At 62.2% G+C, this 55609-nt stretch carries 58 protein-coding genes, 1 other RNA gene and 1 pseudogene (1 of these 60 cut by a window edge); 19 read left to right on the top strand and 41 right to left on the bottom strand.

Going from position 1 to position 55609, the window contains the following annotated elements; genetic code table 11:
* The 8 genes from mraY to rnpB all read right to left on the bottom strand — a co-directional run.
* Positions 1 to 751, bottom strand: partial view of a phospho-N-acetylmuramoyl-pentapeptide-transferase gene (gene mraY / locus KO538_RS26185; protein ID WP_034748886.1) — the 5' portion only. It extends 425 nt beyond the left edge of the window; the window shows 751 of its 1176 coding nt (coding positions 1–751); the start codon lies at positions 749 to 751; its stop codon lies beyond the left edge, outside the window.
* A gap of 2 nt (positions 752 to 753) precedes the next feature.
* Positions 754 to 2184, bottom strand: a complete 1431-nt coding sequence (gene murF / locus KO538_RS26180) for a UDP-N-acetylmuramoyl-tripeptide--D-alanyl-D-alanine ligase (protein WP_219330149.1) — start codon at positions 2182 to 2184, stop codon at positions 754 to 756.
* A gap of 11 nt (positions 2185 to 2195) precedes the next feature.
* Entirely contained in the window at positions 2196 to 3707 is a 1512-nt protein-coding gene (locus KO538_RS26175; RefSeq protein WP_219330126.1) for a UDP-N-acetylmuramoyl-L-alanyl-D-glutamate--2,6-diaminopimelate ligase, read from the bottom strand.
* Between the two features lie 8 nt (positions 3708 to 3715).
* Complete coding sequence (locus tag KO538_RS26170) at positions 3716 to 5494, bottom strand: penicillin-binding protein 2 (RefSeq protein ID WP_034748891.1); 1779 nt, start codon at positions 5492 to 5494, stop codon at positions 3716 to 3718.
* Positions 5494 to 5763 (bottom strand): cell division protein FtsL, encoded by a 270-nt coding sequence (gene ftsL / locus KO538_RS26165; protein ID WP_034748894.1) that lies wholly within the window; start codon positions 5761 to 5763, stop codon positions 5494 to 5496. Before ftsL ends, KO538_RS26170 begins: the two co-directional genes overlap by 1 nt.
* Positions 5760 to 6737: a 16S rRNA (cytosine(1402)-N(4))-methyltransferase RsmH gene (gene rsmH / locus KO538_RS26160; RefSeq protein WP_219330125.1), complete on the bottom strand. Its 978-nt coding sequence runs from the start codon at positions 6735 to 6737 to the stop codon at positions 5760 to 5762. The genes ftsL and rsmH overlap by 4 nt, the downstream gene beginning before the upstream one ends.
* Before the next feature lie 9 nt (positions 6738 to 6746).
* Positions 6747 to 7175 (bottom strand): division/cell wall cluster transcriptional repressor MraZ, encoded by a 429-nt coding sequence (gene mraZ, locus KO538_RS26155; protein WP_034748899.1) that lies wholly within the window; start codon positions 7173 to 7175, stop codon positions 6747 to 6749.
* A 662-nt stretch (positions 7176 to 7837) separates the two neighbouring features.
* Positions 7838 to 8177, bottom strand: an RNA gene (rnpB, locus tag KO538_RS26150) — RNase P RNA component class A.
* A 198-nt stretch (positions 8178 to 8375) separates the two neighbouring features.
* Between rnpB and KO538_RS26145 the strand changes: the two genes are divergently transcribed.
* Positions 8376 to 10079, top strand: a complete 1704-nt coding sequence (locus tag KO538_RS26145; RefSeq protein WP_219330124.1) for a thiamine pyrophosphate-binding protein — start codon at positions 8376 to 8378, stop codon at positions 10077 to 10079.
* Between the two features lie 73 nt (positions 10080 to 10152).
* On the opposite strand, the gene KO538_RS26140 is transcribed toward KO538_RS26145, so the two are convergent.
* The 10 genes from KO538_RS26140 to KO538_RS26095 form a co-directional block, all read right to left on the bottom strand.
* The gene (locus KO538_RS26140; RefSeq protein WP_070305675.1) at positions 10153 to 10695 is read right to left on the bottom strand and encodes a hypothetical protein; all 543 of its coding nucleotides are present in this window, start codon (positions 10693 to 10695) and stop codon (positions 10153 to 10155) included.
* A 151-nt stretch (positions 10696 to 10846) separates the two neighbouring features.
* Positions 10847 to 11911: a porin gene (locus KO538_RS26135; protein WP_034748905.1), complete on the bottom strand. Its 1065-nt coding sequence runs from the start codon at positions 11909 to 11911 to the stop codon at positions 10847 to 10849.
* 974 nt (positions 11912 to 12885) lie between these two features.
* The gene (locus tag KO538_RS26130; protein WP_219330123.1) at positions 12886 to 13341 is read right to left on the bottom strand and encodes a nuclear transport factor 2 family protein; all 456 of its coding nucleotides are present in this window, start codon (positions 13339 to 13341) and stop codon (positions 12886 to 12888) included.
* Positions 13338 to 14105, bottom strand: coding sequence for an SDR family oxidoreductase (locus tag KO538_RS26125; RefSeq protein ID WP_034748911.1), 768 nt, complete (start codon positions 14103 to 14105; stop codon positions 13338 to 13340). Before KO538_RS26125 ends, KO538_RS26130 begins: the two co-directional genes overlap by 4 nt.
* Positions 14102 to 14662: a DUF3833 domain-containing protein gene (locus KO538_RS26120; protein ID WP_219330122.1), complete on the bottom strand. Its 561-nt coding sequence runs from the start codon at positions 14660 to 14662 to the stop codon at positions 14102 to 14104. The genes KO538_RS26125 and KO538_RS26120 overlap by 4 nt, the downstream gene beginning before the upstream one ends.
* Positions 14653 to 15933, bottom strand: a complete 1281-nt coding sequence (locus tag KO538_RS26115) for an MFS transporter (protein WP_219330121.1) — start codon at positions 15931 to 15933, stop codon at positions 14653 to 14655. The genes KO538_RS26120 and KO538_RS26115 overlap by 10 nt, the downstream gene beginning before the upstream one ends.
* Entirely contained in the window at positions 15930 to 16478 is a 549-nt protein-coding gene (locus KO538_RS26110; RefSeq protein ID WP_070305681.1) for a chalcone isomerase family protein, read from the bottom strand. Before KO538_RS26110 ends, KO538_RS26115 begins: the two co-directional genes overlap by 4 nt.
* A 2-nt stretch (positions 16479 to 16480) precedes the next feature.
* Positions 16481 to 17728: a class I SAM-dependent methyltransferase gene (locus tag KO538_RS26105; protein ID WP_374106890.1), complete on the bottom strand. Its 1248-nt coding sequence runs from the start codon at positions 17726 to 17728 to the stop codon at positions 16481 to 16483.
* Positions 17725 to 18522 carry a DUF1365 domain-containing protein gene (locus tag KO538_RS26100; protein ID WP_034748926.1) on the bottom strand — a complete coding sequence of 266 codons (798 nt, stop codon included), beginning with the start codon at positions 18520 to 18522 and terminating at the stop codon, positions 17725 to 17727. Before KO538_RS26100 ends, KO538_RS26105 begins: the two co-directional genes overlap by 4 nt.
* Complete coding sequence (locus KO538_RS26095; protein WP_219330120.1) at positions 18512 to 19840, bottom strand: NAD(P)/FAD-dependent oxidoreductase; 1329 nt, start codon at positions 19838 to 19840, stop codon at positions 18512 to 18514. The genes KO538_RS26100 and KO538_RS26095 overlap by 11 nt, the downstream gene beginning before the upstream one ends.
* 203 nt (positions 19841 to 20043) lie before the next feature.
* On the opposite strand from KO538_RS26095, the gene KO538_RS26090 reads away from it, so the two are divergent.
* The 5 genes from KO538_RS26090 (at position 20044) to rpoH (ending at position 25181) form a co-directional block, all read left to right on the top strand.
* Complete coding sequence (locus tag KO538_RS26090; RefSeq protein ID WP_034748932.1) at positions 20044 to 20985, top strand: MerR family transcriptional regulator; 942 nt, start codon at positions 20044 to 20046, stop codon at positions 20983 to 20985.
* A 164-nt stretch (positions 20986 to 21149) separates the two neighbouring features.
* A complete protein-coding gene (gene ftsY / locus KO538_RS26085) occupies positions 21150 to 22217 on the top strand; it encodes a signal recognition particle-docking protein FtsY (RefSeq protein ID WP_219330119.1) in 1068 nt (355 codons plus the stop codon).
* Positions 22218 to 22227: 10 nt separating this feature from the next.
* Positions 22228 to 22971 (top strand): cell division ATP-binding protein FtsE, encoded by a 744-nt coding sequence (locus KO538_RS26080; RefSeq protein WP_219330118.1) that lies wholly within the window; start codon positions 22228 to 22230, stop codon positions 22969 to 22971.
* Positions 22968 to 23888, top strand: a complete 921-nt coding sequence (gene ftsX / locus KO538_RS26075; RefSeq protein ID WP_070305692.1) for a permease-like cell division protein FtsX — start codon at positions 22968 to 22970, stop codon at positions 23886 to 23888. Before KO538_RS26080 ends, ftsX begins: the two co-directional genes overlap by 4 nt.
* Positions 23889 to 24287: 399 nt before the next feature.
* Entirely contained in the window at positions 24288 to 25181 is an 894-nt protein-coding gene (rpoH, locus tag KO538_RS26070) for an RNA polymerase sigma factor RpoH (protein WP_034748938.1), read from the top strand.
* A gap of 90 nt (positions 25182 to 25271) precedes the next feature.
* On the opposite strand, the gene KO538_RS26065 is transcribed toward rpoH, so the two are convergent.
* Positions 25272 to 25538 (bottom strand): hypothetical protein, encoded by a 267-nt coding sequence (locus tag KO538_RS26065; RefSeq protein WP_034748940.1) that lies wholly within the window; start codon positions 25536 to 25538, stop codon positions 25272 to 25274.
* A gap of 178 nt (positions 25539 to 25716) precedes the next feature.
* Here KO538_RS26065 and KO538_RS26060 point away from each other — a divergent pair, with 178 nt between their 5' ends.
* Positions 25717 to 26169 (top strand): hypothetical protein, encoded by a 453-nt coding sequence (locus KO538_RS26060; protein ID WP_034748942.1) that lies wholly within the window; start codon positions 25717 to 25719, stop codon positions 26167 to 26169.
* A gap of 3 nt (positions 26170 to 26172) precedes the next feature.
* Here the strand turns inward: KO538_RS26060 and KO538_RS26055 are convergent, their stop codons facing one another.
* Together KO538_RS26055 and KO538_RS26050 are read right to left on the bottom strand one after the other, a co-directional pair.
* Positions 26173 to 26520 carry an antibiotic biosynthesis monooxygenase gene (locus KO538_RS26055; protein WP_219330117.1) on the bottom strand — a complete coding sequence of 116 codons (348 nt, stop codon included), beginning with the start codon at positions 26518 to 26520 and terminating at the stop codon, positions 26173 to 26175.
* Entirely contained in the window at positions 26517 to 27620 is a 1104-nt protein-coding gene (locus tag KO538_RS26050) for a cytochrome P450 (RefSeq protein WP_219330116.1), read from the bottom strand. The genes KO538_RS26055 and KO538_RS26050 overlap by 4 nt, the downstream gene beginning before the upstream one ends.
* Before the next feature lie 76 nt (positions 27621 to 27696).
* On the opposite strand from KO538_RS26050, the gene KO538_RS26045 reads away from it, so the two are divergent.
* From KO538_RS26045 to KO538_RS26030, 4 genes are all read left to right on the top strand, one after another.
* A complete protein-coding gene (locus KO538_RS26045; protein WP_219330115.1) occupies positions 27697 to 28389 on the top strand; it encodes a helix-turn-helix transcriptional regulator in 693 nt (230 codons plus the stop codon).
* A 10-nt stretch (positions 28390 to 28399) separates the two neighbouring features.
* Positions 28400 to 29131, top strand: a complete 732-nt coding sequence (locus KO538_RS26040; RefSeq protein WP_070305698.1) for an ABC transporter ATP-binding protein — start codon at positions 28400 to 28402, stop codon at positions 29129 to 29131.
* Entirely contained in the window at positions 29131 to 31410 is a 2280-nt protein-coding gene (locus KO538_RS26035; RefSeq protein WP_219330114.1) for a type II CAAX endopeptidase family protein, read from the top strand. Before KO538_RS26040 ends, KO538_RS26035 begins: the two co-directional genes overlap by 1 nt.
* A 91-nt stretch (positions 31411 to 31501) precedes the next feature.
* Entirely contained in the window at positions 31502 to 33142 is a 1641-nt protein-coding gene (locus KO538_RS26030; protein ID WP_219330113.1) for a patatin-like phospholipase family protein, read from the top strand.
* A gap of 70 nt (positions 33143 to 33212) precedes the next feature.
* On the opposite strand, the gene KO538_RS26025 is transcribed toward KO538_RS26030, so the two are convergent.
* The 5 genes from KO538_RS26025 to KO538_RS26005 all read right to left on the bottom strand — a co-directional run bounded on the left by KO538_RS26025 (position 33213) and on the right by KO538_RS26005 (position 36705).
* A complete protein-coding gene (locus KO538_RS26025; protein ID WP_034748958.1) occupies positions 33213 to 33431 on the bottom strand; it encodes a hypothetical protein in 219 nt (72 codons plus the stop codon).
* Between the two features lie 80 nt (positions 33432 to 33511).
* Complete coding sequence (locus KO538_RS26020) at positions 33512 to 34093, bottom strand: TerD family protein (RefSeq protein WP_034748960.1); 582 nt, start codon at positions 34091 to 34093, stop codon at positions 33512 to 33514.
* A gap of 39 nt (positions 34094 to 34132) precedes the next feature.
* Entirely contained in the window at positions 34133 to 34828 is a 696-nt protein-coding gene (locus tag KO538_RS26015; RefSeq protein ID WP_219330112.1) for a TIGR00266 family protein, read from the bottom strand.
* 70 nt (positions 34829 to 34898) lie between these two features.
* Positions 34899 to 35474, bottom strand: coding sequence for a TerD family protein (locus KO538_RS26010; protein ID WP_034748966.1), 576 nt, complete (start codon positions 35472 to 35474; stop codon positions 34899 to 34901).
* Positions 35475 to 35622: 148 nt separating this feature from the next.
* Positions 35623 to 36705, bottom strand: coding sequence for a DUF475 domain-containing protein (locus tag KO538_RS26005; protein WP_034748969.1), 1083 nt, complete (start codon positions 36703 to 36705; stop codon positions 35623 to 35625).
* A gap of 117 nt (positions 36706 to 36822) precedes the next feature.
* On the opposite strand from KO538_RS26005, the gene nhaR reads away from it, so the two are divergent.
* The 4 genes from nhaR (at position 36823) to KO538_RS25985 (ending at position 41396) form a co-directional block, all read left to right on the top strand.
* Positions 36823 to 37737, top strand: a complete 915-nt coding sequence (nhaR, locus tag KO538_RS26000) for a transcriptional activator NhaR (RefSeq protein WP_070305709.1) — start codon at positions 36823 to 36825, stop codon at positions 37735 to 37737.
* 123 nt (positions 37738 to 37860) lie between these two features.
* Positions 37861 to 39204 (top strand): MFS transporter, encoded by a 1344-nt coding sequence (locus tag KO538_RS25995; protein WP_219330111.1) that lies wholly within the window; start codon positions 37861 to 37863, stop codon positions 39202 to 39204.
* An 86-nt stretch (positions 39205 to 39290) separates the two neighbouring features.
* Entirely contained in the window at positions 39291 to 39968 is a 678-nt protein-coding gene (locus tag KO538_RS25990) for a suppressor of fused domain protein (RefSeq protein WP_219330110.1), read from the top strand.
* 87 nt (positions 39969 to 40055) lie between these two features.
* Complete coding sequence (locus tag KO538_RS25985; protein WP_034749482.1) at positions 40056 to 41396, top strand: hemolysin family protein; 1341 nt, start codon at positions 40056 to 40058, stop codon at positions 41394 to 41396.
* On the opposite strand, the gene KO538_RS25980 is transcribed toward KO538_RS25985, so the two are convergent.
* The 6 genes from KO538_RS25980 to KO538_RS25955 are packed head-to-tail and all read right to left on the bottom strand — an operon-like array spanning position 41397 to position 46508.
* Positions 41397 to 42473 carry an AI-2E family transporter gene (locus KO538_RS25980; protein ID WP_034748981.1) on the bottom strand — a complete coding sequence of 359 codons (1077 nt, stop codon included), beginning with the start codon at positions 42471 to 42473 and terminating at the stop codon, positions 41397 to 41399.
* Between the two features lie 42 nt (positions 42474 to 42515).
* The gene (locus KO538_RS25975) at positions 42516 to 43109 is read right to left on the bottom strand and encodes an SCO family protein (RefSeq protein ID WP_219330109.1); all 594 of its coding nucleotides are present in this window, start codon (positions 43107 to 43109) and stop codon (positions 42516 to 42518) included.
* Positions 43106 to 44005, bottom strand: coding sequence for a heme o synthase (gene cyoE, locus KO538_RS25970; protein ID WP_072456871.1), 900 nt, complete (start codon positions 44003 to 44005; stop codon positions 43106 to 43108). The genes KO538_RS25975 and cyoE overlap by 4 nt, the downstream gene beginning before the upstream one ends.
* Positions 44006 to 45175, bottom strand: a complete 1170-nt coding sequence (locus KO538_RS25965; protein ID WP_219330147.1) for a heme A synthase — start codon at positions 45173 to 45175, stop codon at positions 44006 to 44008. It abuts the gene before it with no gap.
* A gap of 18 nt (positions 45176 to 45193) precedes the next feature.
* Entirely contained in the window at positions 45194 to 45823 is a 630-nt protein-coding gene (locus tag KO538_RS25960; protein ID WP_219330108.1) for a cytochrome C oxidase subunit I, read from the bottom strand.
* On the bottom strand, positions 45804 to 46508 hold the full coding sequence (locus KO538_RS25955; RefSeq protein ID WP_374106889.1) for an SURF1 family protein: 705 nt from the start codon (positions 46506 to 46508) through the stop codon (positions 45804 to 45806). Before KO538_RS25955 ends, KO538_RS25960 begins: the two co-directional genes overlap by 20 nt.
* Before the next feature lie 78 nt (positions 46509 to 46586).
* On the opposite strand from KO538_RS25955, the gene KO538_RS25950 reads away from it, so the two are divergent.
* Positions 46587 to 46787, top strand: coding sequence for a twin transmembrane helix small protein (locus KO538_RS25950; protein ID WP_034748996.1), 201 nt, complete (start codon positions 46587 to 46589; stop codon positions 46785 to 46787).
* Positions 46788 to 46986: 199 nt separating this feature from the next.
* On the opposite strand, the gene KO538_RS25945 is transcribed toward KO538_RS25950, so the two are convergent.
* Genes KO538_RS25945 through coxB form a run of 6 tightly spaced genes read right to left on the bottom strand, consistent with a single transcriptional unit; the run spans position 46987 to position 51672 of the window.
* A complete protein-coding gene (locus tag KO538_RS25945; protein WP_070305721.1) occupies positions 46987 to 47847 on the bottom strand; it encodes a cytochrome c oxidase subunit 3 in 861 nt (286 codons plus the stop codon).
* 40 nt (positions 47848 to 47887) lie between these two features.
* Positions 47888 to 48094 carry a DUF2970 domain-containing protein gene (locus tag KO538_RS25940; protein ID WP_034749002.1) on the bottom strand — a complete coding sequence of 69 codons (207 nt, stop codon included), beginning with the start codon at positions 48092 to 48094 and terminating at the stop codon, positions 47888 to 47890.
* Positions 48095 to 48103: 9 nt separating this feature from the next.
* Positions 48104 to 48676, bottom strand: coding sequence for a cytochrome c oxidase assembly protein (locus KO538_RS25935; RefSeq protein WP_083293044.1), 573 nt, complete (start codon positions 48674 to 48676; stop codon positions 48104 to 48106).
* A 1-nt stretch (position 48677) separates the two neighbouring features.
* Complete coding sequence (locus KO538_RS25930) at positions 48678 to 48794, bottom strand: cytochrome oxidase small assembly protein (protein WP_217494662.1); 117 nt, start codon at positions 48792 to 48794, stop codon at positions 48678 to 48680.
* 51 nt (positions 48795 to 48845) lie between these two features.
* On the bottom strand, positions 48846 to 50450 hold the full coding sequence (ctaD, locus tag KO538_RS25925; RefSeq protein WP_219330106.1) for a cytochrome c oxidase subunit I: 1605 nt from the start codon (positions 50448 to 50450) through the stop codon (positions 48846 to 48848).
* Positions 50451 to 50463: 13 nt separating this feature from the next.
* The gene (coxB, locus tag KO538_RS25920; protein WP_072456862.1) at positions 50464 to 51672 is read right to left on the bottom strand and encodes a cytochrome c oxidase subunit II; all 1209 of its coding nucleotides are present in this window, start codon (positions 51670 to 51672) and stop codon (positions 50464 to 50466) included.
* A gap of 79 nt (positions 51673 to 51751) precedes the next feature.
* Here coxB and KO538_RS25915 point away from each other — a divergent pair, with 79 nt between their 5' ends.
* Positions 51752 to 51979 (top strand): hypothetical protein, encoded by a 228-nt coding sequence (locus KO538_RS25915; protein WP_128141319.1) that lies wholly within the window; start codon positions 51752 to 51754, stop codon positions 51977 to 51979.
* A gap of 159 nt (positions 51980 to 52138) precedes the next feature.
* Here the strand turns inward: KO538_RS25915 and KO538_RS25910 are convergent, their stop codons facing one another.
* A complete protein-coding gene (locus KO538_RS25910) occupies positions 52139 to 53062 on the bottom strand; it encodes a methyltransferase domain-containing protein (protein ID WP_034749015.1) in 924 nt (307 codons plus the stop codon).
* A gap of 57 nt (positions 53063 to 53119) precedes the next feature.
* Between KO538_RS25910 and KO538_RS25905 the strand changes: the two genes are divergently transcribed.
* A complete protein-coding gene (locus KO538_RS25905) occupies positions 53120 to 53881 on the top strand; it encodes a ComF family protein (protein ID WP_219330105.1) in 762 nt (253 codons plus the stop codon).
* Positions 53882 to 53905: 24 nt separating this feature from the next.
* On the top strand, positions 53906 to 54376 hold the full coding sequence (gene trmL, locus KO538_RS25900; protein WP_092716941.1) for a tRNA (uridine(34)/cytosine(34)/5-carboxymethylaminomethyluridine(34)-2'-O)-methyltransferase TrmL: 471 nt from the start codon (positions 53906 to 53908) through the stop codon (positions 54374 to 54376).
* A 113-nt stretch (positions 54377 to 54489) separates the two neighbouring features.
* Here trmL and KO538_RS25895 read toward each other — a convergent pair whose 3' ends face one another.
* Both KO538_RS25895 and KO538_RS25890 read right to left on the bottom strand, forming a co-directional pair.
* Positions 54490 to 55239 carry a hypothetical protein gene (locus KO538_RS25895; RefSeq protein ID WP_219330104.1) on the bottom strand — a complete coding sequence of 250 codons (750 nt, stop codon included), beginning with the start codon at positions 55237 to 55239 and terminating at the stop codon, positions 54490 to 54492.
* Between the two features lie 16 nt (positions 55240 to 55255).
* Positions 55256 to 55609: pseudogene (locus KO538_RS25890) on the bottom strand (hypothetical protein); the annotation flags it as partial.

Here is a 55609-nt window from a genome sequence, read left to right as displayed (position 1 = left end):
GCGCATACGTGGCGTTACCCGTCAGGTAAGCGAACAGGCCCAGGGCCGTGCCGACCATCACGGTTGGCATGATGGCCAGGCCATCGAGACCGTCCGTGAAATTGACGGCGTTGCTGGTGCCGACGATGACGCAATAGGTCAGCGCGATGAAGCCCCACACGCCCAGCGGATAGCTGATGGTCTTGAAGAACGGTACGATCAGGTCGGCCTTCGGCGGCAGGTCCATGGCGAAGCCCGACTGCACCCAGGCGTAGATCAGATTCCACACGTGGCCCGCGTCGGGTTCCGACACGGAGACGGAAAACGCCAGGTAAAACGCGGCGACGATGCCGATCAGCGACTGCCAGAAGTATTTTTCGCGCGAGCGCATGCCTTCCGGATCCTGGTGCACCACCTTGCGGTAGTCGTCGGCCCAGCCGACGGCGCCAAAGCCCAGGGTGACGATCAAGACCGGCCAGATGAAACGGTTCGACAGGTCGGCCCACAGCAGGGTGGAAATGCCGATGGCGATGAGGATCAGCACACCGCCCATGGTGGGCGTGCCGTGTTTTTTCAGATGCGTTTGCGGGCCGTCCGTACGCACAGCCTGGCCGACCTTCATGCGCGTGAGCATGCGGATCACGGCGGGACCGGCGCACAGGCCGATCAAAATCGCCGTCAAGGTGGCGAAGACGGCGCGGAACGTGATGAAGTTAAAGACCCGCAATGGGCCAATGTCGTCCTGGAAATAATGAGCGAGCCAGAGCAGCATGATTAGTGAGCTTCCTTGTTATTGTTGTTTGAATCAATCAAATGCTGCACGGCCCGTTCCATCTTCATGAAACGGGAGCCCTTGATTAATACTGTTGCATCCGAACGGCCGGACAAATGCGCATCGAGCGCCGCCAGCAAACCGTCGAACTGTTCGAAATACTCCACGACCGTGCCTGATTCCTGGCTCGCGGCAGCTTGCGCCGGATTGACCAGATGGCGCGCCAGGCCGCCCGTCGCCAGCACGTGTTCGATGCCTTTGGCGGCGGCGTAGGCGCCGATCTCTTCGTGGAACTGCTGCCCCTGCGTGCCGACTTCGCCCATTTCGCCCAGCACCAGGATGCGCGGTGCCGCGGCCTGCGCCAGCACATCGATGGCCGCGCGCGCCGAATCCGGATTGGCGTTATATGTGTCGTCGATGATGGTGGCGCCATTGGCGGCACGTTTTTTCTGCAGACGGCCATTCACGGGAGAAAACGCCTCCAGGCCCTGCTTGATATGTTCGATGGCGATGCCGGCGCCGACGGCGCATGCCACGGCCGCCAGCGCATTGCGCACATTGTGTTCACCGGCCGCCTGCAAGCCGACAAAGAACTGGCGCAGACTGCCGTCCTGCGCGCGCACGCTGACGAACAGGTCGCTGCCAAAATCCTCGGCGGCGCGGTGCGTGCAGCTGACGTCGGCGTCTTTCGACAGGCCGAAGGTGATGACGGCACGCGCGCCGGCCAGCTCGCGCCACACGGGCGTGAATTCGTCGCCATGCGGGAAGACGGCCACGCCGTCGTCTGCCAGGGCAGCCAGCGCGGCGCCGTTCTCGCGCGCCACGGCTTCCACCGTATGCATGAATTCCTGATGTTCGCGCTGCGCGTTGTTGACCATCGCCAGGGTCGGCGCGGCAATCGCGGCCAGGCGGGCGATCTCGCCCGGATGGTTCATGCCCATCTCGATGACGGCCGCCTTGTGTTCTTCATTCAGACGGAACAGGGTCAGTGGCACGCCGATCTCGTTATTCAGGTTGCCGCGCGTGGCCAGCCGCCCCTCTTCGCCGAAGGCCGCCGCCAGGATGGCTGAAATCATCTCCTTGACGGTGGTCTTGCCATTGCTGCCGGTGACGCCGATGACGGGTACATTGAAGCGGCCGCGCCAATGGTTGGCGATGCCACCCAGCGCGGCCAGGGTATCGGCCACCACGATGGCCGGCACCTTGCCGCTGTCCCAGCCATCAGGCAGGCGCTCGACCACCACGGCGGCGACGCCGCGCGCGGCCACCTGGTCGAGGAAGTCGTGGGCGTCGAAACTCTCGCCGCGCAGGGCGACGAACAGCGAGCCGGCTGGGGCGCTGCGGCTGTCGGTCGAGACGCCGTCAAAAACGGCGTCGCCCGTCAGCTGCGCGCCTTGCAGCGATGGCATCAGTTCCGTCAGGCTTGCATGCATGAGGCGATCCATCAGTTCGTCCTCATCATCGTCAGGCGCGCGGACAGGGCCAGCTGCGCATGGTCGGCGTCGGAGAACGGCAGTTTCTTGCCCTTGATTTCCTGGTACGGTTCATGGCCCTTGCCCGCCAACAGGATCACGTCCGGCTTGGCCGCGTGCTTGATGGCCGACAGGATGGCGGCGGCGCGGTCTTCGATGGCTTGCGGCTGCGGGCCGTCTGCGCGCATGCCGGCGACGATCTGCGCGATGATGGCGTGCGGATCTTCACTGCGCGGATTGTCGCTGGTGACCAGCACGTGATCGGCCAGCTGCGCGATGGCGCCCATCTGCGGACGCTTGCCCGGATCGCGGTCGCCGCCGCAGCCGAACACGCACCACAGCTGGCCGCCACGCTCCTGCGCCACCTGGCGCAAGGCAGCCAGGGTTTTTTCCAATGCGTCCGGCGTATGCGCGTAATCGATGACGACCATAGGCGCTTCCTGGCCGCCCACCTGCTGCATGCGGCCCGGGGCCGGCTGCAGCGATTCGATGCCGTCGATGGCCGCGCGCAGGCCGGTGCCGTGCGCCAGCAAGGCGCCCAGCACGGCCAGCGCGTTGCTGATATTGAAGTGGCCCACCAGCTGCGTCTTGACCAGCGCCACACCGAGCGGGCATTCCAGATGGAAGTCGGTGCCGGCATTGCGGCTGCGGAACTGGCTGGCGCGCAGCATCAGCACACCCGGCAAGTCGGGCAAGGCTGCCGCATCCTGCAAGGTGTAGCCGATGACCGGATATTCGCCGGACAGCTTGCCATCCACGTGGCGCACCAGGCGCAGGCCCATGGGGTCGTCCAGGTTGATGACGGCCGTTTTCAGGCCGGGCCAGTCGAACAGTTTGACTTTGGCCGCCTCGTAAGCCGCCATGTCGCCATGGTAGTCGAGGTGGTCGCGCGTCAGATTGGTAAACATGGCCACGTCGAAATGCATGCCGGCCGCGCGGTCCTGGTCCAGGCCGATCGACGACACTTCGATGGCAACGGCCTTGGCGCCGGCGTCGCGCATCGCGGCCAGTTTGCGCGCCAGCAGCACGGCGTCCGGCGTCGTGTAGCCGGTGACGTCGAATTCGATGGCGCCGCGCGGCTTGCACAGGCCGACGCCCAACGTCCCGATGACGGACGATGTTTCACCCAGGCGCGCCAGCGCTTGCGCCAGCCACAGCGCGCACGAGGTCTTGCCATTCGTGCCCGTCACGCCGGCGCTGAACATGGCGCTGTCGGGCATGCCGTAAAAAGCATGCGCCACGGGGCCGGCCAGGCGTTTCAGGTCGCTGACCAGCAGGTGCGGCACTTGGCTCCATGCGGCGTTCCATTCCACGGCGTCATGCACGATGGCGGCGGCGCCCTGCTCGATGGCGGCGGCGATGAAATCGGTGGCGCCCGCATAGGCGAAAAACACGTCGCCGCGCTGCACGCGGCGCGAATCGGACGTCAGCTGCCCGGACGGGGCAGCCGTTTTGATCCACAAACTGATGTCTTGTATGGTCATGAGTGACTTCACATGGCCTCCGGGCCGGCATTGGCCGGGACCACGATTTCGGTAACGGAGGAATCGGGCGGTACGTTCATCGCGCGCAGCGCGTTGGTCGCAATCGCCGCGAAAGCGGGAGCGGCAACCTGGCCGCCATAGTGGGCTGGGCCGGTCGGTTCATCGATCATCACGGCAATGATGAAGCGCGGCGCCGACATCGGCACCATGCCCACGAAAGAGCCGATGTATTTGCGCGGCATCGCATAGCGGCCGTTTTCCACTTTATAGGCGGTACCCGTCTTGCCGCCGACTCTGTAGCCGGCAACCTGGGCGCGCTTGGCCGAGCCGTGCGCGCCGGAGACCACGAGTTCGAGCATGGCGCGCATTTCGGCGGCCGTCTTCGGCTTGATCACCTGCTGGCCCACGGGCAGTTCATTGACCTTCTGGAACGACAGGGGAATGGTGTCGCCATCGCGCGCGAACATCATGTAAGAGCGCGCCAGTTGGATCAGCGAGACGGAAATGCCGTTACCGTAGCTCATGGTGGCCTGTTCCACCGGGCGCCACGATTTGTATGGACGCACACGGCCGGCCACGGCACCGGGGAAGCCCCATTTCGGCTGCTGGCCGAAGCCCACCTTGGTAAACATTTCCCACATTTCCTGCGACGGCATGCCCAGCGCGATTTTCGAGGTACCGATGTTCGACGACATCTCGATGATTTCCGAGACATTGATCACGCCGTGCGGCTTGGTGTCGGTGATCGTGCGGTCGGCGATGGTGTAGCGGCCCGGGCCCGTGTCGATCAGGGTGCCCGGCTTGACCCGGCCCGTGTCGAGCGCCAGCGAGACCGTGATCGGCTTCAGGGTCGAACCTGGCTCGAAGGTATCGGTCATGACGCGATTGCGCAGCTGCTGGCCCGTGAGCTTACGGCGGTCGTTCGGGTCGTAGCTCGGGTAATTGGCCAGGGCCAGCACTTCTCCCGTATGCACGTCGAGCACCACGGCGCCGCCGGCCTTGGCATTGAATTTCTCCACCGCTTCCTTCAACTGCGTGAAGGCGATGTACTGGATCTTGCTGTCGACGGACAGGGTCAGGTCCTTGCCGTCATGCGGTTCGTGGATGAAACCGATGTCTTCGACGATGTGGCCCAGGCGGTCCTTGATCACGCGGCGGCTGCCGGTGGTGCCGACGAGGGTTTTCTGCTGCGCCAGTTCCATGCTTTCCTGGCCCACGTCTTCCACGTTGGTAAAGCCGACCACGTGGGTCATCACTTCGCCCTGCGGATAGAAGCGCTTGTATTCCTTGCGCTCGTCGATGCCGTCGATGCCCAGCTTGGAGATCTTGTCGGCCACGTCCATCTCGACCTGGCGTTTCAGGTAAACGAAGCTGCGGTCCGAATCGAGCTTCTTGCGCAATTCGTTGACGTTCATTTCCAGCAGGCCGGCCAGCGCATTGATTTTTTCGGGCGACGCCTGCAGCACGTCGTCGGGAATGGCCCAGATGGCTTTCACGGGCACGGACGAAGCGAGCACCTGGCCATTGCGGTCGGTGATCTTGCCGCGCGTGGCCGGCAATTCGAGCGTGCGCTCATAGCGCGCCTTGCCCTGCTTTTGCAGGAACTGCGTCGACACGCCCTGCAGCCACAGCGCGCGCGCGCCCAGGCCGGCGAAAGCGAAGAACAGCAGGAACAGCACGACGCGCGAACGCCAGACAGGCAGACGCACCGCCAGTACGGGGTTCTTCGAGAATGGCACGCCTTTCGATGCCGCCACCCGGCCGTTGCTATTACCGCCCAACTTCATTATTCGCCCTCCGTCAGGTATTGCGTACGCGCCGCCGTCAGCGGCGTCATGCTCAGGTCGCGCCGCGCGATCGATTCGATGCGTTCATGCTTGCCCAAAGTGGACTGGTCCAGCTGCAGTTGCGCCCAGTCGATGTCGAGCTGGCGCGACAGCGCTTGCGCGCGTTCCAGGTCGATCAGCAGGTGGCGCGACTGATACTGCGCGTTCACCAGCGACAGGCCGCAGCACACCAGCAGGGCCGACAGCACGACACACAGCTTGCCAGTCATCGGGCGCCGCCATTTGCAGGGGAGGCCAGCGGCAAACGCTGCGCCACGCGCATCACGGCCGAACGCGAGCGCGGATTGCCCTCGATCTCGGCGTCGGACGGCTTCATCTTCGAAATCAGCGTCATTTCCGGCTGCGGCAAGTCGACCGCGCGGATCGGCAGGCGGCGGTCAGGCTGCTCCACGTTCGCCTTCGAGGCGAAGAAGCGCTTGACCATGCGGTCTTCCAGCGAGTGAAAGCTGATCACGGCCATGCGCGCGCCGGGCGCCAGGCAGGCATACGCCTGGTTCAGGCCGATCTCGAGATCCTCGAGCTCTTTGTTAATGAAAATGCGTATGGCCTGAAAGGTGCGGGTAGCGGGGTCCTTACCCTTCTCGCGGGTCTTGACGGCGCCTGCCACGATGCCGGCAAGCTGTCGTGTGCTTGAAATTGGCTGGACTGCCCGGCCAGCAACAATCGCCTTTGCAATCTGAAAAGCAAACCGTTCTTCCCCATAATCGCGTATCACTTTCTCTAAATTCTGCTCGGTTTCCACCGCCAGCCATTCGGCCGCGGAGATGCCGCGCGTGGTATCCATGCGCATGTCCAGCGGTCCGTCGTTGCGGAAGCTGAAACCGCGCGCCGCGTCGTCAACCTGCGGCGACGAGATGCCCAGGTCGAGCAAAATGCCGTCCACCTGCCGCACGCCGCGTTCGGCCAGGCTGGCCGTCATGGTGGCAAAGCTGTCATGGACGATCTGGAAACGGGGGTCGGCGATCTGTTCGGCCGTGGCAATCGCTTGCAAATCCTTGTCGAAGCCGATCAGGCGCGCGTCATTGGCCAGGCGCGACAAAATCAAGCGGCTATGGCCGCCGCGGCCAAACGTGCCATCGACGTAAACGCCGTGCGCGCGGTCGCCCGTCAGGTCAAGGGCATCGACCGCTTCATCGAGCAGCACCGTGCGATGCTGAAATTCCGGCACCGTGAGTTGTGTCATTACGGAGCCTTAGAAAGAAAAATTGGAAAGTACATCGGGGGTGCCGGCATCGATCGCCTGCTGTTCTTTGTCGGCCAATTTGGCGGCATCCCATATTTCAAAGTGGCTGCCCATGCCGATCATCATCACTTCGCGCGCCAGCCCGACGGCGTTGCGCAATTCGGGCGAGATCAGCACGCGGCCGGCCGAGTCCAGCTCGACGTCGACGGCGTTGCCGAGGAAGATGCGCTGCCAGGCGCGCGCCGACATGGGCCAGGCGGCGATTTGCTGGCGGTGGCTTTCCCACACGGGACGGGGGAAAAACAGCAGGCAGCCATCGGGGTGTTTGGTCAGGGTCAAACGGCCTTCGCATTGAATCGCCAGCGCGTCACGGTGCTTGGCAGGGATAGACATCCTGCCTTTGGCATCGAGATTGATTGCGGACGCGCCTTGAAACACGGAAGACCTTTTTTGAGCTTGGGTTGCGATGCTTGCGCATCACGATAAAAAGGGAAAATTTCCCACAAAAACACACTTTTTCACACAGTTGCCCACTTTAGAGGAAGCAAAGATAGTGGTCAAGCGGTTTCCGATTGGCAAAACAGGAATTTTATTAATGAAATTAAGGACTTAGCGCATATCGTTGAAGGAGTCTCAAATAAAAATATATCGATAAATTAGATACTTATGAAAGATAGTGAATGTGCTACCTCATCTGCACACATGTGTTTTCCTACCGTAAACATCGAAAAAAACGAAATCAAATAATTGAATTTTTTACAGTTAGTTGACACATGACAATAATTTCCTTATCCAGGCACAACAGCAATCCAGCGCAGTGAAAGACTTGGTTTAAAGCAAAAAATAATCGTCCACGGCGCGTACCGGCCCTGTTTTACGGGGTTGACCTGACGCGGGAAAACTATTTTTGCAATGCAGCAATTAATTAGAGCCAAGAAACTTTAACCAATTGTTCACTTTAGTTGTATATACAACTTTATCTTCGCCGCACTATTTTTAGAAACAAAAAAAGCCCCGTTGCGGGGGCTTTTTGGTTGGCGCGCAGCAGGCAAAGCTGCTGCGTCCGAGATGCTCCCTGGCAGACCAGGGAGCAGGAATTCAAGTGAAGCAGGCCGATAGGCCGGATTTTGTTACGGCGTCTTCCCTTGCAGGTCGGCGCTATGACAGTCATTCCTCTAGGCGCCAGATTACTCGGGCGCTCAAGCTTTCTACCCGCACGCTCCGCGAGCAGCATCATCGCGTGCCTATTTGAAATTGCACCAGGTGGAGGTTACCGCGTTTCACCGTAACTTAATACGCTCGTCTCTGTGGCCCTATTCCTCGCCTTATACCTTGCGGCTTTCAGCGGACGGCCGTTAACCGTCACCCCGCTCTATGGAGTCCGGACCTTCCTCCCGCCAGCGCATTGCTGCGCCGGCCAGCGACTGTCTGGCCTGCTTCACCCGCCATTGTACCGCGCCGCAGCATGTTTCTGCAAAAGCGCGCCGCACCGGCCGGGGGATTGTGTAATTCGGTGTCGCCATTTCAAAAGCCGGGCCAAATCGGCTCACATAGAATGAGGCAAGCTGCTTGCATGCAGGCGCATGCGCACCGCTTGCCCCATTTCTTTGCCACCCACTAGAATATAAAGAGCCGAACATGACGCAACAATCCCGTACCGGCGGCCAGATCCTGGTCGATGCCCTGCAGATCCACGGTGTCGACACCGCTTTTGGCGTGCCTGGCGAAAGCTACCTGGACGTGCTCGACGCCCTGCACGACTCGGGCATCCGCTTCATCATCAACCGCCAGGAAGGCGGCGCCGCCTTCATGGCCGAAGCCTACGGCAAGCTGACGGGCAAGCCGGGCATCTGCTTCGTCACGCGCGGACCGGGCGCCACCAATGCCTCGATCGGCGTGCACACGGCTTACCAGGATTCCACGCCGATGATCCTGTTCATCGGCCAGGTGGGCAACGATTTCGTCGACCGCGAAGCGTTCCAGGAAATCGACTACCGCCGCATGTATGGCCAGATGGCCAAGTGGGTGGCGCAGATCGACCGCGCCGAGCGCATCCCCGAATACCTGGCGCGCGCCTTCCAGGTGGCCACCAGCGGGCGCCCCGGCCCCGTCGTGCTGGCCCTGCCGGAAGACATGCTGATCTCGCTGGCCACGGTGGCCGACACGCGCGCCTACCAGCCGGTGCAGGCGGCACCATCCGACGCGCAAATGCAGCAACTGCGCGGCATGCTGGCCACCGCGAAGCAGCCGCTGGTCTTGCTGGGCGGTGCCACCTGGACGCCGCAGGCCTGCGCCGACCTGCAGCAGTTCGCGGAAAGCAACCACCTGCCCGTCGCCTGCGCCTTCCGCTTCCAGGACTTGCTCGACAATGCACACCCGAACTACACCGGCGACGTCGGCATCGGCATCAACCCGAAACTGGCCGCGCGCGTGAAAAATGCCGACCTGGTGATCGCCATCGGCCCGCGCCTGGGCGAGATGACGACGGGCGGCTACACCCTGTTCGATTCGCCCGTGCCGCGCCAGCGCCTCGTGCACATCCATACGGATGCAGAGGAACTGGGCAGCGTCTACCAAGCTGAGCTGATGATCAACAGCGGCATGCCGCAAGTGTGCGCCATGCTGGCCGCCATGGCCCCCGTCGATGCTTCCGCATGGAAACATACGCCGGCCGAAGCCAAGGCCGAGCTGGCCGCCTACCAGGAGCGCCCGCCCATCTTCCAGGATGGCCAGGCGCCGCTGGACCTGTGGCAAGTGACGCAGGAGATCATGGCGCAAGTGCCGCCCGACACCATCCTGACGAATGGCGCCGGCAACTACGCTTCGTGGGCCCACCGTTTCTACCGCTACGGCGGCATGCGCACCCAGTTGGCGCCAACCAACGGCGCCATGGGCTACGGCGTGCCGTCAGGCGTGGCGGCCAAGATCGTCCATCCGGAACGCACCGTGATCACGTTTGCCGGCGATGGCGAATACATGATGAATGGCCAGGAACTGGCCACGGCCGTGCAATACCAGGCGGGCGTGGTCATCATCGTCTTCAATAACCAGATGTTCGGCACCATCCGCATGCACCAGGAGCGCGATTACCCGGGCCGCGTGTCGGGCACGACCCTGCACAACCCGGATTTCGCGGCACTGGCGCAAGCGTACGGCGCGCATGGCGAAGTGGTGAATACGACGGAAGAGTTCGCCCCGGCCCTGCAACGGGCGCTGGCGCACGCCAAGGCGCACAACTTGCCGGCCCTGATCGAGCTGCGCTACGACGGCAACCTGATCACGCCGAACGCGACCCTGGCCACCATCCGCGCCACGGCGGAAAAGGCGCAGGCGGCCAAATAAGCTCCTTGCAACGCTGCAAATAACAAAGGCCCGGTCGATACCGGGCCTTTTTCTTTTTGACAGCGGCAATCGCTCAGGCTGCGGGCACAGTCGCGCTTTCCTCGGCAGGCACTGGCTCGGCCGGCGCTTGCGGCATCGGCGGGCATGGCGTGCAGTTTTTCAGGGGACGGCCGAAATCGCGCACGCGGCTCAATTTCATCGGCATGCGCACGTTGCCGCCGCAGTAATCGCCTTCCAGGGTCAGGGTCTGGCCATCCTTGGAAAACTTGCCGACGATGGTACGCTCTTCGCTGTCGGCGCCGGCGATGGTGAAGTCGAAAACGCCCGTGGCGGCGTCCAGGTTGACGTCGTTGGCCACGATGGGCCAGCTCAGCGCGCCGGCCGTGAATTCATAGATGACGGAATCGGCCTCGGCAAAGCGGTGCAAGGTGACGCGCTGGCCGCCGATTTCGCCGCTATCCTTTTGCAGGCACAGGTCGGAGTAGACGGCCACGCCGTAGCGCTCCAGTCCGGCCGGCTTCTTGCCCTTGACGGCAGCGGCAGCGGCGCCCGTGGCGCCAGCCAGCAGCAGCGCGGCCAGCATGGCAGCCAGGCGCGGCGATGTGTATGAATACATGGCATTCCTTTACTTGAGTAACGGCGCCATTATAACTGGCGCCGCCAATGCAAAAACGCGCCGCCAGGACTAGCCTGGAGACGCGTTTCCTTGCTTATCAGCATCCCCGAAGGGATGCTGGCAGCGGAACTAAGCTTCGCTTGCGCGAATATTAGAACGAGTGACGAACGCCAACGTTGAAGGCTTTGTCGCCCGTACCAACATTGCTGTTGTTACCAACGGTGTAGCCAGCGTTGTTTTTGTTCGAGATTTTAGCGTACGAAGCGTAGGTGCTGGTGCGCTTCGACAGAGCGTACGAGTAGCCCAGCGAGAACTGGTTAGCATCGGCGTTTGCGCTGTTTTTGTCGTTCACGTGGATGATCGAAGCCATCACGGTGCCTGCTGGACCAACTGGTACCGTTGCGCCGATCAGAGCGGTGGTGCTGTCGGTGCTGAAGCCAGCCGAAGTGTAGTCAAACGCGTTAACGTTGCCGTTGTTGCGGATGGCGCTGTTTTGGCCTTTGTTCACGCCGTATGCGACGTAAGCTTTAGCAACTGCGAAGTCGTAGTTAGCTGCAGCCAACCAGTTACGGCCGCTACCGGTTTCGGTCAGCGCGGTGTCGTTGCTGGTGTTGTTGTAAGCGATACGAGCGTTCAGAGGACCGTTCGAGTAGCCAGCCGACGCGCCGATTTTGCGGCCGATTTTGTTCGACTCAGCGTTTTCGCCGAAGGTGTAAGCCACGTCAGCGTCAAAGCCGTTGAAGTTTGGCGAGGTGTACAGCACGGTGTTGCTGGTGCGGGTGTTCGCTGGGAACAAGTTTTTAGCGGAACCAGCGTAGCCAGCTGCGAATGGATCAGCAACTTTCGACAGGGTGTTGTACCAAGGGGTGTATTGACGACCCAGGGTCAAGGTACCGGTCGTTTTGCTGCTCAGACCAACGTAAGCTTGACGATTGAACAAGGTACCAGCAACGTCTTGTTGACCGTTGTCAACGCCGAAGCCCGATTCCAGAACGAACAGTGCCGACAGGCCGCTGCCCAGATCTTCGGTGCCTTTGAAGCCGATACGGGAAGCCGAAGCAATGCCGCTGTCCAGTTTGTTAACGTTGCCGTTAACACCGCCGCGCTCGCTGACGAAACCAGCGTCAACGGTACCGTAGATGACAACGCTCGATTGAGCTTGGGCTACGCCAGTGGCTGCTGCCAGAACTGCCAGGGTGATCAGAGTTTTTTTCATTGCGATTTCCTTTAATTTTTGAAGCAAAAAGTAATACAGCCTATGCATCTCGAGCTGCGCTCTAGCAGAGCGCTTTTTATGAGTGAGGGCAAGGTCTCCACCTGCCACATTGCTGTTCCGGTCAGGGGAACATTCATATCGGTATCGGCACGCTATTGCACCGATAAGCTTGAAGGCTGCATAACGACCGTCATTCGTGCGCCGGTTCGGTGCTCAAACGGCACCGGAAGCGGCACTATAACGACCGTTTCACATTCCATCAAGTTCCAACATGTTACTTCCGGTACCAGGCCGAGGGCTTTTTCAGGCATCCCGACCATCGCCAACCGTACTACGCGACAGAGCCAGTGCCCCTTGCCAACCAATGCATTGGCCTGATTGACCATTCCATCATAGCGCATGCCTTGTCGACACCCGTTGTATTAGTGCAACAGTATCAGGCGAGTGATTAAAACGTCAACATGCTTTACCCGTCATTTGCCCTCCAAGATTTACGCGACAAAGCGCACAATTTGTCAGGCGATAATGGATAAACGGGACGAAGCATACACGGCATCGCCAATGTTTGCTGCCGAACGCACAAAAATGGGAAATAAAGCGCCCGTTTTTGGTGCGTTGCCGCATTATTCAGGGGCGTAGGCGCCATTTTCGACGTCGGCGCGCGCGTCGGAAAAATAGGCAAAGTAGCAACGGAATTGCTGACTTTCCGGTAATTTAAATTGCTCACATAGAAATGTTTTCCGTGTTTTCCGGACTACGCTTCAGTTATCCGATTGGAACGGATGAGGACGACTCTTGCTTGCAAATTGCGCATCACTTGAAACAATTTCTTACAATGTTGCCTTCTCAATATTTTGATATATTTGTGTCTAAAAAACGACACTTTGACCGAAATCAAGTTTTCGCCTGACCCATTCCGCACAATTTACTTTTTCTTTTTTGCATTTTTTGCTTAAAAGCATCAAGAAACCACCTTAGCGCTGGCTTGCCCGCCGCAGCATGCGCATGAAACCGCCCAGCAACGGCAGTTTTTCATACAATTCTTCCGCCGCATCCCAATAATCTCGATGCACGACCACCCGTCCCTGCGTATCGAAACGCACATGGGTTGCGCCACGAATGCACTGTTCGCCAGATACCAGTCGTTTCATGCGGAAGCGAAACTCCCACGTCAGGAATGCTTGCTGCCCCTGCCCCACGCTTTCCAGCACGACAAACCGGGGCGCGTCGACTTGCACGAACATGTGCTCGAAGATGGCCAGGATGGCGGCATGCCCCACCACCTCGTTGAACGGGTCCTTGAAATGGGCGTTCGGCGCATACACGGCGCCCAGCTGGGCCAGGCTTTCCAGGCTCAGGTGCTCGTAAAACCCCACCAGGCGCGCCAGCGCCGCTTCCACGCCTTCCGTGTCCGGCATACTTGTGCTCATACGCCCGTCACCTTGCGGATCAGCCAGAAATAGGCGCGGTACGGCAACAGCCGCGCCAAGCGCATGGTATTGGTAAAGCGTTTGGGAAAGTGGATGTGGAACTGGCCCCGCTCGATGCCGTCGAGCATGGCGGCGGCCGCGTCCTGCGCCGTCATCAGAGCTGGCATCGTGAAATCGTTGTCCGCCGTCAAAGGCGTGGCGACAAAACCGGGGTTGATTTGATACACATCAATTCCGCGTGCATGCAGATCCAGATACAGCGACTCTGTCAGGTTGATCAGCGCCGCCTTGCTGGCGCCGTACGCGAGGGCTTTCGGCAAACCGCCATAACCGGCCACCGAGGCGACGATGCCGATGCCGCCGCTGCCCTGGCGCAATAGCCACGGCAAGGCCTGGTCCAGGCAATTGAAGACGCCGCCCACATTCAGCGCCAGCAAGCCCTGGGCCGCCTCAAGGTCGAAGCTATCGGCACGCATGGCCTGATAGCCGCCAGCGACGACCAGTATCAGGTCGATATGCGTCCATTGCTGCTGCAATTGCGCGCAGACGGCCCGCAGCTGCGCGTGCTGCGTGATATCGAGCGGCAATGCCTGCGCCAGCGGCTGCCCCTCGCACAGTCGCTCGAGGCTGGCGCGGTGACGTGCCGACAAGGCTACGCTCGCGCCCTGCTCCAGCAGCAAGGTCGCGCACGCGGCGCCGATGCCGCTGGAAGCGCCGATGATCCACACATGTTTGCCGGCCCAGCTGGTGATCTTGCGGTTCATGGGACCGCCTGCGGACGCTTGCTGAACGACAAGGTGACGGCGCCCAGGCTGAAACCGAACTTGCTCATGGCGGCGCGGTTCAGCATGACCTTGTCATCCATCAGGAACATCCAGTCCTCGAAGTCGACGTGGTAGACCGTGCCATCGACGGGCAGCGCCAGCACGTATTGCCAGCGCAGCGCATTGCCGGCCACTTCGCCGACGGCTTCCCCGATCACGTCGGGCGCTGTGCCGATGAAGCGCCCGGGCGCCGTCTTGCGCAAGGTCCACACGCGCCGTTGTTTGCTGCCGTCGGAATACGTGAAATCCTCGTCCAGGGTGCCAATCTCGCCCGTCCAGCTGGCCCGCATCACGACGGTGAAGCGCTTGACCACCTTGCCGGCGCGGTCCTGGAAGATGCCGTGGGCGTCCAGCGTGCCGTTGAAGTACTGCTGCAAGTCCAGCTTGGGTGTTTCCTGCGCGTAGGTGGCAGGCATGGGCGGCGTGGAACAGGCGGCCAGCGCCAGCAGCAAGGCGGCTGCCGTCATGCCGCGCCGGCAACATTTCATCAGATACATGGTCGATACTCCCCGGTTTCACTATATATATGTTGTAGAGGCGCGCGCCACAGCAGCAGCGCCGCCAGCAGTTTCAGGGCGCAGGGCAGCAAGGCGTAGGCGGCGGACAGGGCCGGCAAGCCGCCGCTGCTGTTGCCAGGCACATAGCCGAGCCAGGCCAGCAGGGGCAAGGCGATGCCGGCCGCCAGCGCCAGGCTCATCTGTACGCCCCAGTTCCACCAGCCGAAATACGCGGCTTCGTGCCGCCCGGCATGGCCAGCCGCGCCGATCAGTCCTGCCAGCAGGGCCGGCGGCAAGGCCAGGTCGGCGCCCAGCGCCAGGCCCGACAGCAGGCAGATCGTGGCAAAGCCCCATGCGGCGCCCGCGCCCAGGCCATACGCCCAGACAAACACGCAAGCTGCCAGCAGCATGGCGCCGCCCCAGGCGCGCGCCTCGCCAAAGCGGCGCGCTAGGGCTACCCACGCGGGCATCGAGGCGGCCGCCGCACAAAAGTAGACGATCAAAAACGGTCCGGCGTAATGGCCGAGGCGCAAGTAGTCGGTGGCAAAGAACAGGAACAGAGTGGCGGGGATGGCGGCCGCCACGCCATTGACGAGCAAAACGGCAAACAGCCAGCGAAACGCGCGCTGGCGAAACGGCAGCTTCCAGCCATTGCCGGAAACCGCTTCTGCGGCACTGCGCAAGGCGGGACGCGGCGCGCGCGCCAGCAGCAGCGCGCCCGCCGCCAGCAGGCAGACGGCAAAGGCCAGCGACAAGCCGTCATAGCCGAACACGGAAGTGAGGCCCGCCGCCAGGATCACACCGAACAAGCCGCAGCCTTCGCGCACGGCCGTCACCCGCGCCCGCTGCGCGCGCAGCTGGCTCAGGGCCGCACCCCAGCTCTGGTGCGCGATGCCGGCAAGGCCATACGCGGTGTAGACGAGCAGCAAGGCAGCCAGGAACCAGGCCAGGGTCGCCGTTTCCCGCATGGCCGGTGGATGGAACAGGGCGCCAAAGCCCAGCAGCAGCAAGGGCAAGGAGGCACCGACATATACGGCATAGCTGCGCCCGCCACGCGCCATCCAGGCACCCAAGGCCGGATCGATGAAGGCGGCGGCGATGCGGGCCGCCAGCAGCACGGCGCCGATCTGCGCCAAATCCAGGCTGCTGCGCTGCGCATAAAACGGCGCGATATATATATAGATGGGCAGCGCCAGCATGGCCAGCGGCAAGCCGAACAGGCCATAACTGAACAAGGCTGGCAAGCTCAAGGCGCTGCCCACGGCATTCATGGCAGCGGGGCCGCACTCTGCAGCAAGGCCGCGCGCAGCTTCGGCGCCGTCGTCGACGGCGACAGCCAGATGGCAAAGAACGCGCGCGCAAAGTCGCCATCCGTCACATCCGCCAGCACCTTGCCATCGAGGTAAAAGCGCACGCCGGGCGCGACGCCGGCCCGGTAGACGCCCGCGATGCGCTGGTCTTCTTTGACGTCAGGAAAGATGCGCTGCATGGTGGACAGCCACGCCAGGCGCTGCGCTTCCGTGCCCACGCCCAACTTTTGCATCTGTTCATGACTGGCTTCGGCGATCTTCTTGCCGTCGAGCGCGCGTGCGTAGCGCAGTTCCAGCACAAACGGCGCCGTTTCGGACGCCGCGCCCTGGTAGCCTTGCGGGCCCACCCACAGTTGCGCCCGATAAATACGCATGCCGAACCACGTGTATTCGCCCTCGCCCGCCAGCCGGGCTTCGGGCACGTCGGCAGCGATAAAGGCCGGCGGCGCGGCCGCGGCACCCAACATGGTCAATGACAGCACAATAGTGGCAAGCAGGCGGCGCATGGTCAGTCCTTGATCAGGGTAAATTGCATCACATCCGTGTTGTGCGCCTGGAAAGCGGCCTCGCAATACGCGAGGTAAAACTCCCAGGTCAGCAGGAAACGGCCATCGAAACCCTGCTTTTCCAGCGCCGTGCGCTGGGCCAGGAAGCTGGCGCGCCACTGGCGCAAGGTTTCCGCGTAATCGAGGCCGAAACTGAAGGCGTCTTCCACGCGCAAGCCCTGCGCCTCGGCGGCGCGGCGAAACTCGGCCGGCGACGGCAGCATGCCGCCCGGGAAAATGTACTGTTGAATAAAATCCGTGCTCTTGCTGTAGCGCTCGAACAGTTCATCGGCGATGACGATGGTCTGGATGCAGGCGCGTCCGCCCTGCTTCAGGTTGCGCGCCACGCATTCGAAATAGCCGGGCCAGTAGCTTTGCCCCACGGCTTCGAACATCTCGATCGAGGCGATGGCGTCGTACTGGCCGGCGCTGTCGCGGTAATCGCACAGTTGCAAATCAGCCTGCTGCGCCAGCCCCGCGTCCTGCAGGCGCTGGCGCGCATAGGCAAGTTGCTCCGTAGATAGAGTCAAACCCGTCACGTGGGCGCCGTAGCTGCGCGCCGCCGTTTCCGCAAAGCCGCCCCAGCCGCAGCCGATTTCCAGCACCCTGGCGCCCGGCTGCAGTTGCAGCTGGTCGGCGATGCGCCGGTATTTCGCACCTTGCGCCTGCTCCAGGCTGGCGCCTTCGCTGAACAGCGCGCTCGAATACGTCATCGACGGATCCAGCCACAACTGATAAAAGGCGTTGCCGATGTCGTAATGGGCGTGGATATTCTTCTTGCTGCCGGCGCGCGAATTGCGGTTGAGCAAGTGCCGCAGCTTGTAGACGAGGTTGCCCCACCAGTTGCCGTAGATCAGCGATTCGATCTGCGCGCGGTTGCGTATCATCAGCTCGATCAAGCCCGGCAAATTGTCCGTGCGCCAGTCGCCGGCAATAAACGTTTCCGCAAAGCCGATGTCGCCCGAGCGCAGCACGGCCGAGCACAAACGCCAATTGTGCAAGTCCAGGGTGACGGGGTGGCTGCCGTCGCCATACAGCAAGATACTGCCGTCAGGCGTGCGCAGCCGCAAAGCACCGTATTGCAGTTTTTCCAGCAAGCGCAAGATCATGCGCCCGGAGGCGGGCACATCCAGGTGCGTGTGATCGGCCGTGTGGTCGGGACGGACGCAGGCGCGCGCCTGCAGGCCGGTCGGCAGGGAATCGGAGCTCATCGGGACACCTTTTCTTGTGGTGGAAGGGGTTTGCTGAAAAACGGCACGCGGCGCAGCCACAGGCGCAAGGCTTGCCAATGGATGCGCGCCATCACGCCTAACGTCATCAACGGGTAGCGCAGCAGGGCCCAGGCGATGGCGCCATCGCGCAGCGGCTGCGCCGTGCCGGACAAGCTCGTCTGCAGCAGCGGGCCGTCGAGGTCGTCATAGTCGACCCGGGCCAGGTGGCGCTCGCCGCCCTGCTCGCTGTTGCGCAGGAAATGGAAACGATAATTTCCTTCCACCTTGCAAAATGGCGAGACGTGGAAAATTTTATTGGCGCGCAGCTCGCTGCCATACGCGATGGCGCCGCCCTGCTCGAGCAGGTACAGGTGGCGCTCGCCAAAGGTATTGCGCACATCGCAGACCACGGCGCGCAGCGCGCCATCCGGGCGGTGGCAAAACCAGAAGCTGACGGGATTGAAGACATAACCGAACATGCGCGGCATGGTTTGCAGCCAGATTTCACCGCCCGCATCCGTCACGCCATGCTCACGCAGCAAACCGTCGATCCAGTCCAGCAGCGGCGTCGCGCCATCGCCGTGGTCGCTGTCGCGGAAGGACAGCACATTGGCGCCGTTGCGCGACATCAGCCGCGCAGGAAAATCGCGCGCCCCCATGCTGCGCAAGGGCAGGCGCAGATAAAACATGCCGTAAGCAAAAGCATGCGCGCGTGGGCGCAGCCGCGCATGGCGCACCTGTCCCAGGCACAGCTGGGGCTGTGGTGCCACGGGCGGCGATGGATCACGCAGCATGGCCGAGCTCCGCCGCCGCCATGCCATTGAGTATTTGCGCCACGGCCAGGCCCGACTTCAAGCCGTCCTCGTGGAAACCGTAGCCCGTCCAGGCGCCCGCGAACCACGTGTGCTGCGCGCCCTGGAAACCGGCCAGGCGCGCCTGGGCGGCAATGGCCGCGCCATCGAACACGGGGTGGGCATACGAAAATTCGTCGATGATGCTCGCCGGAGCGGGCTCGTCGAGCGGGTTAAGCGACACGATAACGGGCGTGGTAAAGGGCAAGGGTTGCAGCTGGTTCAGCAAATAATGCACGCACACTTGCGGCGCATCGCCGTGCGCGGCCGGCCGGCCCTGGTAATTCCAGGCCGACCAGGCCTTGCGGCGCTGCGGCAGGCAGGACGCATCCGTATGCAGCACAGCGCGGTTGGGCTGGTAACGCACGGCTTCGAGCACGGAGCGCTCGTCGTCGCGGATATCTCCCAGCAGGGCCAGCGACTGGTCGCTGTGGCAAGCGAGCACGACATGATCGACATGCTCGACGCCGGCGGCCGTGTGCAGCTCGACCATGCGCGCGCCACCGTGCGGCTGGCGGCGCACGGCCAGCACGGGGCAAGCGAGGCGCTGCTGCGGGATGCCGGCCAGCAGTTTTTCCACGTACACGCGCGATCCGCCCCGCACCGTGCGCCATTGCGGACGGTCACTCACTTGCAGCAAGCCATGGTTGTGGCAGAAACGGATGAACGTGGCCAAGGGAAAAGCCAGCATCTGGCGCGCCGGGCACGACCAGATGCATGCGGCCATCGGCAGCAGATACCAGTGGCGGAACTCGTCGCCATAGTTGTGCAGGTCAAGGTATTCGCCCAGCGACATGGCCGGCGCCGGCACGCTGGCCGTGGCCAGGGCGCTGGCCGTGGCCAGGGCGCTGGCCTGGCGGTTGAAGCGCACGATGTCGCGCAGCATGCGCAAAAAGGCGGGGCGCAGCAGGTTGCTGCGCTGGGTAAACACGGTATCGAGATTGGCGCCCGCCCATTCCAGCACGCGCGCATCGGATGCCGTGCCCAGCGGCATTTTGACGGAAAACGACATATCGCTGTCGGCCGCCTCGACACCGAGTTCGTCAAACAGCTGCACCAGGTTCGGGTAGGTGGCGTGGTTAAACACGAGAAAACCCGTGTCGACGCCATGCGTGACGCCATCGAGCGTGACGTCCACCGTATGGCTGTGGCCGCCAAAATAGTCGCCCGCCTCGTACAAGGTGACGTCCTGGCCCGCTTGCGCCAGGCGATAGGCACACGACAATCCTGCGATTCCTGCTCCGACGACGGCAATTTTCATGAGTGCACCTGTGTTAAGTTTGTCCTGGACAAATAAGCCTCATGGATAATCGATGAAATATTGATTTATGTCAATGAGCGCTCTCAGCCGTTCAGAAACTTATACGTCGGCAATTTTCAATCGGATTCAGCTATTTGGTCCGGGGCGGCGGAAGGCGTAAAATGCACTCCACGTTCTTTTGGCATGCGAGCAAGCCCCCTGGTATGGATACTGACCTGCAACCTACTTCCGCCTTCAGCATCAGCGATGTCGAGCGCGATACCGGGCTGGCCAAGGAAACCTTGCGTGTGTGGGAGCGCCGCTACGCCTTTCCCCAGCCCCAGCGCGACGCCTTTGGCGAACGCAGCTATCCGGCCGAGCAAGTGCAGAAGTTGCGCATGGTTAAGCGCCTGCTGGACCTCGGATTTCGTCCGGGAAAAATCATGCAACACAGCACCGTGCAATTGCAGCAGCTGGCCAGCGCCGGCAGTGCGGCGCCGTCAACGCCCGCACCCCAGCTCGAACACTACCTGTCGCTGTGCCGTGGCCACCAGATGGCGGAACTGGGCGACGCCCTGCGCCAGGCGCTGGCCGTGCTGGGTTTGAAAGCGTTCACCATCGACGTGATCGCGCCCCTCACGGGCATGGTGGGCGAAGCGTGGGCTTGCGGCGACCTGGCCGTGTATGAAGAGCATCTGTATAGCGAAACCTTGCAAACGGTGATGCGCCACGCCATCTTTTCCCTGCCGCAAGCAAGCAGCCCGTCCACGCGCACGCCGCGCATCGTCCTCAGCACCTTGCCGCAGGAGCGCCATGGCCTGGGGCTGCTGATGGCCGAGGCGCTGTGCGCGGCGGCCGGCGCCCATTGCATGTCGCTGGGCGTGGAAACGCCGTTGACGGACATCGTCGCGGCCGCCCGCGCGCAGCGGGCCGACATCGTCGCGCTGTCGTTTTCCAGCGCCAGCAAGCAACGGCAGACGCGCGACAGCCTGCAGCAGCTGCATGCAAGCTTGCCGCCAGAGATGGAATTGTGGGCCGGCGGACGTAGTCCCGTGCTGTACAAGCAGCCGCCACCGTTTTTGCATGTGCTGGACTTGCGGCAAGTCGACGAAAGCATCGCCGACTGGCGCCGCCGCCATCAGGCGCTGGCCCTGCAAACCCACTGAACCAGCCGGAAAGCGCGGCAACTGCGGCGATCTCCGTGGATAGCCGCGCAATGTTGCCAATCGAACAGTAAAGCATGAAGGGCCGGGCGCGCTCTGGTAGAATAGCCGGATCAACAGTGTCCGGCGCCGCCGGGCCTTAGGTCAGCACCCGCCACCACACATCCATGTTTAGTTTCTTCAAGAAAAAACCCATCGCTCCCGAGGCTGCGCCAGCCGAGCCCCTCGTCCTTCCCGCCACCACGCCGCCTGCCGCGCCAGCAGCAGCCCCGTCCGCTGCACCGCTGAGCGGCGCGCCGGCCGAGCTCGTGCCCGTGATCGTGGCCGCCGAACCCGAGAAAAAATCGTGGATGACGCGCCTGAAGGCCGGCTTGTCGAAAACCTCGAACACCTTGTCCGTGCTGTTCGTCGGCGCAAAGATCGACGACGCCCTGTACGAAGAGCTGGAAGCGGCGCTGCTGATGTCGGACGCCGGCATTGACGCCACGGAATTCCTGCTCACGGAATTGAAGAAAAAGGTCAAGGAAGACAAGCTGCTCGACGCCGCCGCCGTCAAGGCCGCGCTGAAAGTGCTGCTGATCGAGCTGCTCTCGCCACTGGAAAAGCGCTTCGAGCTGGGCCGTCACAAGCCGCTCGTGATGATGATTTCCGGCGTGAATGGCGCCGGCAAGACCACCACCATCGGCAAGCTCGCCAAGCACATGCAGTCGAACAACCAGTCCGTGCTGCTGGCTGCGGGCGACACCTTCCGCGCCGCCGCGCGCGAACAGCTGATGGTCTGGGGCGAGCGCAATAACGTCACCGTGATTTCGCAGGAATCGGGCGACCCGGCCGCCGTGGCCTACGACTCCGTGCAATCGGCGAAGGCGCGCGGCATCGACGTGGTCATGGTCGACACGGCGGGACGCTTGCCGACGCAGTTGCACCTGATGGAAGAATTGAAGAAAATCAAGCGCGTGATCGGCAAGGGCATGGATGGCGCGCCACATGAAACCCTGCTCGTCATCGACGGCAACACTGGCCAGAACGCCCTCACGCAAGTGAAGGCGTTCGACGATGCCCTGCAGTTGAGTGGCCTGGTGATCACCAAGCTGGACGGTACCGCCAAGGGCGGCGTGCTGGCGGCGATTGCCCGCGTACGTCCCGTGCCCGTGTATTTCATCGGCATCGGTGAGAAAATTGAAGACTTGCAGCCTTTCGTGGCTGCCGAATTTGTCGAAGCGCTGCTCGGATAAGCCTACCTACATGATTGAATTTCAGCACGTCTCCAAGCAATACTCCTCCGATGCCGTGGCGCTCAGCGACATTTCGCTCAGTATTGCCAAGGGCGAGCTGGTGTTCCTGGCCGGCCCGTCCGGCGCCGGCAAATCCACCTTGCTGAAAATGATCGCCGCCATGGAACGCCCCACTTCGGGCAAGCTGATCGTCAATGGCCAGGACATGGCGAAGATCAAGCCGGCCGGCGTGCCCTTCCTGCGTCGCAACATGGGCCTGATCTTCCAGCAGCAAAAGTTATTGAACGACCGCTCCATCCTGGCCAACGTCATGCTGCCGCTGCTCGTCGTCGGCGCGCATAAAGTTGCCGCGGAACAGCGCGCGCGCGCCGCGCTCGACAAGGTGGGATTGCTGGACCGCACCATGGCGCGGCCGCTGTCGCTGTCGGGCGGCGAGCAGCAGCGCGTGTCGATCGCGCGCGCCATCGTCAACCGGCCGCAGATCATCCTGGCCGACGAACCGACGGCCAACCTGGACCGCGCCAGCGCCAACAAGGTGCTCGACGCCCTGAAAGCCTTCCACTCGGTGGGCGTGACCTGCCTCATTTCCAGCCATGACGAACAGATGCTCGACGCCGCCGCCCGCGTGATCCACCTGAAAAACGGCCAGCTGGTCGCCATCGACAAGGCCACGCAAGCGCCCGTCTTCGCTCCGCCCGATCCCGATTTTGCACCGCCCCCCGGCCTGGACGACGCGCAGGGAGAACAGCCATGAGAGGCTGGTTCCGTCAACACCGCTTCGCGCTGGGCTCGGCGCTGATTCATTTACGCAAGTCGCCGGGCGGCTTTCTGTTGAACGTCGTCGTCGTCGCCATTGCCCTGTCGCTGCCGTTCGCCGGCTTGACCATGCTCGACAATGTGCGCCCGATGTCGGAACAGATGTCGGTCGATCCGGAAATCAGCGTCTTCCTGAAGATCGACACGCCGCGCGAACAAGCCGTGGCCCTGGCCAGTTCCATGCGCAAGATCGTGGGCGAGCAAAAGGCAAAGATCGTCTTCATCCCGCGCGAACAGGCGCTCGACACGCTGAAAAACAAGAATGGCCTGGCCGATGTACTGAGCACCCTGGGCGACAATCCCTTGCCCGACAGCTATGTGCTGAAACTCGACGCCTTCAGCAGCGCCAGCGAAGCGCAGGACGTCGATGCGGTGGCGGAACAGCTGCGCCATTTGCCCGGCGTGGAATCGGCGCAAGTCGATTCTGCCTGGGTCAAGCGCCTGGCGGCCCTGCTGGGCGTGCTGCGCCTGGTGCTGCTGCTGCTGGCCATCACCCTGGGCGTGGCCGTGATCGCCGTGGTCTTCAATACCATCCGCCTGCAAGTGATGCAGCAGCGCGATGAAATCAGCATCTCGAAACTGATCGGCGCGACGGACACCTTCATCCATCGCCCCTTCTATTACACGGGTGCTCTGCTGGGCCTGTGCGCCGGCGCGCTGGCCCTGGGCGCCGTGGCGCTGGCCTTGCAACCGCTGAATACCGCGATTGCCGAGTTTGCGCGCCTGTATGCGTCCGAATTCCAACTGGTGCCGCTGGCGCCGCTGCCGATGGCGGGCTTGCTGGCCGTCAGCGCCGGCCTGGGCCTGATCGGCGCCTTCCTCTGCGTGCAGCGCCACCTGGCGCGCCTGAACTGACCATCCCTTCCATGGCGGCGCCTTCGGTGCCGCCATGCGCGTCACCCTCCCCCGTCTGCTGTTATCTTGATATTAAGCAAGTATTCTTAAGGCTCGCTTCAGCCAGAGGCCGTAGACTAGCTACGTGGTCAAATCGCTGTTCAGAGATATATATCAAGCATTAATCCGCCATAGTATTTAGGCTATCAGGACGATTAAATGTGCTGATTGGCACTCTCAGGCAGAGAGTGCTAATATAGGGACATACCAAAGGCAGTAGCGCCATGGGCGCCAGATGAAGATGGTGCCGCGCTCTGCAAAGTGCAAGACCGGATACGCAAAAACGAACAGACAACAGGACCACGTCGCGTGACGTGGCCAACTGGAACAAAGCAAGACTACGAGGGAGAAAACATGACTATGATGTCCGCAACGTCCGCATTGGTTCCGACCAAAAGTAATGCGCTGGGCCTCGGTTTCACTGGCAATCTGGGCAATATCGACGCCTATATTTCGGCCGTGAACCGCCTGCCCATGTTGACCCACGACGAAGAAATTTCGCTGGCGAAACGCCTGCGCGAAAAAAATGACCTGGCCGCCGCGCAAGAGCTGGTGCTGTCGCACCTGCGCCTGGTGGTCTCGATTGCCCGCGGCTATCTGGGCTATGGCTTGCCGCATGCCGACCTGATTCAGGAAGGCAATATCGGTTTGATGAAAGCCGTGAAACGTTTCGATCCGGACCAGGGCGTGCGCCTGGTGTCGTACGCCATGCACTGGGTGAAGGCCGAGATGCATGAGTACATCCTGAAAAACTGGCGCCTGGTCAAGGTCGCGACGACGAAGGCACAGCGCAAGCTGTTCTTCAACCTGCGCAGCCACAAGACGGGCCTGGACGCGATGACGCCGAAGCAGATCGATGCGCTGGCCAAGCTGCTCGACGTAAAGCGCGAAGAAGTGATCGAGATGGAAACGCGTTTGAGCGGCCGCGACATTGCACTGGAATCGCCGACCGACGATGAAGACGACAAGTTTTCGCCGATCGCCTACCTGTCGTCGGAGCAAAGCGAGCCGACCAAGGTGCTGGAAGCGGAACAAGTGACGCGTTTGCAATCGGAAGGCCTGGAAACGGCCTTGAGCAAGCTGGACGCCCGTTCGCGCCGCATCATCGAAGCGCGCTGGCTGGCCAACGACGACGGCTCGGGCGCTACCCTGCACGCGCTGGCAGAAGAGTTCGGCGTATCGGCCGAACGCATCCGCCAGATCGAAGTGGCGGCGCTGAAAAAAATGAAGGGCGCCCTGGCCGCCTGGGTCTAATCGCAAGCAATGCCGCAATGCAAAAGGCGCCGCAAGGCGCCTTTTAGTTTTACAAGTTGATGTTTATCAACAGATAAACATGGCAGCCCATTAAGCTGCGGCCAAGCCCTTGACGAGGACTTCGGCGACCAATTCATTTAGATCTGCGCCGCGCTCCTTGGCCAGGGTCTGCAATTGCAAGACCAGATCGCTGTTCAGCTTGACGGCGAATGGCACCAGGCCCAGGGCCTGGTCGCGCTTGCGCTGCTCGCGGCGGTCGACGACCACCGCTTCCTTACCGAATGCACCGGCGCCGGGAACATTCATCTTTCCCATCAGTTTCTTGGCATCGCTTTTGGCCAGGTCGGTTTTTTTCATGGTTGTTTCCTGATTTTCAAAACAGCCATTTTACGCAGTAATCGGCGCGCCGCGTGGCTGGCGCGTCAATTCATCGGCAGCACGCCAATAGTGCGCCAGAAAAATATCATTTTGTTACTATCATTTTATCCCACGCGTGCACAGGCACGCCCGGGACGCTCTACCTGAAAGGAAAAACATGCAATATCTGACCCGCTCTTGCCGCACCGTGCTGCTTCCCCTGTTCTTCGCCTGCCTGGCCGTGCTGGCCGGCTGCGGCGCGGCCGGCAGCGCCGGCGACGCGGAAAACACGCCGCGCAGCGTCACCCACGTGCTGTCGCCGGGCGAACAGGTCGCCATCACGGCTACCGATACCCTGAAACTCGAGCGCGTCAACGACAGCCGCTGCCGCAAGGGCGCCGTGTGCGTATGGAAAGGCTACGTCAGCTACAGTTTCAGTTTGCTCAACAGTGCAGGCGCCACGGACATCGTCCTGTCCGATTCCATGCCGGGCGCTTCCAGTTCCGTCACTGTCAACCACCTGACGTTTACCTTGCTCGACGTCGACCCGGCCACGCCGCCCGCACTTAACACAGCCGAGCCCAACTACCGGGTCAAGGTCAAGATCACGCAGGGCGCCCTGCCCCGCTAAGCGCTAGGCATCGTGGCGCTGGCGGCTGTCGGTCGGCGCCTGTTGCCGGTCCAGCATGCCGTAATCGCGCACGACGGCGGCGATGCGCAGCCGGTAATCGTCAAATACGCCCTGCCGGCCAGCCGCTTGCGCCGCGCGGTGCGCTTCCAGCTGCCGCCACTGCGCCAGCGCCACCTCGTCGCGAAAGAAAGACAGCGACAGCAATTTGCCTGGATCGCTCAAGCTGCTGAAGCGCTCGATGGAAATGAAACCATCGACTTCATCAAGCAAGGGCCGCAGCGCGGCAGCCAGATCCAGATACTGCTGGCGCCCTTCGGCGCTAGGCCAGACTTCGAAGATCACGGCAATCATGCGCTCGCTCCTTGCGTAAACACGGGGATGCGGGCGTTCAGCGACGCTTGATAACGCCACGCCAACGCCATGTCTTCCAGCCCGTCGGCCCACGCCTGCAAACAAGCCATGGCGATGGCGTGCGCGATGGACTGGCCAGGGCAGAGGTGGCGGCCATGGCCAAAGCCCAACTTCGCATGGCCGGCGCTGGCCAGCACGACGACGATCATCTGCCCGGCCGGCACGTGCACGCCATCGAACTCCACGTCTTGCGCCGTGTAGCGGCGCGTGTTGTGGATCGAGGGATCATGGCGGCTGACTTCGCGCAGCATGGCCGGCCACCGCTCAGGCGATGCGCACAGTTGCGGCAGCAACTCCGGCTGCGCGTGCAAGGCAACGATGGCATTGCCCAGCAAGCCGGCCGTGGCGTCGCACGTCTGCGACAACAAGCCCACGAGGTTGGCCAGCAAGCCGCTCCCCATAGCATCGGTCTCTGTCGCGATACTGGCCAGCAGGCTGCCCGGCCTCGCGTTGCCCTCGCGCAGCAAGTGGCCAAAACCTTGCAGCAGGGAATCGGCCGCCTCCTGCGCGCCGGCCAGTTGTTCACCATTGCTCAGCGGCGACAGGCAGGCAACAAAATCACGCGTCCAGGCGGCCAGCGCCGGCCATTGCGCTGGCGCAAAGCCCAGCAATTGGGCCATGGCGAACAGGGGCAGTTGAAAAATCGCCTCGTTGAGCTGGGCGGCGCTGGCGGGAACGCGGTCACCAGCGAGATGTGCGACCTGCCGCTGCAGCCGCGCCAGGTCCACCTGGGCCAAGGCGCGGGCCAGCGCCTGTTTCGGCACGGCATGCCGCTCGCCATCGTTCATGCGCACCAGTTCGGCAAAAATAGTACCGCACGGCGTGCCTGCCAAGTTCTGCGGCACGACAAGTCCCGGCGGGCGCACGCGGCACGCGGGATGCTCGAGCACGACGCGCACGCCGGCCGCGCCCGTCGCCAGCCAGCAATCGAGTGCCGCATCGAAACGCAGCGGCGGGCCGTCCGCCAGGCGGCGATAGTAGTCATACGGCGCCGCATGGGTGACGGCGGAAAAAGGGTCGGCGGGGGCGGCGAGATGCATGCGCATTCCATTGCAGTGAAGTGGGGACACGAGTATGCTGGTCCTTCCACCACAACACTTCGCCAGCGAACGAATCATGGATGACAAACTTCCGTCGGCCGACATGGGCCTGGCGCAACTGGCCGGCGCCATCGCCGAACCGGCCCGCGCGCGCATGCTGTGCAGCCTGCTCGATGGCCATGCGCGCACGGCCACGGAATTGTCGACGCTGGCCGAAGTGGGCGCCTCGACGGCCAGCGCCCATCTGGCGCGCTTGCGCGACGATGGCTTGCTGTCGATGGTGGCGCAGGGCAAGCACCGCTATTACCGCCTGGCCAGCGCGGAAGTGGGCCAAGCCCTCGAGGCGCTGCTGGTGGTGGCCGGCGTGCCGGCAACGCCGTTTACGCCCTCCACGCCGGACCGCCTGCGCCATGCGCGCACCTGCTACGACCACATGGCCGGCACCGTCGCCGTCGCCCTGCACGACCAGTTGCACGCACAGGGCTGGCTGCTGGACGATGGCGGAGAATATCGTCTGTCGGAAGCGGGCGCGGCCGGCATGGCGGCCCTGGGCATCGACGTGCCGCAATTGCTCAGACAGCGCCGCCGCTTCGCCTGTGCCTGCCTGGACTGGAGCGAACGCCGCGCCCACCTGGGCGGCGCGCTGGGAGCCGCCCTGCTGCAACTGGCCCTGCGCCAACGCTGGGCCGAGCGCGAACTCGACAGCCGCGCCCTGCGCATCACGCCGGCCGGCGAGCGGCGCCTGCTGACCGCCTTCGGCGCTTGCTGAGGGACACACGATGATCGCCTTCCAGGACCTGGCAAAACAATACGGCAGCTTCGAAGCCGTCAAGCCGCTGACCTTGCAAGTGGGCAAAGGGGAAGTCTTCGGCTTCCTGGGCCCGAACGGGGCGGGCAAGACCACCACCATCCGCATGCTGATGGGCATCCTCGTGCCCAGCAGCGGGCGCGTGCTGGTCGACGGCCTCGATTGCCACCGCGACGGCGCCGCCGTCAAGCGCAAGGTGGGCTATTTACCCGACAATCCCATCTTTTACGATTATTTGCGGGGCCGCGAAATCCTGCAATTCGTGGCCGAAATGCATGGTTTTTCGCGCACGGAAGCGGCCGCCCGCGCCGCACGCCTGCTCACGGAATTCGGGCTCGATGAAGCGAGCGAGGATTTCGCCGTCAATTACTCGCTGGGCATGAAGAAAAAACTGGGCCTGGCGTGCGCGCTGATCCACGACCCGGCCGTGCTGATCCTCGACGAACCGATCAACGGCCTCGACCCGCGTGCCTCGCGCGACGTGCAGGAACGCTTGCTGCGCATCGCCGCGGCCGGCACCACCATCTTCGTTTCCACGCATCTGCTCGATATGGCGCAAAAGCTGTGCAGCAGGGTTGCCATCATCCACCGGGGCGCCCTGGCGGCCACGGGCAGCCTCGACGATATCCGCCAGCAGCTGTCCAGCGACGGCAGCCTGGAAGACATCTTTTTACAGCTCACCGACGAAACGGCTGCCGCGTGATGCCCGCGCCACCAGGCGCCTGGCGCGCCGTCTGGCTGCTGACCCGCTTGCGCCTGCAGCGCCTGCTCAACGTCAGCGGCAGGGGCTTTTCCTTCAAGAAAAACAATAAAAGCCGCCCCGCCACGCCGGGCAAGCGTGGCGGGCGCTGGCTGCTGGGCGCGCTGCTCTTGCTGCCCATGCTGCTGTCCTTCGGCAGCATCGCCCACCATAGCGTACTGAACATGCATTGCCTGCTGGACCAGGTCGCCGCCTGCCAGGCGCGCGGCAGCCTGCACACGGGCAGCCACCTGCTCGATCCCGTCATCGCGCAATTGATGGCCACGCCCTTTAGCGCGGCGCTGATCGGCGGGCTGACCCTGCAGTTGGCGCTGCTGTGGCTGGTCAGTGTCCTGCTGCCGCTGGGCATGGGAGAACTGTCGAAGCCGGACTGGGATCTGGAATGGCTGGTCACCCTGCCCGTCGAGAAAAGCACCTTGCTGTGGGCGCGCGTGCTCGAACGCACGCTCGTCAATCCGGCGGGCTTGCTGGCCCTGTGGCCCAGCACGACAGTGATCGCCTGGTATTCGGGCCAGGGCTGGATGTCCCCTTTGTCCGGCCTGCTTGCCAGCCTGGTCCTGCTGGCCCTGGCCGCCATGCTGCGCACCCTCATCGACACGGGCTTGCGCATGTCGCTCACGCCATCCCGGCTGGGCAACCTGCAGGCGGTGATTTCTCTGGCGGGCCTGTTGCCCATGTATATGGGCATGTCGTTTGGCATGGGTACGGGCGGCTTCGCGTATGCGTGGGCGGCCGCCATGCCCGCCTGGAGCAGCTGGACGCCGCCGGGCCTGTTGCTGCGCGTGCTCAATGCCGATGGCATGGCCGCCTTGCTGCCCGCCGCTCTGCTGCTGGTGCAAATGCTGCTGCTGATGTGGCTGGGCATGGCCATCCTGCGCCGCCAGTTGCGCCACGGCGTGGTGGGCCAGGGACAGCGCGAAGGCGCGCGCAAGCCGGCGGCGGCGCCATTGCCTACACGCCGGTGGCGCCTGCGCATCGGCACGGCGATCCAGCGGCGCGAACTGACGTTGCTGCTGCGCGACCGCAATTTTCTCGTGCAGACCCTGCTGATGCCCTTGCTGATCTTCGGCGGCCAGGCCCTGTTTACAGGCCAGGCGCGCGACCTGCACGCGCTGTTGGACAATCCCGTCCTGCTGGCCTCGACGGGCTTCTTCCTCGGCACCTATGTGCTGCTGATGTCGGCCTTCCAGACCCTGAACAAGGAAGGCGGCGCGCTGTGGCTGCTGTACACGTTTCCCGTCTCCGTCGAACAGGCGCTGCGGCAAAAAGCCCAGTTGTGGGCCGCGCTGGCCCTGCTGTATCCATTGATCCTGTTCGGCGTGGCGCTGGCCTGGCAAGACGCCTGGCGCTGGGACATGGCGGGGTTGATGCTGCTGGCCCTGGCCGGCATCCCCCTGTACTCGCTGATCGCCGTGGCGCTGAGCGTGTTTGCCAGCGATCCGCTGGCCATGGAAACCACGGCCAGGGTGCGCCCCACTTACACGTATCTGTATTTGCTGCTCACCGGCCTGTATATCACCGCGCTGGCCGCCGGCAGCCTGGTGCAGCAACTGGTGTTTGTCGTGCTCACGGGCGCGCTGGCCGTGGCCCTGTGGCAAAAGGCGCGCGATGCGCTGCCCTATCTGCTCGACCCTGCCGCCTCGCCGCCGGCCAGAATCACGGCGGCCGACGGCCTGATCGCCGCCATGCTGTTTTTCATTCTGCAAACCTTGCTGCTGATCCTGCTCAAGGACCAGGTAGCCGCGCCGCTCACGTATGTGCTGCTGCGCCTCGTGTATTGGCGCGCCGGGACGGCCGGCGTGCCGCGCATCGCACAGGGCCGCCAGCCGTGGCGCTGGGGAGTCGCCGGCGCCTGTGCCGCGGCGCTGTTCGGCATCGGCTACGCGGCCCTGTTGCCGCCAGCATCGTCACCATTGATGCATATCAATGGCAACGGGCTGTGGCTGCTGGCCCTGGGCGTGCTGGCCGCGCCCCTGTGCGAGGAATTCATCTTCCGCGGTTTGCTGCAGGGCGGCTTGCGCCGCTCTCTGCCGGCCTGGCAGGCGATCGCTGTCGCCGCCGCCCTGTTTGCCACCGTGCATCCACCCGCCGCCATGCTGCCCGCCTTCGTGCTGGGCCTGTGCGCGGGCATCGCATACGAACGCAGCGGCTCGCTGCTGGCGCCCATGCTGGTGCATGCCGCTTACAGCGCGGCCCTCCTCGCGTACCAGTTACAAGGATAGATACAGGCACAGACAAGTTTGCTAGAATCGCACACGATTTCCGTCCGTATCCCAACCAATGACTACGCACAGATCACGCATGAATCCACGCTTGTTTGCACCATTTGTCATCGTTGCGCTGCTGAGCGGTTGCACCGTACTCGCCCTGCGCCCCAACAGCGGCGTCGAAAACCGCATGTTCACCGTGCAGGAAGCCCCGCGCCTGCGCATCGATGCGCCCAAGGCGCGCATCCAGAACCCCATGCCCAACGACCACTTCATCGGCATCGCCCTGTCCGGCGGAGGCAGCCGCGCGGCCAATTTCTCGGCCGCCTCGCTGGAGCAGCTGGAACAGTTCGGCCTCGTCAGCGGTGCCTCGGCCATCTCCGGCGTGTCGGGCGGCGCCATCGCGGGCGGCTACTATGCGCTGCATGGCAAGCAAACGGATTGGCCCTTGCTGCGCAGCAAACTGAAAACGGATTTCTTCGGCCAGACCATTTTGAAACCGGCCAACCTGACGACGATGTTGTTGACGAACAAGACGCGTACCTCGTTCCTGTCCGACGTGTTTGACGATGTGCTGTACGACAAGAAAACCTACGAGGACTTGCCGCACGACGGCCCCATCTTCCTGGCCAACGCGACGGACGCCACCGATGGCGGCAAGCGCGTGGTGTTTTCCTATGAGTATTTTTACGGCACCCTGCATTCGCCGATTCAGGATATCCGCCTGGCCACGGCCGTGGCCACTTCGGCCGCCTTTCCCGGCGTGTTCGATTCCGTCACCTTCGAGCGTTTCCGCCCGAAAAACACCTTCGTGCCGGAGCTCGGTTCCGAGTCGCGCGAATCGCCGTCGTACGTGCACCTGTTCGATGGCGGCGCGGCCGACAACCTGGGCGTGGAAACCCTGTGGGACGTGGCCCTGACGCAGCTGTACGGCAACGACATGGCCGTCGTGCCGCCGCGTTTGAACAGCAAGCCCTTCATCCTCATTTCCATCGACGCCAACGCGCCCAATTCCAGCGCCGTCTTCGAAAAGATGTCGGACGAGCGCCAGCCGCTGGACCGCATCTTCAACAAGAATATCTACGACGCCGTCGACGCCCTGTTTTCGCGCCAGCGCAAGGAAAACCTCGTCAAGATGGGTTTTGGGCAAGCCCGCTTCGATACCATCACGCATGAAAACTTTGGCGACCTGAGCCAGAAATTCGTCAAGGGCAAGCGTACCTCGGCCTTTGCCATCCCCGTGCTGTGCCGCCCCCATCTGGGCCAGTACCGCTGCGAAGTCGATGCGGCCGATCCCTTGCCGGGCCAGATCCGTACGCGGCTGGAAGGCTTTGCCTGGCATATTTCCATCGACCAGATCGCCTCGCTGGCGCTGCGCCTGGCCAGCGGCGATGCGCAAGTCGACAGTGCCCGCAAGGAAGAACGCGCCGCCCTCGTCAAGCTGCAACGCCTGGCCACGCAGACGAAAACCCATCTGAAGCTGACGGGCCCGGAAAATTGCAGCCCGGAAGTGCTGCAATCGGCGCTGTACAGCGCGGCGCGTGTGCTGATCCTCGACGACGAGGAATCGCGCTTCGCCCTGTGCGACTACATGCTGGCGGGCCAGCTGATCAATGACGACACCGTCTGCAAGCAGCGCTATGTGCACGCTGTACCCCGCTTTGCCATCGAAAGCGAAGATTTGCAGTACCGCAACCTGAGTTCGGACGGCAATTCCGTGAACGTGCCGATACGCTGCAAGAAGTGAGCGGGCACGAAAAAGCCCGCACGATCACTCGTGCGGGCTTTAGCGCAAGGATTCCAAGCGCCCGGTTGATTTAGATCAACCGACTACGCCTGCGCATGTAGCTGCGGCTTAACGCACCTTCCAGTTCCTGCTCCGATTTATGCTGGTTCACCGTGTACAGGGCCCACAGGGCCGCCGGCACCCAGCCGATCACAGTGCACTGCAAGATCAAGGCGGCGGCACCGGCCAGCGGGCGCCCCAGCATGAAAAACGTGAGACACGGAAGTAGCAAGGCTATCAGCAATCGCATCACGACATACTCTCCTTCAAAATAGAGCAGCGGACAAGGGCCGGTATCCGGTCCGTCCCCCGCCCGCTGCGTACTGCTCCTTATAGATGCACGGCAATTTGCGGCATCAGGTCGTCAAACGTGCGACCGTTGCCGTTTTCGCCGATGGCGTGCATCTTCCATTCGCCGTTATGGCGGTACAGCTTGGCCATGATCTGTGCCGTGTGGGTACCTTGCACAGACAGGTTGAAACGCGCGACTTCCTGGTTATTGCTGGCATTCAAGATGCGGCAATAGGCGTTTTCCACCTGCGAGAAGTTCTGGCCAGTAAAGCTGTTGACGGTAAAGACCAGGCTTTTCACGTGCGCCGGCACTTTCGACAGATCGACATTGATCTGTTCGTCGTCGCCATCGCCCGCGCCCGTGCGGTTGTCGCCCGTGTGGACAATGCTGCCGTCCTTGCTTTTCAGCTGGCGGAACCAGACGATGTCGGACGTGCTCTTGTTTTCATCGAACATGACGCACGACGCGTCCAGGTCGACGGCTTCCGTCTTCGAACCGAAACCGAGGAAACCCTTGGTCTTGGCCGCATCCCAGCCCAGGCCCATGGTGATACGGGTCAGGGTGGTACCAGCTTCTTTGTCCAGAGAAATCTTCTGGCCCTTGCTCAAATTGACAGACATACGCATAGCTCCTGTTTGCTTGGTTACATCAAATATTAGTTACGCCGGCTTGCTTTGGGTCCAGGCGAGGAAGGCCGCGCGGTTGCGCGAGCACACGAGGATTTTTCCCGTGCCTGAAAACTTCAATACCATGCCCTCGCCGCTGGTCTGGCTATTGATCAGGTTACCCAGAAAGCCGCCACTGCTGCCGGTCGTCATGGAAATTTCGTATTGCAGGCGGTTGTCCCAGCACACGACGTGCGAGTTATCGATCACCACGTCCTTGCCAGGCGTCACTTCCAGTATCGACATCGCGCCAAAACCGGACACCGCCAACTGGCCGCTGCCTGCCGTCTCGGTAATGAAAAAACCACCGCTCTGGGCAAACAGCGCGTTGCCAAGGCTCTGCGTGCGCACCTTCAATTCCACGCCAGCACTGGCCGCCACGAAGGCGCCGTCGCTGATCATGTATTGTTGGGCACCCACCTCGAGCACCCGCATCGCACCAGGCAGAGTCGGCGACAGCAGACAGTCGCCGTCGCCCCGCATGGCTTCGATATGCTGCTGAAAGAACGATTCCCCGTTGGCAAAGGTGCGCATCAGCGCGGCGCCTATGCCGCCAGTCATCTTGCCTTTCAGCTCAAGATTGGTTTCCATCATCACCATCGCATTGGATTCGCAATAAATCTTCTCACCCTTGGCAAGCGACACATGCAGGAACGGGTCGACGTCCCCGGTAATATTGAAAACTGGCATACCTGTTCCTTCCTCAACTCAGTAATGATGGGGGCGGTCCATACAGCGGACCGCCTTGACTGCTTACAACTTATACGCCGACGCCGAACGACGCTGCGAGTGGGCCCAGGCCGCCCTTGTAGCCCTGGCCGATGGCCTTGAATTTCCAATCGGCGCCATTGCGGTAGATTTCGCCGAAGACCATCGCCGTTTCGGCCGAGCCGTCTTCCGACAGGTCGAAGCGGGCGATTTCCGTGTTGCCGTTGGCATTCACGCAGCGTACGTACGCCTTCGATACCATACCAAAGTTTTGCTTGCGCGCTTCGGCATCGTGAATCGTGACGCAGACGGCGATCTTGTCGATCTCGGCTGGCACCGTGGCCAGGTCGACCATGACGGTTTCATCATCGCCATCGCCGGCGCCCGTGGTGTTGTCGCCCGAGTGGGTGACGGAGCCGTCGCTCGATTTCAGGTTGTTGTAGAAAATCATGTCGACGTCGGCGCGTACCTTGCCGTCGGCCTTCAACAGGAATACGGAACCGTCGATGTCGAACGCGGCGCCATCGGTGGCGCGGGCATCCCAGCCCAGGCCGATGATCATCTTCGAGATGCCAGGAGCTTCTTTGCTCAGGTTGACGTTGCCGCCTTTTTGCAGACTGATTGCCATGATGTATTTCTCCTATGTGAAATAAAAGTCCAGCGAATAATTAACTTGCAAAACACCTGGCGCCCTCCACCGGCCCGACTCCCAAGGCCGGCGGCGGCGCTTGCTGCATCACGCTGGCAAACGGGTGTAGACGTTTGCCGCGTATCTCTTACGCCTTGGCTGCTGCTTCCAGCTCAGGCTGTTTATCTTCCGTGCCTTCCAGCAAGGCCATGCGTCGCTTGTAACGGATCGACGACCACAGCGAGGCGAGAATGAAGGCCACGCCGATCAGACCCGTGAAGATCTCGGGAATGTGGAACTTCATGCTGACCAACATGATCACGGCCAGGATACCGATCGCATAGTGCGCGCCGTGCTCCAGATAAACAAACTCGTCGAGCGTACCCTTGCGCACCAGGAACACCGTCATCGAACGCACGAACATCGCGCCGATAGCCAGGCCCAGCATGATGATCACGACATCCTTGGTGATGGCAAACGCGCCGATCACGCCGTCAAAGCTGAACGAAGCATCGAGCACTTCCAGATACAGGAAGCCGCCAATACCGCCGCGCTTGACGATGTCGCCCATGTTGCCGTCGCCGTTATCGCCTTCCAGCAAGCCACTGATCACATCGACGCCCACATAGGTCAGGATACCCCACAGGCCGGCCGTCAGGACCACCAGTTTCTGGCCTTCTTCGATCATCGACAGGCTGGCCATCAGGGTGCCCAGCGCGATCATCACGGAAATCGACGATACCTTGCCCAGCGCGCCCAGTTTTTCTTCAATACGGCCCAGCCAGTGCGTTTCTTTTTCGTCGTCCAGCAGGAAGTTCAGGAACACCAGCAGCAGGAAGATGCCGCCGAAAGCCGCCACTTCCGCATGGTGATTCGTCAGGTGCATCGAGTACTGTTCAGGATTGCTCAGTGCCAGATTCCAGACTTCCATCAAGCCCAGGTCCGCCGCTTGCGCCACGATGACCAGCGGGAACAGCAAACGCATGCCGAAGACGGCGATGATGATGCCGACGCCCAGGAACAGGCCCTGCCAGAACTTGTCCCAGTTCTTCAGCACCGAGGCGTTGACCACCGCATTGTCGAACGACAGCGAGACTTCCATCACGCCCAGGATCACCGCGATACCGAGCGCCGCGAGCATCGTCTGCACGCCACCGTGCGTGTAACCCCACCAGGCGGAAATGCCCAGGCAGATAAATGTCACTAGAAATGACACTCTGAAATGTTTCATCGATAGTTCCCCTTTATCCAAATTCAATGGAACGTAGTATAGGGACGTGTGACACATTTAAAAATAGAAGATAATGGAAGTATTACTTCGTAAAAACAGAAGATAGAGGATGCAGCGATGAAAACCACGGGCTTCAATTACCGCCATTTGTACTTCTTTTGGGTGGTCGCCAAGGAAGGCGGCGTGACGCGCGCGGCTGAACGGCTGGGACTGGCCGTGCAAACCATCAGCACGCAGCTGGCTCTGCTGGAAAAGGAATTGGGCAAATCCCTGCTGCAGCCGCAGGGACGACGCTTGGTGCCGACGGAAGCGGGCCGCCTGGCGCTCGGCTATGCGGACCAGATTTTCCTGCTGGGCGAACAGATGCAGGACGCGCTGGCCGATGCGGACGCGGAAAAGATGCGCCTGACGGTGGGCATTTCCGATTCCCTGCCGAAACTGATGGCGTACCGCATGCTCGACGCCACGCGCAGCCTGGACCAGCCCATCAAACTCGTGTGCCTGGAAGATGAATTCGAATCTCTGCTGGCCGACTTGGCCCTGCACAAGCTGGACCTGGTGCTGACGGACCGCGCCGTGCCGGCCGGCGCCAGCCTGCGCGTGTCCAGCCACCTGTGGGGCGAGAGCGCCATGAAGCTGTTCGGCATCCCCGCGCTGGCCGAACAATACCGCGACAATTTCCCGCACAGCCTGCACGGCGCGCCATTCCTGCTGCCCGCGCGCAACAACGCCTTGCGCGGGCGCATCGACGAATGGATGGTGCAGCAGGGCGTGCGCCCGGACGTGGTCGGCGAATTCGAGGACAACGCCATGCTCAACGCGTTTGGCCGCAAGGGCCTGGGCCTGTTCTTCGCGTCCGCCAGCCTGGCGGCCGATATCGAGGAGCAATTCGGCGCCGTGCTGGTCGGCGACGCCTCGTCCCTGCGCGAACAGTTTTACGTCATCTCGAACGAGCGCAAGATCATGCACCCGGCGCTCGACGTGATCCTGGCGGCCATCCAGGGGACGACAAAGATTCACAAGGAAACCTGATAAATCCATTCGAAAATAACGTTTGAATAATCAATCAAAAGCGATTGTAATAAAGCCTGAGACAAACACGCGCCCAGCCCTCGCCGGAAGGGTGCGATCACCATAAAAAACAGGAGCGGCACCATGTCCACGGCAGGCAAGACGATCGATATTCCCGATCTCATCAATAACAACAAGATCGGCTCCTTCCAGATCGGCATGCTGATCCTGTGCGGGCTGTGCGTCATCATGGATGGCTTCGACGTGCAGGCGATGGGCTATGTGGCCCCGGCCATCATTGCCGACTGGCACGTGAGCAAAGCCAACCTGGGCCCCGTGTTTGGCGCGGGCTTGCTGGGCATGCTGGTCGGCTCGCTCGTGTTCAGCATCACGGCCGACAAATTCGGCCGCCGTCCCGTGCTGATCGGCTCGACCATCTTCTTTTCGCTGTGCATGCTGGTCACGCCGCTGGCAACGACCATCGAACAATTGCAGCTGATCCGTTTCATCACGGGACTGGGCCTGGGCGCCGTGATGCCGAACGCCATGGCGCTGGCCGGCGAATACAGCCCCCTGCGCAAGAAAGTCACGCTGATGATGCTGGTCTCGTGCGGCTTTACCCTGGGCGCCGTGCTCGGTGGTTTATTGTCCGCCGCGCTGATTCCCGCCTTCGGCTGGCAATCCGTGTTTTACGTGGGCGGCGTCGTGCCGTTGATCATCGGCGTGCTGATGTTCTTCCTGCTGCCGGAATCGATGCAATTCCTCGTGCTCAAGAAACGCAAGCTGGACAAGGTCGCCAAGTGGCTCAAACGCATCGATCCGACGGTAACCATCACGGCCGACACGCAATACCTCGTGCATGAGAAGGAACACAAGGGCGCGCCCGTGCTGCAATTGTTTACGGGCGGCCGCGCCAAGATGACGATACTGCTGTGGGTCATCAACTTCATGAACTTGCTGAACCTGTATTTCCTGTCGAACTGGCTGCCGACCATCGCCAAGGAAGCGGGCCTGTCGACGGCCAACGCCGTGCTGGCCGGCACGGCCCTGCAAGTGGGCGGCACCATCGGCACCCTCGTCATGGGCCAGCTGATCGACCGCTCGAGCTTCCGCCGCATCCTGCTGCCGTGCTTCCTGGTCGCCGCCGTGGCCATTGCCCTGATCGGCCGTCCGGACGTGTCGCTGGCCTTCCTGTTCATCACGATTTTCATCGCCGGTTTTTGCGTGGTGGGCGGCCAGCCTGCCGTCAACGCCCTGGCGGCCAGCTACTACCCGACCACCCTGCGCTCGACGGGCATCGGCTGGAGCCTGGGCATCGGGCGCATCGGCTCCATCATCGGCCCCGTGCTCGGTGGCGAGCTGATCCGCCTGAACTGGCCGAACAGCACGATCTTCCTCGTCGTCGCCATTCCCGCCATCGTCTCGGCCGTCATGGTCTTTGCCATGCGCGGCGGGCCGCAAACGGCCCCCGCCAAGGTAACGGCCTGAGGCCGGCGCATCGGCCAGTTGAACCGTACGCCGTCATAAAGTTGCATGTTTTATACTCAAATGCTCATCCATTTCAGTGAACCGACATGACCAACATTAGCAATGACGGCGCCGCAAGCAGCCTTCTGGAAACAGCCTGGGCCCAGCGCGAAGAAACGCTCTATACAGCCCTGTTCGGGGACCTGGGACCGGGCATCTACCCGCTCGACCTGTCCCTGTTCGAACAGCTGTTCAACTGCACGCAAGTCGACCCGCGCTGGCTGCATATCGGCGTGTTCGAATGCCCGCCGACGCCCGAGCGGCCGCACTGGGTCTACGTATCGTCGGGCCTGTCCAACCCATGGGACGACGAACCCGATGCGGAGGAAGAGTGGACGGGACTGGGCCGCGAACTGCTGCTGGAGTGCCCGCAACAGTCGCCATGGGCGCTGGCGCTGGTGCGCAGGTTCGCCGCGTATCAGATGCTGCTGGCGGCTGGCCGCTTCGGTGACCAGGAACCGCTGGACGTCTGGGACCGCATGTCCGTTGGCGGCCCCATCGATGGCCAGCAGTCCGCGCTGAGCGCCATCATCATGGTGCCCAGCAAACATTACCCGGAAGAATATGCACTGGTCTCGGGAAAATTTGCCTTCCTGCAGATTATCGGGCTCAGCGCTGCCGAGCTGGCGCATGGCCGCGCGCACGACTTCGAGGACTTGCTGCAGACGCTGGGCGACCAGGGCGCCGCGCCGCTGGTCGACGCCGCACGCCGCAGCATCGTGTAAAACCGCAGGGCCGATTCGCCGGAAATTAGGATACTGCGCCCTTCGTCGTTTAAGATGACGTTTTACCAGCCCATCTTCAGCGCCCCCATGCACAATGTCTTGCTAGTCCTGCTCGCCCTCTTCCTGGTCGCGCTGAACGGTTTTTTTGTTGCCGCCGAGTTTGGCATCGTCACATTGCGGCGCACGCGCATCCGCGCCATCGCCAAGACGCAGGGACTGCGGGGCCGCATCCTGGCCAAGGTGCATGGCCAGCTGGACGCCTATCTGTCCGCCTGCCAGCTGGGCATCACCCTCGCGTCGCTGGGCCTGGGCTGGGTCGGCGAACCGGCGTTCGCCGGCCTGCTCGAGCCGCTGTTCGGCGCCATCGGCGTCACCTCGCAAGAGCTGATCCATGGCGTCTCCTTCGTCGTCGCCTTCAGCGTGATTTCCTTCCTGCACATCGTCGTGGGCGAACTGGCGCCCAAATCGATGGCCATCCGCAACCCGGAAGCCGTCGGCCTGTGGAGCGCGATTCCCCTGTATGGTTTCTACTGGACCATGTACCCGGCCATCTACCTGCTCAACGCCAGCGCCAACTGGGTGCTGCGCCTGGCGGGCCTGTCCGGCAAGGGCGGCCACGACGCCCATTACTCGTCCGAAGAACTGAAACTGATCCTGCGCACCAGCCAGCCCGGCGAAAAGTTTACGCGCGACGAGCGCAACATCCTGGCGCAGTCGCTCGATTTCGAACAGATGACGGTGTCGGACCTGATGCGCCCGATCAATGAAGTGATCGCCCTGCACGCGTCGAATACCCTGGAAGAAAACCTCGACACGGTGCTGCGCAACCGCTTCAGCCGCTACCCGTATTTCGACACGAATGAAGACGACGTGCTCGGTGTCGTGCACCTCAAGGATCTGTTCTTTGCCCAGCAGGCGGGCAAGCCGATCACCTCGCTCACGCCGTTCCTGCGTCCCGTGGACATCATTTCCGCGCGCACGCCGGCACTGGAACTGTTCCGGCGCTTTCGCGACGGCGCCCCGCACTTCGCCCTGATCGGCGAAAAAGGCAAACGCCCGCTGGGTTTCATCACCCTGGATAACTTGCTCGGCGCCATGGTCGGCGAAATCCGCGATGAATTCCGCCGCAATGAAAACGACTGGCTCAAGCAGAGCGACGGCACCCTGATCGGCAAGGCCAGCCTGCCGATCTTCTCGCTCGAACGCATCCTAGGCATCGATATCGAAAACGAGGAACTGGGGCTGGACGACGTGGAATCGGTGGGCGGCTTGATCATGGTCAAGCTCGGCGACATTCCGAAGCAGGGCCAGCGCATCACCTTTGTCGACTTCGACATCGTCGTCAAGAAGATGAACGGGCCCCGCATCGTGCTCATTAAAGTGATCCCGAAGCAGGAGCGCGATCTGGATGCGGATTTAAGAGATTAACTACTTCTTGCTCGTCAGGGTATCTTTGCCCTGCGGCACGGTGGTCTCGCCTACCGTCCACGTTTGCAGCAAGCTGTACAGCACGGCCAGCAGGGTCGGCCCGATAAAGATGCCGACGAAGCCGAAGGCCAGCACGCCGCCCAGCACACCGAGCAGCACAAGCAAAAACGGCAGGCTGCTGCCGCGGCTGATCAGCATGGGTTTCACCACGTTATCCACGCCGCTGATCAGCAAGCCTCCCCACACCAGCATAAAGATGCCCCAGCCCGTCTGGCCGTCATTGAACAGCCAGATGGCCGCGCCGCCCCAGATCAAGGGCGGTCCCACGGGGATCAGCGAAAAGATAAAGGTGGCCACGCCCAAGAGGGCCACGGCCGGCACGCCGGCGATCAGAAAACCCACCACGGCCACCAGCGCTTGCGCCAGCGCCGTGCCCAGCAAGCCGTACATGACACCGCGCACGGTGCGGCTGATGGTCAGGCCCACGCCCGGCGCGCTGTCGCCGATGATGCGGCCGGCGCCTGTCATCAGGGCGCGGCTCAGCTGCTGGCCGTCGCGGTAGAGGAAGAAGCTGACGAACACGGCCAGGCTGGTCTGTGCCAGGCCCGTACCCAGCAGGATGCCGCCGGAAGCGAGGAAGTGGCGCGCCGGTTCCAGCATCGTCTTGCCTAAATTGAGTAATTCCTCGCGGTCAGCGAGCAGGCGATCCACGTAGCCGGCGATGGTTTCGCCCACCACGGGAATGCTGGCCAGCCAAGCCGGTGGATGCAGGCTGCCCGTTTCCAGCGCGGCGCGCAACTGTTCATAGATGCGCGACACATTGTCGGCCAGGTTGTAGGTGACGAGGGCCAGCGGCAGCACGATGACGAGCAGCAGCGACAGGGTCATGATGGCGGCCGCCCAGTTGCGCCGGCCTTTCAGGCGTTCGAGCAGCAGCAAGTACAAAGGCCAGCTGGAAATGCCCACGCAGGCGGCAAACAGCATGGCAGCGAGGAAGGGCCGCAAGACGAAAAAGCAGCCGATCAACAGGAAGATGATGGCTGCCAGGCGGGCGTGGGGCTCGAAACGTTTGTCCATGTACTGCATGTCCTGAAGATGGCGCCTAGCGGCGCGACCGGATCAGGATAGCAGAAGTTTAAGATCGTGCGCGATGGCGGCGGGCTTTTCGCCGTGGCGCACGAACAGGCGGATCTTGCCGTCGCGGTCGAACACATAGGTGCCGGCCGTGTGGTCGACCGTGTAGCTGCTGTCCGTCTCGCCCTCGACCTTGGCGTAATACACCTTGAATTCCTTGGCCACCTTGGCCGTCGCGGCCGCGTCGCCATACAGGCCGACGAAACGCTTGTCGAAGGCCGGCACATATTGCGCCAGCAATTCCTGCGTATCGCGCTCGGGGTCGACGGTGACGAACAGTACTTGCACTTTATCCGCCTGCGGGCCCATCTCCCGCATCACCTGGGCCATATCGGCCATGGTGGTGGGGCACACGTCCGGACATTGCGTATAGCCGAAGAACACCAGCACCAGCTTGCCCTTGTAGTCGGCCAGGGTGCGCGGATGGCCCGTGTGGTCCGTCAGCGCGAACTCGCGCGCATAGCCGAGGCCCGTCACGTCCGTGTTCTTGAATGCCAGCTTGGTCGCGGCAGGCTTGCCGCAGCCGGCCAGGACGGCGACCAGCGCGGCCGCCAACAACAGGGTCAGGTATTTTTTCATGTGCCGATAGGAATGTAGTGGTCAACCAGCAAGGCCGCGAACAGCAAGGCCAGGTAGATGATGGAAAACGTAAACGCCTTGCGCGCGATCAAGTCCGTGTAATGGCGGTACATCTTCCACGCGTAATACAGGAAGCCGGCGTTGAGCACCACGGCCGAAGCCAGGTAGATCAGGCCGCTCATGCGCACGGCGTACGGCAGCAAGGTGGTGGCGGCCAGCGCGATCGAATACAGCCAGACGTGAAATTGCGTGAATTGCATGCCGTGCGTGACGGGCAGCATGGGCAGGCCCGAGCGCGCGTAATCGTCGCGGCGGTACATGGCCAGGGCCCAGAAATGCGGCGGCGTCCACACAAAAATGATCAGGACCAGCAGCCAGGCCTGCATCGGCACGTCGTTGGCGACGGCCGCCCAGCCCAGCGCGGGCGGCATGGCGCCGGACAGGCCGCCGATGACGATGTTTTGCGGCGTGGCCGGTTTGAGCACCATGGTATAGATCAGCGCATAGCCGACAAAGGTGACAAAGGTCAGCCACATGGTCAGCGGATTGACGAGGTGATACAGAATCGCCATGCCCAGGCCGCCGATCACCAGCGCGAACACCACCGTCTGTTTTACCGTGATGTCGCCCATGGCCATCGGACGGCGCGCCGTGCGGGCCATCCGCGCATCGATCTCGCGCTCGGCCAGGCAATTGACGGCAAACGCGGCGCCGGCCAGCAGCCAGATGCCGATGGTGCCGAACACCACCGCGTGCCAGTCCGGCAACTCCTCGCTGGCCAGGAACATGCCGATGACGGCGCAAAACACGGCCAGTTGCGTCACGCGGGGCTTGGTCAGCGCCCAATATTGGGCGATGCGGGGGGATGGTTTACGGCTGATGGTCTGAGTAGTCATTTATGCGATACGGGAAGGACTGGCTGGTGCCGAGGGCACTGGCGCGGAGGCGGAAGCAGATTTCCGCGCTACATCGAGTTGGAATTTAGCCTTGTAGTTTAACATGGTCAGCAATAACACGAGCAGCGCCGCCCCGCCGTTATGCAGGACGGCAATCGACAATGGCCAGCTCAGGTAGATCGTCGCCAGCCCCGTGGCCGCCTGCAGAACCAGCACCAGCGCCACCCAGCGTGCCGTGCCGCGCAAGGACGGCAGTTTCCACGCGCGAAACACCGTATAGCCGATGCCAGCCAGCACGATGAAGGCGAAATTGCGGTGCACCCAGTGGATGGCCGTCAGCGCGGAAAATGGCAAGTAATGGCCGGCGGCCGTCTTGCCCAGCTCGCGCCACAGATGGAAACCATGCTCGAAATCCATTTCCGGAATGACCTTGCCGCCGCACAGGGGGAAATCCGTGCAGGCCAGGGTGGCGTAGTTGGTGCTCACCCAGCCGCCCAGCGCGATCTGCACCGTCAACAGCACGAGCGACATGACGGCCAGCGCGCGCACGGGGCGCAGCACGGCAGCGTCCGCATCGGCGCGCAGCAAGGGTTGGACGGCATGGTCCTGGCGCCCGCCCAGCCATGTCAGCATGGCCAGCAAGCCCATGCCCAGCAGCAAGTGGATGGTGACGATCACGGGCTGCAGTTTCAAGGTCACGGTCCAGGCGCCGAACGCGCCCTGCAGGCAGACGAACAGGAACAGCGCCGTGGGCAGCGCGGGTGCAAATTCCTCGCGTTTGCTTTTCTTCCACTGGCGCCACGCCTGCACCATCATCGCCACGATCAAGACGCCTATGGCCATGGCCAGGTAGCGGTGGGTCATTTCGATCCAGGCCTTGACCACCGTCACGGGGCCCGTCGGCATCAGGGTTTCCGCCGCCACGATGTGCTCGTGCGCCAGGAAAGGATTGGCCGAGCCATAGCAGCCGGGCCAGTCCGGGCAGCCGAGGCCGGAATCGGACAGGCGCGTAAAACCGCCAAACATGATCAGGTCGACCGTCAAAAAGACGGCGATCCACACGAGCTTGCGGTATTTATTGGCGTCCGCGGACACCCAGACCATGGTCAGCGGCAGCAGCGCCACCAGCAGACCCGTCAAGCCCAGCTGGGCCAGCGCGGAGAGATGCATCGTTGGCATGCAGACCCCTCAACCGATCGCCGAAGCTTTGAGCAGCTTGGCGATGTCTTTCTTGATCTTGTTCGGGTCCGCGTCTTTCGGGAAGCGCATCATCAGATTGCCCAGCGGATCGATCAGGTAGAAATGGTCGCTGGTCTTGCCGCCCGGCTCCACGGGCAGCCACGCTTTCAGGGCGTCGTTATTGACCCGCAGCATGCTGGTGCCGTCGAATTCGCGCATCACGAGCGTATCGAGCGGCTGGGCATCCGTCACCAGCCAGACCCGTTCCAGGCGTTCGCGTTCCTTGCCCTGCATGAGGCGCAGTTGTTGCATGTCAAACAATTGCTTCTTGCATGCTTCCTGGCAATCGGACGGCCCTGTCTGCAGCAGCACCCACTTGCCCTTGAATTGCGCCAGCGGCGACGCCTTGCCGTCCAGTTCCGTCACCTGCAGTTGCACCTCGGGTATCGGGTACAAACGCGGGTCGATCAGGGCGCCATAGTTGTTGCGGCCCGTGGGCTTGATGATGTAATACGTGAAATACGAGGCAATGATGGGAAACGCGCACACGGCCACGACGGCCAGCAGTTTCCAGCGTCCCGTATTTTGTGCCTGTTTATTGCTGCTGTCTTGCGTTGCTTCAGGGTTGTTTGTTTGCACGTCGAAATCCTGTAAAGACAAAAAATAGAAAAGCCATCAGTGCCAGTGCGTACCACTGGAATGCATAGCCGCGGTGCTTGTCGGCGCCCAGGTCCGGCGCCGGCCAGTCGCGCACGGGAAGCTGGCTGGACGCTGGCGCCGCTGCTGGGTCGACTGTTTGTTCGAGAATGAATGGCTGCAAGGCCAGGCCACTGGCCTGGGCCAGCTGGCCGATATCGGCATTTTGCACGATGGCGTGCGGCGCCAGGGCCGGCGCCGTACCCAGCTCCATCACATGGCCCGCGTTCAGGCGCGCGATGCCGGAAATCGTCACCGTGCCGGCCGGTGTCGAGTAGTCGGGAATGCGCGTACGCTCGGCATTGTTGCGCGGCAGCCAGCCTTGCGCCACGAGAACGTGCATGGCTGAACCGTCGATCCGGAATGGCGTGAGCACGTGAAAACCGGCCTGGCCCTTGTAGGGGCGGTTGTCCAGGTACACCGTCCAGGCGGGCACGAAATGGCCCGTGACGGTGATCCTGCGATATTCGATCGCTTGCGCGTCGCTCGGCAACATGGGGGCGGCCGTCAATGCCAGGGGCGCGGCCTGGTTGCCCGCCTCGAGCCTGGCGGCGCGCGCGACTTTCTCGTCGCCACGGCGCTGCTGCCATTGCGCCAGCGACACGCCCAGGGCCACCAGTAGCAGCATTACAACAAATGGAATCCATCTAAAATGGAAGCGGATACGCATTACAATGAAACCTCCTCAAGCCTGGCGCTACCATCCATGAAAATCCTCGTTGCCATCGCCTTCATCCTGATCCTGGGCAGCCTGGGCTCGGCCCTGTTCTTCCTCATGCGCGACAAGGGCAAGAGCAACCGCACCGTGCAGGCGCTGGCCCTGCGCGTGGGCTTGTCGATCACTCTGTTCCTGCTGATCCTGCTGGCGCACAAGCTCGGCTATATACAGCCGACGGGGATACATTAAATGCTGGGGTCTGTCCCTGCGGGATCGGAATCCGCCCCATTGGGGCGAATTCCCCCGGCAGGGACTGACCCCGGTGCTAACGACGTTGCTTGGTTAGCAAAATTCTTAAACTAAGAAAAAAGCCGTACCCAGGATGTCCCGGTACGGCTTTTTTTATGGTGCCGGCGCACGCATCAACGACGCGTGCCCTGCCCCGCCATTATAACCAATACACGACCACGTACAGGCCCAGCCAGACGACGTCGACAAAGTGCCAGTACCAGGCGGCGCCTTCGAAACCGAAGTGGTGTTCCGGCGTGAAGTGGCCTTTCAGCACGCGGTACAGGATGACGGACAGCATGATGGCGCCCAGGGTCACGTGGAAGCCGTGGAAGCCCGTCAGCATGAAGAAGGTGGCGCCGTAGATGCCGGACGTCAATTTCAAGTTCAGTTCGCTGTAGGCATGCATGTATTCGTAGACCTGGAAGCCCATGAAGATGGCGCCCAGCAAGATCGTGGCGAACAGGAACAGGGCCGTCATGCCGCGGTGGCCGGCGCGCAGCGCGTGGTGCGAGATGGTCAGGGTGACGCCCGACAGCAGCAGCAAGGCCGTATTGATGGTTGGAATCCAGAACGGCGTCATGGTGGTGAATTCCTGCACCGTGCCGGCCGGGCCCGTATTGCCCCACTGGGCGGCGAAATCGGGCCAGATCACCTTGTGGTCGAGGTCGGCCAGCCATGGCATCGAGATGCTGCGCGCATAGAACAGGGCGCCGAAGAAGGCGGCGAAAAACATGACTTCGGAAAAGATGAACCAGCTCATGCTCCAGCGGAACGAATGGTCGATGCGCTCGCTGTACAGGCCCTGCTCGGACTCGCTGATGGCGTCGCCGAACCAGAAATACAGCACCAGCAGGATGCCAGCCAGGCCCAGGTAATTGACGTACGGGCCCCAGGAGACGTCGTTGACCCAGGCCGAGGCGCCGATCATGGTCAGCAGCAGGCTGGCGCCGCCCAGCATGGGCCAGCGCGACGGGCCGGGCACGAAATAATAGGGTACGGCGGCGTGGTTGGAACTCATCATCATCTCCTCAAAAACTTATAGGGTGGTTTTTTATAATTTATAAAACGACGAATTTAACAATTGAAATCAGGATGCCGATCAGGCAAGCCACCACCAGGAAGCCGGCGATGACGATGTGCACGGGATTGAGCTTGGCCGAATCCGTGTCGAAATCGCTCTTGCGGCGCAAGCCCGTGAACGACCACACGACGGCCCGCAGCGAATACAGGAACGACGCTTTTTCAGGCTGCTTGGATTCGCCCATGCCACTCTCCTATTGGACGGCCGGCGTCTGAGCCTGGCTCAGACCGGCAATCTCGAAAAACGTGTACGACAGCGTGATGGTTTTGACCTCTTTCGGCAGGGCCGGATCGAGGAAGAACACCACCGGCATCTGCCGCGCTTCCTTGGCCTTCAGGGTCTGCTGCTTGAAGCAGAAGCATTCGACCTTCTTGAAATGCGGCGTGGCGCTCTGCGGCGCGTAGCTGGGGATGGCTTGCGCGTTGACGACGCGGTTTTGCGTATTGACCACTTCGTACATGACGGTCACCAGTTCGCCCGGATGCACCTGCATGCTCGAGACGGTCGGGCGGAAGCGCCATGGCCCCTGCGCATTGCCGTCGAACTCGACGGTGATGCTGCGCGTCGTGTCGACCTGCGTATTGTTGTCGTAAGCCACCGTGCCATCTTTTTGCGTCAGCACGTTGATGCCCATCACTTCGCAAATCTGCTTGTAGACGGGAATCAGGGCATAGCCAAAACCGAACATCAGCACGGCAATGACAAGCAGCTTGCCCAGCATCTTGCGGTTCAGGCCGCGTGTTTCCTGTTGATGGGGCGTCGTCACGTCAGAGCCACATGCGCTTGACGAACACGGACAGGAAGAAGAAGGCCGCCAGGCCCCCCAGTATCAGTCCGGTACGCAGGTTGTTCGGTTTTTTACGCTCAGTTTTCACTTCGGTCATGACAGGCACTTTATTCAAGACGGGCCGCGCAACACGCCGGCCCGGGATACCTTATTTCACGGTCGGCGGCGTTTCAAACGTGTGGAAAGGCGCCGGGCTCGGCACGGTCCACTCCAGGCCTTCCGCGCCTTCCCATGGTTTCGCTGGCGCAGCCTTGCCGCCGCGGATGGTCGGCAAGACCACGAAGAACAGGAAGTACACCTGCATTAGGCCAAAACCGAAGCCGCCGATCGAAGCGATCATGTTGAAGTCCGTGAACTGCGCCGGATAGTCGGCGTAGCGGCGCGGCATGCCGGCCAGGCCCAGGAAGTGCATCGGGAAGAAGGTCACGTTGAACGTGATCAGGGACAGCCAGAAGTGGATCTTGCCGCGCGTCTCGTTGTACATATGGCCCGTCCATTTCGGCGACCAGTAGTAGAAACCGGCGAACAGGGCAAACAGCGAACCGGCCACCAGCACGTAGTGGAAATGCGCCACCACATAATAGGTATCCTGCAACTGGATGTCGATCGGCGTGACGGCCAGGATCAGGCCCGTGAAGCCGCCCATGGTAAACACGAAGATGAAGCCGACCGAGAACAGCATCGGCGTCTCGAACGTCATGGAACCCTTCCACATCGTGGCGATCCAGTTGAACACTTTCACGCCCGTCGGCACGGCGATCAGCATGGTCGCGTACATGAAGAACAGCTGGCTCGTCACCGGCATGCCGGTGGTAAACATGTGATGCGCCCATACGATGAAGGACAGAATCGCGATGGACGCCGTGGCGTACACCATCGAGGCGTAGCCGAACAAAGGCTTGCGGGCAAACGCGGGCAGGATCTGCGAGACGATGCCGAAGGCCGGCAGAATCATGATGTAGACCTCGGGGTGGCCGAAGAACCAGAAGATGTGCTGGTACATGACGGGGTCGCCGCCGCCTGCCGCGTTAAAGAACGAGGTGCCGAAATGGCGGTCCGTCAGCGTCATGGTGATGGCGCCGGCCAGCACGGGCATGACGGCGATCAGCAGATACGCGGTAATGAGCCAGGTCCAGCAGAACATCGGCATTTTCATCAGGGTCATGCCCGGTGCGCGCATGTTCAGGATGGTGACGATGATGTTGATCGAGCCCATGATGGACGAAGCGCCCATCAGGTGCATGGCGAAAATCGCCATGTCCATGCCGGGGCCCATCTGCGTCGACAGCGGCGCATACAGGGTCCAGCCGGCAGCCGTGGCGCCGCCAGGCACGAGGAAGGACGTGGCCAGCAGCAGCGCGGCCGGCGGCAGCAGCCAGAACGAGAAGTTGTTCATGCGGGCAAACGCCATGTCGGAAGCGCCCACTTGCAGCGGGATCATCCAGTTGGCGTAGCCGACGAAAGCCGGCATGATGGCGCCAAACACCATCACCAGGCCGTGCATGGTGGTCAGTTGATTAAAAAATTCAGGGTGGAAAAATTGCAGGCCTGGGTGAAACAGTTCCGTACGAATCATCAGGGCCAGCACGCCGCCCGACAGCAGCATGATGAACGAGAACCACAGGTACAGGGTACCGATATCTTTATGATTGGTGGCAAACAGCCAGCGGCGGTAGCCAGTGGGATGATCGTGGGCATGGTCGTGATCGTGACCGGCGTGGTCCAAGGTGCTAGTGCTCGTGCTAGTACTCATATGCGGCTCCTAATTACTTGCGTGCAGCCACGATTTCGGCTGGTTGAACGATGTTCTCTGCGGCCTTGTTCGACCAGGAATTGCGCGTGTAAGTGATCACTGCGGCAATTTCCGTGTCGGACAGCTGTTTCCAGGCTGGCATTTCAGCGGGATACTTGCCGCTCTTTTGCCCGTTCAGCAAAACGTGGATCTGATCCGCTTTCGGACCGTTCACCACGGCCGAGCCGTCCAGCGGCGCAAACGCACCGGGCACGCCCTTGCCTGTCGCCTGATGGCAGACCACGCAGTTGGCCGCATACACTTTCTCGCCCTTGACCTTCAATTCGTCAATGGTCCACACCTTGCTTGGATCATCAGCCAATGCCGCCATTTCCTTTTGTTTTACATCAACCCAGGCCTTGTAGTCATCGGCTGATACGACCTTGACGACGATGGGCATGAACGCGTGTTCCTTGCCGCACAGTTCAGCGCAATTGCCGCGGAAGGTACCGATATGGTCGGACTTGAACCAGGTGTCGCGCACGAAGCCGGGAATCGCATCCTGCTTGACGCCAAAGGCGGGCACGGACCAGGCGTGAATGACGTCGTTGGCTGTCAGCACCACGCGGATTTTCTTGTTGACCGGCACGACGACTTCGTTATCGACTTCGATCAGGTAATTTTCACCGCGTTTTTCCGTCGGCGGCGCGCCTGGCGCACCCACTTGCGAGCGCGGCGTGGCCAGGTTGGAGAGGAAGGAAATGCCTTCGCCCTCGCCTTTCAGGTAGTCATAGCCCCACTTCCACTGCATGCCCGTGGCCTTGATGGTGATGTCGGCGTTCGAGGTATCCTTCATGCCGACGACGGTGCGCGTGGCAGGCAGGGCCATGCCGATGACGATCAGGAAAGGCACGACGGTCCAGGCGATCTCGACGGTAGTGCTTTCGTGGAAAGTGGCCGGTTTGTGGCCCAGGGACTTGCGGTGCTTGAAGATGGAATAAAACATGACGCCGAACACGGCCACGAAGATCACCAGGCAGATGATCATCATCAGGGTGTGCAAATCGTAGATTTCATGGGCGATCTGTGTCGCCGGCGGTTGCAGATTCATTTCGAACGGCACGGGACCGCCGGTGCCGGGATAGGTGCCGGCAGCCGGTGCCGCCGTGGCCCATCGCCCGATGCCAAACGCTGTCAAAGACAGCCCGAGCAGCAACGATTGAAGTCGCTTTGCATGTGTCATGTTTTCCCCAACCACCCAAAAAATAATGATATTTTAAACGGCTGCGGACTTCTCCGTACTGGACCGCTGCCGCTCCTCCATGAAAGCAACACGGCCAGAATGTGGCCATGTGCGTCAAGCACCAGCGAATTCCATGCTGGCTGCCGCAGCAAAAACGGCGGCGCGCAACCATGCTGGAACCCTGTTTTTCTTCCCCACATCGAAATGGCCTCGTGTGGAAGATGGTTACTATACTAATGCAGTAACTTCGAATTCGTCTCGCTTTGTTTTTTTTATTTTGTATGCAGCCCTTGTTTTTTCTACTTAACAAGCTGACAAACAATCAACGATTATAATCAAGTAAACTTGAATCCATCAAGCAATAATCGGCTTTGTGCGCGCCCTTCTCCCGGCCGCCGCGCGCTTTGCAACGCTTGCTGCAACATTAACGCGCGGATGCCGACCAAGTGTCGGTTTCTTTACGCTTTTATTTGGGTTTGCGCGGCAAGTCAAATCGAATGATGGCTTCCCCGTTGCGCGTCACGCGCGGTGCGGGACGGAAGGCGTGGCCATAGATCACCTCGAAACTCAGGCCCAGCTTGCCATCGGGGCGGCGCGTTTTTTCCAGCGCGGCCAGCATGCGCTGCCAGGCCGCCTTGCCCATCAGGCCGCGCCGGCGCGTGGTCAGCGGGTTGCCGCCAAAGGCGCGCACGTCCGCCAGCAGTTTTTCCGCCGTGTCGTAGGTCACCGTGATGATCTCCATATCCAGCACCGGCGTGGAAAAACCCGTCTCGACCAGCATGTCGCCAAAGTCGTGCATGTCGACAAAGGGCAAGGCGTGCGGATACAAGTCCGCCTCGGCAAAGGCGTCGCGCACTTCGCGGAAGGTGTCGGGACCGAAACAGGAAAACATCAGCAAGCCATCGAGGCGCAGCGCGCGCCGCCATTCGGCAAACACGCGGTCGGGCTGGGCATGCCAGTGCAGCGCCAGGTTGGACCACACGAGGTCGATGCTGCCCTGCGCCAGCGGCAAGTCGCCGAGGTCGCCGCACAATAAATCCACGCCCGCCTTGGCCGGCAAGAGTTTGCTGAGGAACTGGTTCAGGCTGGCCAGTTTCGACGCGGGCGCGCGCGCCGCCTGCATCATCGCTTGCGCTGCATCGAGACCGATAATCTGCGCGGCGGGATAATCCTTTTGCAGCTGCGCCAGGTCCGCGCCCGGACCGCAGCCGGCGTCAAGCACGCGGTGCGGCGTGATTTTCACCAGCTCCAGGCGCTCGTGCATGCGTGCCGACACTTCGCGGCGCAGGAAGTCCGATGGCGCAACGCGCGCCGGACGGGAAAAGAAATCGCGTACTTGCACCGCATCGATGGGCGCACTCATTTTGGGCGGACTGGTGGGAACTGGCATGTTGAATCGGGTGAGGTGAGATAATGTCGGCAGTGTACATGGAACGACGCCATCGCGATGCGAACCGCCAGCCGGCACCGCCTTGATGCCGCGTGGCAGGCGCTGCGGCTCTGGCTGGGCGCCACGCTGCTGCCGGCCCAATGCGCGCTGTGCGGCATGGGCTGCCCGCAAGTGCTGTGTTCGCCCTGCCGCGCGCAGTACCTGGGACAAGGACGCGGGCAACTGCGCCACCGTTGCCGCCAGTGCGCCAACCCGCTCGACGATGTGGCAACACTGTGCGGACGCTGTTTGCGCCAGCGGCCCGCGTATGACGCCACGATCACGGCGTTCGATTATGCGGCGCCCATCGACCAGTTGCTGCTGCAGCTGAAATTCGGCGCGCGCCTGGCGCTTGCGCCCCTGTTGGCAGAACTGCTGCACGTTGCCATTCAGCAACAACCAGAGTGGGAAGCGCCGCAGTTGCTGTGCCCAGTGCCTCTTGGCCCGGCCCGGCTGGCCGAGCGGGGTTTTAACCAGGCGCTGGAAATTGCCCGTCCGCTGGCGCGCCTGCTGGACGTAGCTTTACAGCCCCGCCTGGCGCTGCGGGTACGCGAAACCAGGGCGCAAAGCGGCGTGGCGCCGCAGGAACGGCAAGCCAACCTGGCGCACGCGTTCGCCATCGCGCCCGAACACGCACCGCTATTGCAAGGGTGTCATGTCGGCATCGTCGACGACGTGATGAGCAGCGGCCATACCGTCAACGCCCTGGCCGCCGCCTGCAAGAGCGAAGGCGCGGCCAGGGTCAGCATACTGGTGGTGGCGCGCACGCCGCCACGCTAGCATCACTTATATAAGGAGAGCATTTTGTTTCACGTTGTTTTGGTAGAACCTGAAATCCCGCCCAATACGGGTAACGTCATCCGCTTGTGCGCGAATACGGGTGCGCAGCTGCACCTGGTCGAACCGCTGGGCTTTCCGCTCGACGATGCCAAGATGAAGCGCGCCGGCCTCGATTACCACGATTACGCCAACATGAAGGTGCACAAGAATTGGGACGCGTTCCTGGCCGACACCCAGCCCGACCCATCCCGCATGTTCGCCATGACGACGCGCGGCTCGCGCCCGTTCGGCGACGTGGCCTTCCTGCCGGGCGACGTGTTCGTGTTCGGTTCGGAAACAAAAGGTCTGGACCCGGCCCTGCGCGACGGCTTTCCCGCCGAGCAACGCATCCGCCTGCCGATGCGACCGGACAACCGCAGTTTGAATCTGTCGAATACGGTGGCCGTGGTCGTGTATGAAGCGTGGCGCCAGCATGGCTACCAGGGCGGCGCGTAGGTCGGATTAGGCCCAAGGGGCCGTAATCCGACAACATTGTTGGCGTTAGTGGTGTTGTCGGATTACGCGGGGCTTTACCCCGCTAATCCGATCTACCCGTTTGCATACGGCGATCAGCGCAGCGCCAGCTGCGCGTCAACGCGCGTATCCACATCCAGCATCACCAGCTGCGTACGCAAGTCGCGCGTGGCGGCCAGCTTGCCGTTCACGTACAGATTCGTCCTGACGCCATACACGCCTTGCGATACGCCTTCTGGAAAGGTCAGCTGGAACGAGTTTTCAAAGCGCCCGCCCGATTTGTTGTTGCTGGCCAGGGCTTTCGAGCCGGACTTGAATGGCTGGCCTTGCGGGTCGAGCACCACCAGCTCTTCGCGCACGTCATTGACGCTTTGCGCGCTGCCATTGACCAGCTCCACCACGGAATTGACCTTGAACGGCTGGCCGCGCTTGACGGTCGACGCGCTCAGCTGCGGCGTGTACGACACCACTTGCGGCTCGCGCGGCAGCGCACCGCGCGTGCGGATGTAGTCGCGGTCCGCCTGCGCCGCCGTCTTGGTCTGGCGCGAATTGACATTGATGGCCAGGCAGCCAGCCGCCGCCAGGCCGCCGCCGATGGCCGCCCCCTTCAGCGCGCCATTCTTGCCGCCCGCCAGCGCACCCAGCAGCGCGCCCACGGCCGCGCCGGCAGCGGCCGACGTGCCCACGCTGCACGGGTCCTCATCCGTGGCCGCCTGGCTTCCACCTTGCGGATAGGAACCGTCCTGGCGCACGCCGTTCGGATTCATCGGCGCCGTGGCGCAGCCAGCCAGCATGGCCGCGATGGTCAGCGCAGCGGCGGCGCGCAAGGTGGTGTGATTCAGCATGGTGGCTCCCAGATAGCTAATTGATCGTTGTTTCCGTCTGCAGCACTTGCCGTTCACGCTCGCGGATGCGGCGCGACAGATTGTCGATGCGCGCATTGCCCGGATCGACGCGGCGCGCGCTTTCCAGATACGTCTTGGCCGCATCGAACTTGCCTTCCAGCAAAGAACGCTCGGCATCGCGCAAGAACGATTGCGCCATTTCGTTGCGCATGGCCGCGCCGCTATCGACGGGCGACGTTTCCAGCGGACGGCGTTCGGCCACCACTGAACGTTCGACCGCGCGCACGGGCGCCGGTTCCTGCTGTGGCGGCGCCGGGCCCGCAGCCGGGGGGGCACCCGGCGCCGGCGCGGGGGCCGCCGTAGCCGCCAG

The sequence above is a fragment of the Janthinobacterium sp. NKUCC08_JDC genome, from assembly GCF_019345575.1.
In the GTDB taxonomy this organism is placed as follows: Bacteria; Pseudomonadota; Gammaproteobacteria; order Burkholderiales; family Burkholderiaceae_D; genus Janthinobacterium; species Janthinobacterium aestuarii.
The sequence above is the reverse complement of the archived record's forward strand: the minus strand, read 5'-3'. Positions and strand labels throughout refer to the sequence as shown.

Bases quoted from the DNA above. Each gene is read 5' to 3' on its own strand.
- KO538_RS26020 (WP_034748960.1), bottom strand. From the start codon at position 34,093: ATGTCTGTCAATTTGAGCAAGGGCCAGAAGATTTCTCTGGACAAAGAA.
- KO538_RS25940 (WP_034749002.1), bottom strand. From the start codon at position 48,094: ATGGGCGAATCCAAGCAGCCTGAAAAAGCGTCGTTCCTGTATTCGCTG.
- KO538_RS25980 (WP_034748981.1), bottom strand. From the start codon at position 42,473: ATGGACAAACGTTTCGAGCCCCACGCCCGCCTGGCAGCCATCATCTTC.
- KO538_RS26140 (WP_070305675.1), bottom strand. From the start codon at position 10,695: ATGTATTCATACACATCGCCGCGCCTGGCTGCCATGCTGGCCGCGCTG.
- KO538_RS26135 (WP_034748905.1), bottom strand. From the start codon at position 11,911: ATGAAAAAAACTCTGATCACCCTGGCAGTTCTGGCAGCAGCCACTGGC.
- KO538_RS26125 (WP_034748911.1), bottom strand. From the start codon at position 14,105: ATGAACCGCAAGATCACCAGCTGGGCCGGCAAACATGTGTGGATCATC.
- KO538_RS25905 (WP_219330105.1), top strand. From the start codon at position 53,120: ATGCGAACCGCCAGCCGGCACCGCCTTGATGCCGCGTGGCAGGCGCTG.
- KO538_RS26040 (WP_070305698.1), top strand. From the start codon at position 28,400: ATGATCGCCTTCCAGGACCTGGCAAAACAATACGGCAGCTTCGAAGCC.
- ftsY (WP_219330119.1), top strand. From the start codon at position 21,150: ATGTTTAGTTTCTTCAAGAAAAAACCCATCGCTCCCGAGGCTGCGCCA.
- KO538_RS26110 (WP_070305681.1), bottom strand. From the start codon at position 16,478: ATGCGCCGCCTGCTTGCCACTATTGTGCTGTCATTGACCATGTTGGGT.
- murF (WP_219330149.1), bottom strand. From the start codon at position 2,184: ATGCATGCAAGCCTGACGGAACTGATGCCATCGCTGCAAGGCGCGCAG.
- KO538_RS25895 (WP_219330104.1), bottom strand. From the start codon at position 55,239: ATGCTGAATCACACCACCTTGCGCGCCGCCGCTGCGCTGACCATCGCG.
- ftsL (WP_034748894.1), bottom strand. From the start codon at position 5,763: ATGACTGGCAAGCTGTGTGTCGTGCTGTCGGCCCTGCTGGTGTGCTGC.
- rsmH (WP_219330125.1), bottom strand. From the start codon at position 6,737: ATGACACAACTCACGGTGCCGGAATTTCAGCATCGCACGGTGCTGCTC.
- KO538_RS26175 (WP_219330126.1), bottom strand. From the start codon at position 3,707: ATGACCATACAAGACATCAGTTTGTGGATCAAAACGGCTGCCCCGTCC.
- KO538_RS25945 (WP_070305721.1), bottom strand. From the start codon at position 47,847: ATGAGTTCCAACCACGCCGCCGTACCCTATTATTTCGTGCCCGGCCCG.
- KO538_RS26005 (WP_034748969.1), bottom strand. From the start codon at position 36,705: ATGAAACATTTCAGAGTGTCATTTCTAGTGACATTTATCTGCCTGGGC.
- KO538_RS25965 (WP_219330147.1), bottom strand. From the start codon at position 45,175: ATGCATCTCTCCGCGCTGGCCCAGCTGGGCTTGACGGGTCTGCTGGTG.
- KO538_RS25975 (WP_219330109.1), bottom strand. From the start codon at position 43,109: ATGAAAAAATACCTGACCCTGTTGTTGGCGGCCGCGCTGGTCGCCGTC.
- ctaD (WP_219330106.1), bottom strand. From the start codon at position 50,450: ATGAGTACTAGCACGAGCACTAGCACCTTGGACCACGCCGGTCACGAT.
- KO538_RS26025 (WP_034748958.1), bottom strand. From the start codon at position 33,431: ATGCGATTGCTGATAGCCTTGCTACTTCCGTGTCTCACGTTTTTCATG.
- KO538_RS25955 (WP_374106889.1), bottom strand. From the start codon at position 46,508: ATGCTGCTACTGGTGGCCCTGGGCGTGTCGCTGGCGCAATGGCAGCAG.
- KO538_RS25915 (WP_128141319.1), top strand. From the start codon at position 51,752: ATGAAAGCAACACGGCCAGAATGTGGCCATGTGCGTCAAGCACCAGCG.
- KO538_RS26055 (WP_219330117.1), bottom strand. From the start codon at position 26,520: ATGATTGCCGTGATCTTCGAAGTCTGGCCTAGCGCCGAAGGGCGCCAG.
- KO538_RS26010 (WP_034748966.1), bottom strand. From the start codon at position 35,474: ATGGCAATCAGTCTGCAAAAAGGCGGCAACGTCAACCTGAGCAAAGAA.
- nhaR (WP_070305709.1), top strand. From the start codon at position 36,823: ATGAAAACCACGGGCTTCAATTACCGCCATTTGTACTTCTTTTGGGTG.
- KO538_RS26060 (WP_034748942.1), top strand. From the start codon at position 25,717: ATGCAATATCTGACCCGCTCTTGCCGCACCGTGCTGCTTCCCCTGTTC.
- KO538_RS25990 (WP_219330110.1), top strand. From the start codon at position 39,291: ATGACCAACATTAGCAATGACGGCGCCGCAAGCAGCCTTCTGGAAACA.
- KO538_RS26065 (WP_034748940.1), bottom strand. From the start codon at position 25,538: ATGAAAAAAACCGACCTGGCCAAAAGCGATGCCAAGAAACTGATGGGA.
- KO538_RS26170 (WP_034748891.1), bottom strand. From the start codon at position 5,494: ATGAAGTTGGGCGGTAATAGCAACGGCCGGGTGGCGGCATCGAAAGGC.
- KO538_RS26145 (WP_219330124.1), top strand. From the start codon at position 8,376: ATGACGCAACAATCCCGTACCGGCGGCCAGATCCTGGTCGATGCCCTG.
- KO538_RS26100 (WP_034748926.1), bottom strand. From the start codon at position 18,522: ATGCTGCGTGATCCATCGCCGCCCGTGGCACCACAGCCCCAGCTGTGC.
- KO538_RS26090 (WP_034748932.1), top strand. From the start codon at position 20,044: ATGGATACTGACCTGCAACCTACTTCCGCCTTCAGCATCAGCGATGTC.
- KO538_RS26015 (WP_219330112.1), bottom strand. From the start codon at position 34,828: ATGCCAGTTTTCAATATTACCGGGGACGTCGACCCGTTCCTGCATGTG.
- KO538_RS26080 (WP_219330118.1), top strand. From the start codon at position 22,228: ATGATTGAATTTCAGCACGTCTCCAAGCAATACTCCTCCGATGCCGTG.
- KO538_RS25950 (WP_034748996.1), top strand. From the start codon at position 46,587: ATGAAAATCCTCGTTGCCATCGCCTTCATCCTGATCCTGGGCAGCCTG.
- KO538_RS26120 (WP_219330122.1), bottom strand. From the start codon at position 14,662: ATGTATCTGATGAAATGTTGCCGGCGCGGCATGACGGCAGCCGCCTTG.
- KO538_RS25985 (WP_034749482.1), top strand. From the start codon at position 40,056: ATGCACAATGTCTTGCTAGTCCTGCTCGCCCTCTTCCTGGTCGCGCTG.
- KO538_RS26045 (WP_219330115.1), top strand. From the start codon at position 27,697: ATGGATGACAAACTTCCGTCGGCCGACATGGGCCTGGCGCAACTGGCC.
- KO538_RS26035 (WP_219330114.1), top strand. From the start codon at position 29,131: ATGCCCGCGCCACCAGGCGCCTGGCGCGCCGTCTGGCTGCTGACCCGC.
- rpoH (WP_034748938.1), top strand. From the start codon at position 24,288: ATGATGTCCGCAACGTCCGCATTGGTTCCGACCAAAAGTAATGCGCTG.
- KO538_RS26095 (WP_219330120.1), bottom strand. From the start codon at position 19,840: ATGAAAATTGCCGTCGTCGGAGCAGGAATCGCAGGATTGTCGTGTGCC.
- KO538_RS26130 (WP_219330123.1), bottom strand. From the start codon at position 13,341: ATGAGCACAAGTATGCCGGACACGGAAGGCGTGGAAGCGGCGCTGGCG.
- ftsX (WP_070305692.1), top strand. From the start codon at position 22,968: ATGAGAGGCTGGTTCCGTCAACACCGCTTCGCGCTGGGCTCGGCGCTG.
- KO538_RS25910 (WP_034749015.1), bottom strand. From the start codon at position 53,062: ATGCCAGTTCCCACCAGTCCGCCCAAAATGAGTGCGCCCATCGATGCG.
- KO538_RS26105 (WP_374106890.1), bottom strand. From the start codon at position 17,728: ATGAGCTCCGATTCCCTGCCGACCGGCCTGCAGGCGCGCGCCTGCGTC.
- KO538_RS25995 (WP_219330111.1), top strand. From the start codon at position 37,861: ATGTCCACGGCAGGCAAGACGATCGATATTCCCGATCTCATCAATAAC.
- KO538_RS26050 (WP_219330116.1), bottom strand. From the start codon at position 27,620: ATGCATCTCGCCGCCCCCGCCGACCCTTTTTCCGCCGTCACCCATGCG.
- coxB (WP_072456862.1), bottom strand. From the start codon at position 51,672: ATGACACATGCAAAGCGACTTCAATCGTTGCTGCTCGGGCTGTCTTTG.
- KO538_RS26115 (WP_219330121.1), bottom strand. From the start codon at position 15,933: ATGAATGCCGTGGGCAGCGCCTTGAGCTTGCCAGCCTTGTTCAGTTAT.
- cyoE (WP_072456871.1), bottom strand. From the start codon at position 44,005: ATGACTACTCAGACCATCAGCCGTAAACCATCCCCCCGCATCGCCCAA.
- KO538_RS25930 (WP_217494662.1), bottom strand. From the start codon at position 48,794: ATGACCGAAGTGAAAACTGAGCGTAAAAAACCGAACAACCTGCGTACC.